At 65.9% G+C, this 57,671-nt stretch carries 48 protein-coding genes and 4 tRNA genes (1 of these 52 running past the window's edge); 13 read left to right on the top strand and 39 right to left on the bottom strand.

The features are described 5' to 3' along the window. Nucleotides 1-1,527: the 5' portion of a bifunctional metallophosphatase/5'-nucleotidase gene (locus AUCHE_RS06895; RefSeq protein WP_052024834.1), read on the bottom strand. It extends 666 nt beyond the left edge of the window; 1,527 of the gene's 2,193 nt are visible here — the first part of the coding sequence; its start codon is at nucleotides 1,525-1,527; its stop codon lies beyond the left edge, outside the window. A 121-nt stretch (nucleotides 1,528-1,648) separates the two neighbouring features. Here AUCHE_RS06895 and mshD point away from each other — a divergent pair, with 121 nt between their 5' ends. Genes mshD through AUCHE_RS06880 form a run of 3 tightly spaced genes read left to right on the top strand, consistent with a single transcriptional unit; the run spans nucleotide 1,649 to nucleotide 5,842 of the window. Then, entirely contained in the window at nucleotides 1,649-2,575 is a 927-nt protein-coding gene (gene mshD, locus AUCHE_RS06890) for a mycothiol synthase (protein WP_006502560.1), read from the top strand. A 4-nt stretch (nucleotides 2,576-2,579) separates the two neighbouring features. Beyond that, nucleotides 2,580-4,883: an RNA degradosome polyphosphate kinase gene (locus tag AUCHE_RS06885; protein WP_006502559.1), complete on the top strand. Its 2,304-nt coding sequence runs from the start codon at nucleotides 2,580-2,582 to the stop codon at nucleotides 4,881-4,883. After that, nucleotides 4,880-5,842 (top strand): NUDIX hydrolase, encoded by a 963-nt coding sequence (locus AUCHE_RS06880; RefSeq protein ID WP_006502558.1) that lies wholly within the window; start codon nucleotides 4,880-4,882, stop codon nucleotides 5,840-5,842. The genes AUCHE_RS06885 and AUCHE_RS06880 overlap by 4 nt, the downstream gene beginning before the upstream one ends. A 337-nt stretch (nucleotides 5,843-6,179) precedes the next feature. Here the strand turns inward: AUCHE_RS06880 and pstB are convergent, their stop codons facing one another. The 13 genes from pstB to ilvA all read right to left on the bottom strand — a co-directional run bounded on the left by pstB (nucleotide 6,180) and on the right by ilvA (nucleotide 23,342). Next, nucleotides 6,180-6,956: a phosphate ABC transporter ATP-binding protein PstB gene (pstB, locus tag AUCHE_RS06875; protein WP_006502557.1), complete on the bottom strand. Its 777-nt coding sequence runs from the start codon at nucleotides 6,954-6,956 to the stop codon at nucleotides 6,180-6,182. Nucleotides 6,957-6,999: 43 nt separating this feature from the next. Beyond that, nucleotides 7,000-7,926 (bottom strand): phosphate ABC transporter permease PstA, encoded by a 927-nt coding sequence (gene pstA, locus AUCHE_RS06870; protein ID WP_006502556.1) that lies wholly within the window; start codon nucleotides 7,924-7,926, stop codon nucleotides 7,000-7,002. After that, on the bottom strand, nucleotides 7,923-8,927 hold the full coding sequence (pstC, locus tag AUCHE_RS06865) for a phosphate ABC transporter permease subunit PstC (RefSeq protein ID WP_006502555.1): 1,005 nt from the start codon (nucleotides 8,925-8,927) through the stop codon (nucleotides 7,923-7,925). Before pstC ends, pstA begins: the two co-directional genes overlap by 4 nt. 107 nt (nucleotides 8,928-9,034) lie before the next feature. Then, on the bottom strand, nucleotides 9,035-10,129 hold the full coding sequence (pstS, locus tag AUCHE_RS06860) for a phosphate ABC transporter substrate-binding protein PstS (protein ID WP_143114960.1): 1,095 nt from the start codon (nucleotides 10,127-10,129) through the stop codon (nucleotides 9,035-9,037). Between the two features lie 191 nt (nucleotides 10,130-10,320). After that, nucleotides 10,321-10,995, bottom strand: coding sequence for a hypothetical protein (locus AUCHE_RS06855; protein ID WP_006502553.1), 675 nt, complete (start codon nucleotides 10,993-10,995; stop codon nucleotides 10,321-10,323). Beyond that, nucleotides 10,992-12,845 (bottom strand): malto-oligosyltrehalose trehalohydrolase, encoded by a 1,854-nt coding sequence (gene treZ, locus AUCHE_RS06850; protein WP_006502552.1) that lies wholly within the window; start codon nucleotides 12,843-12,845, stop codon nucleotides 10,992-10,994. The genes AUCHE_RS06855 and treZ overlap by 4 nt, the downstream gene beginning before the upstream one ends. 52 nt (nucleotides 12,846-12,897) lie before the next feature. Then, nucleotides 12,898-15,366, bottom strand: a complete 2,469-nt coding sequence (gene treY, locus AUCHE_RS06845) for a malto-oligosyltrehalose synthase (protein WP_006502551.1) — start codon at nucleotides 15,364-15,366, stop codon at nucleotides 12,898-12,900. A gap of 45 nt (nucleotides 15,367-15,411) precedes the next feature. Further along, complete coding sequence (locus tag AUCHE_RS06840) at nucleotides 15,412-15,975, bottom strand: hypothetical protein (protein WP_006502550.1); 564 nt, start codon at nucleotides 15,973-15,975, stop codon at nucleotides 15,412-15,414. Nucleotides 15,976-16,072: 97 nt separating this feature from the next. Then, nucleotides 16,073-18,667, bottom strand: a complete 2,595-nt coding sequence (locus tag AUCHE_RS06835) for a DEAD/DEAH box helicase (RefSeq protein WP_052024858.1) — start codon at nucleotides 18,665-18,667, stop codon at nucleotides 16,073-16,075. 72 nt (nucleotides 18,668-18,739) lie between these two features. Beyond that, entirely contained in the window at nucleotides 18,740-19,825 is a 1,086-nt protein-coding gene (locus AUCHE_RS06830) for a hypothetical protein (RefSeq protein WP_006502548.1), read from the bottom strand. Further along, complete coding sequence (locus AUCHE_RS06825; protein WP_006502547.1) at nucleotides 19,822-20,934, bottom strand: hypothetical protein; 1,113 nt, start codon at nucleotides 20,932-20,934, stop codon at nucleotides 19,822-19,824. Before AUCHE_RS06825 ends, AUCHE_RS06830 begins: the two co-directional genes overlap by 4 nt. A 152-nt stretch (nucleotides 20,935-21,086) precedes the next feature. After that, on the bottom strand, nucleotides 21,087-21,938 hold the full coding sequence (purU, locus tag AUCHE_RS06820) for a formyltetrahydrofolate deformylase (protein ID WP_006502546.1): 852 nt from the start codon (nucleotides 21,936-21,938) through the stop codon (nucleotides 21,087-21,089). 144 nt (nucleotides 21,939-22,082) lie between these two features. After that, on the bottom strand, nucleotides 22,083-23,342 hold the full coding sequence (gene ilvA, locus AUCHE_RS06815; RefSeq protein ID WP_006502545.1) for a threonine ammonia-lyase IlvA: 1,260 nt from the start codon (nucleotides 23,340-23,342) through the stop codon (nucleotides 22,083-22,085). Between the two features lie 324 nt (nucleotides 23,343-23,666). On the opposite strand from ilvA, the gene AUCHE_RS06810 reads away from it, so the two are divergent. After that, nucleotides 23,667-23,739, top strand: a tRNA-Lys gene (locus tag AUCHE_RS06810). A gap of 484 nt (nucleotides 23,740-24,223) precedes the next feature. Further along, complete coding sequence (locus tag AUCHE_RS06800) at nucleotides 24,224-25,795, top strand: aspartate:alanine exchanger family transporter (RefSeq protein WP_006502544.1); 1,572 nt, start codon at nucleotides 24,224-24,226, stop codon at nucleotides 25,793-25,795. 12 nt (nucleotides 25,796-25,807) lie between these two features. On the opposite strand, the gene AUCHE_RS06795 is transcribed toward AUCHE_RS06800, so the two are convergent. Both AUCHE_RS06795 and AUCHE_RS06790 read right to left on the bottom strand, forming a co-directional pair. Then, nucleotides 25,808-26,419 (bottom strand): FMN-binding negative transcriptional regulator, encoded by a 612-nt coding sequence (locus AUCHE_RS06795; RefSeq protein ID WP_006502543.1) that lies wholly within the window; start codon nucleotides 26,417-26,419, stop codon nucleotides 25,808-25,810. Nucleotides 26,420-26,505: 86 nt separating this feature from the next. Then, nucleotides 26,506-26,880 (bottom strand): hypothetical protein, encoded by a 375-nt coding sequence (locus tag AUCHE_RS06790; RefSeq protein WP_006502542.1) that lies wholly within the window; start codon nucleotides 26,878-26,880, stop codon nucleotides 26,506-26,508. A 259-nt stretch (nucleotides 26,881-27,139) separates the two neighbouring features. On the opposite strand from AUCHE_RS06790, the gene AUCHE_RS06785 reads away from it, so the two are divergent. Together AUCHE_RS06785 and AUCHE_RS06780 are read left to right on the top strand one after the other, a co-directional pair. Beyond that, entirely contained in the window at nucleotides 27,140-27,925 is a 786-nt protein-coding gene (locus AUCHE_RS06785; protein ID WP_006502541.1) for a VOC family protein, read from the top strand. A 58-nt stretch (nucleotides 27,926-27,983) separates the two neighbouring features. After that, complete coding sequence (locus tag AUCHE_RS06780; RefSeq protein WP_006502540.1) at nucleotides 27,984-29,195, top strand: AMP-binding protein; 1,212 nt, start codon at nucleotides 27,984-27,986, stop codon at nucleotides 29,193-29,195. Here the strand turns inward: AUCHE_RS06780 and AUCHE_RS06775 are convergent. From AUCHE_RS06775 to glyA, 8 genes are all read right to left on the bottom strand, one after another. Further along, a complete protein-coding gene (locus AUCHE_RS06775) occupies nucleotides 29,185-30,315 on the bottom strand; it encodes an aminotransferase class I/II-fold pyridoxal phosphate-dependent enzyme (protein WP_006502539.1) in 1,131 nt (376 codons plus the stop codon). The genes AUCHE_RS06780 and AUCHE_RS06775 overlap by 11 nt on opposite strands. A 76-nt stretch (nucleotides 30,316-30,391) precedes the next feature. Next, on the bottom strand, nucleotides 30,392-31,504 hold the full coding sequence (locus tag AUCHE_RS06770) for an aminotransferase class I/II-fold pyridoxal phosphate-dependent enzyme (RefSeq protein WP_245706773.1): 1,113 nt from the start codon (nucleotides 31,502-31,504) through the stop codon (nucleotides 30,392-30,394). Nucleotides 31,505-31,558: 54 nt separating this feature from the next. Continuing rightward, entirely contained in the window at nucleotides 31,559-33,133 is a 1,575-nt protein-coding gene (locus AUCHE_RS06765; protein WP_006502537.1) for a sodium:solute symporter family transporter, read from the bottom strand. A gap of 161 nt (nucleotides 33,134-33,294) precedes the next feature. Then, complete coding sequence (locus tag AUCHE_RS06760) at nucleotides 33,295-34,614, bottom strand: CitMHS family transporter (RefSeq protein WP_006502536.1); 1,320 nt, start codon at nucleotides 34,612-34,614, stop codon at nucleotides 33,295-33,297. Between the two features lie 157 nt (nucleotides 34,615-34,771). Further along, the gene (locus AUCHE_RS06755) at nucleotides 34,772-35,437 is read right to left on the bottom strand and encodes a histidine phosphatase family protein (RefSeq protein ID WP_006502535.1); all 666 of its coding nucleotides are present in this window, start codon (nucleotides 35,435-35,437) and stop codon (nucleotides 34,772-34,774) included. 30 nt (nucleotides 35,438-35,467) lie between these two features. Then, complete coding sequence (locus tag AUCHE_RS06750) at nucleotides 35,468-36,190, bottom strand: hypothetical protein (RefSeq protein WP_006502534.1); 723 nt, start codon at nucleotides 36,188-36,190, stop codon at nucleotides 35,468-35,470. Between the two features lie 85 nt (nucleotides 36,191-36,275). Next, on the bottom strand, nucleotides 36,276-37,649 hold the full coding sequence (locus AUCHE_RS06745) for an L-serine ammonia-lyase (protein ID WP_006502533.1): 1,374 nt from the start codon (nucleotides 37,647-37,649) through the stop codon (nucleotides 36,276-36,278). Between the two features lie 208 nt (nucleotides 37,650-37,857). After that, a complete protein-coding gene (glyA, locus tag AUCHE_RS06740) occupies nucleotides 37,858-39,132 on the bottom strand; it encodes a serine hydroxymethyltransferase (RefSeq protein ID WP_006502532.1) in 1,275 nt (424 codons plus the stop codon). A 357-nt stretch (nucleotides 39,133-39,489) separates the two neighbouring features. Between glyA and AUCHE_RS06735 the strand changes: the two genes are divergently transcribed. The 3 genes from AUCHE_RS06735 to AUCHE_RS06725 all read left to right on the top strand — a co-directional run bounded on the left by AUCHE_RS06735 (nucleotide 39,490) and on the right by AUCHE_RS06725 (nucleotide 39,761). Beyond that, nucleotides 39,490-39,562, top strand: a tRNA-Glu gene (locus tag AUCHE_RS06735). Between the two features lie 36 nt (nucleotides 39,563-39,598). Continuing rightward, nucleotides 39,599-39,672 (top strand) — tRNA-Asp (locus AUCHE_RS06730). A gap of 12 nt (nucleotides 39,673-39,684) precedes the next feature. Beyond that, a tRNA-Phe gene (locus AUCHE_RS06725) sits at nucleotides 39,685-39,761 on the top strand. 515 nt (nucleotides 39,762-40,276) lie between these two features. On the opposite strand, the gene AUCHE_RS16575 is transcribed toward AUCHE_RS06725, so the two are convergent. After that, complete coding sequence (locus AUCHE_RS16575; RefSeq protein ID WP_162137226.1) at nucleotides 40,277-40,966, bottom strand: hypothetical protein; 690 nt, start codon at nucleotides 40,964-40,966, stop codon at nucleotides 40,277-40,279. A 43-nt stretch (nucleotides 40,967-41,009) separates the two neighbouring features. Further along, nucleotides 41,010-41,699 (bottom strand): ABC transporter ATP-binding protein, encoded by a 690-nt coding sequence (locus tag AUCHE_RS06720; protein ID WP_006502531.1) that lies wholly within the window; start codon nucleotides 41,697-41,699, stop codon nucleotides 41,010-41,012. Between the two features lie 762 nt (nucleotides 41,700-42,461). Here AUCHE_RS06720 and AUCHE_RS06715 point away from each other — a divergent pair. Further along, nucleotides 42,462-44,039, top strand: coding sequence for an alpha/beta hydrolase (locus AUCHE_RS06715; RefSeq protein WP_006502530.1), 1,578 nt, complete (start codon nucleotides 42,462-42,464; stop codon nucleotides 44,037-44,039). 349 nt (nucleotides 44,040-44,388) lie between these two features. After that, nucleotides 44,389-45,039 carry a GntR family transcriptional regulator gene (locus tag AUCHE_RS06710; RefSeq protein WP_006502529.1) on the top strand — a complete coding sequence of 217 codons (651 nt, stop codon included), beginning with the start codon at nucleotides 44,389-44,391 and terminating at the stop codon, nucleotides 45,037-45,039. A 69-nt stretch (nucleotides 45,040-45,108) separates the two neighbouring features. Here AUCHE_RS06710 and AUCHE_RS06705 read toward each other — a convergent pair whose 3' ends face one another. The 13 genes from AUCHE_RS06705 to AUCHE_RS06645 all read right to left on the bottom strand — a co-directional run bounded on the left by AUCHE_RS06705 (nucleotide 45,109) and on the right by AUCHE_RS06645 (nucleotide 55,868). Then, nucleotides 45,109-45,642 (bottom strand): hypothetical protein, encoded by a 534-nt coding sequence (locus AUCHE_RS06705; RefSeq protein ID WP_006502528.1) that lies wholly within the window; start codon nucleotides 45,640-45,642, stop codon nucleotides 45,109-45,111. Next, the gene (gene flhA, locus AUCHE_RS06700; protein ID WP_006502527.1) at nucleotides 45,617-47,665 is read right to left on the bottom strand and encodes a flagellar biosynthesis protein FlhA; all 2,049 of its coding nucleotides are present in this window, start codon (nucleotides 47,663-47,665) and stop codon (nucleotides 45,617-45,619) included. The genes AUCHE_RS06705 and flhA overlap by 26 nt, the downstream gene beginning before the upstream one ends. Before the next feature lie 72 nt (nucleotides 47,666-47,737). Further along, a complete protein-coding gene (locus tag AUCHE_RS06695; RefSeq protein WP_006502526.1) occupies nucleotides 47,738-48,937 on the bottom strand; it encodes an EscU/YscU/HrcU family type III secretion system export apparatus switch protein in 1,200 nt (399 codons plus the stop codon). A 6-nt stretch (nucleotides 48,938-48,943) separates the two neighbouring features. Next, the gene (locus tag AUCHE_RS06690; protein ID WP_006502525.1) at nucleotides 48,944-49,738 is read right to left on the bottom strand and encodes a flagellar biosynthetic protein FliR; all 795 of its coding nucleotides are present in this window, start codon (nucleotides 49,736-49,738) and stop codon (nucleotides 48,944-48,946) included. Continuing rightward, the gene (gene fliQ, locus AUCHE_RS06685; protein ID WP_006502524.1) at nucleotides 49,735-50,007 is read right to left on the bottom strand and encodes a flagellar biosynthesis protein FliQ; all 273 of its coding nucleotides are present in this window, start codon (nucleotides 50,005-50,007) and stop codon (nucleotides 49,735-49,737) included. Before fliQ ends, AUCHE_RS06690 begins: the two co-directional genes overlap by 4 nt. Before the next feature lie 11 nt (nucleotides 50,008-50,018). Next, a complete protein-coding gene (gene fliP, locus AUCHE_RS06680) occupies nucleotides 50,019-50,975 on the bottom strand; it encodes a flagellar type III secretion system pore protein FliP (protein WP_081578157.1) in 957 nt (318 codons plus the stop codon). Then, nucleotides 50,968-51,435, bottom strand: a complete 468-nt coding sequence (locus tag AUCHE_RS15580; RefSeq protein WP_006502522.1) for a FliO/MopB family protein — start codon at nucleotides 51,433-51,435, stop codon at nucleotides 50,968-50,970. The genes fliP and AUCHE_RS15580 overlap by 8 nt, the downstream gene beginning before the upstream one ends. Continuing rightward, a complete protein-coding gene (gene fliN, locus AUCHE_RS06670; RefSeq protein WP_006502521.1) occupies nucleotides 51,432-52,460 on the bottom strand; it encodes a flagellar motor switch protein FliN in 1,029 nt (342 codons plus the stop codon). The genes AUCHE_RS15580 and fliN overlap by 4 nt, the downstream gene beginning before the upstream one ends. A 33-nt stretch (nucleotides 52,461-52,493) precedes the next feature. Continuing rightward, nucleotides 52,494-53,363: a flagellar motor switch protein FliM gene (gene fliM / locus AUCHE_RS06665; RefSeq protein WP_006502520.1), complete on the bottom strand. Its 870-nt coding sequence runs from the start codon at nucleotides 53,361-53,363 to the stop codon at nucleotides 52,494-52,496. Nucleotides 53,364-53,436: 73 nt separating this feature from the next. Further along, complete coding sequence (locus AUCHE_RS06660; RefSeq protein WP_006502519.1) at nucleotides 53,437-53,919, bottom strand: flagellar basal body-associated FliL family protein; 483 nt, start codon at nucleotides 53,917-53,919, stop codon at nucleotides 53,437-53,439. Between the two features lie 12 nt (nucleotides 53,920-53,931). Continuing rightward, entirely contained in the window at nucleotides 53,932-54,831 is a 900-nt protein-coding gene (locus AUCHE_RS06655; protein WP_006502518.1) for an OmpA family protein, read from the bottom strand. A gap of 1 nt (nucleotide 54,832) precedes the next feature. Continuing rightward, on the bottom strand, nucleotides 54,833-55,612 hold the full coding sequence (locus tag AUCHE_RS06650) for a motility protein A (protein ID WP_006502517.1): 780 nt from the start codon (nucleotides 55,610-55,612) through the stop codon (nucleotides 54,833-54,835). Between the two features lies 1 nt (nucleotide 55,613). Beyond that, entirely contained in the window at nucleotides 55,614-55,868 is a 255-nt protein-coding gene (locus tag AUCHE_RS06645; protein ID WP_006502516.1) for a flagellar FlbD family protein, read from the bottom strand. Between the two features lie 371 nt (nucleotides 55,869-56,239). Here AUCHE_RS06645 and AUCHE_RS06640 point away from each other — a divergent pair. Beyond that, a partial coding sequence (locus AUCHE_RS06640; protein WP_006502515.1) for an alpha/beta fold hydrolase occupies nucleotides 56,240-57,671 on the top strand: 1,432 nt, incomplete at its 3' end.

Genomic DNA, 57,671 nt, shown 5'->3' with positions numbered 1-57,671 from the left:
GATCTGCGGGTCGGCGGGCACGTCACGGGACACGATCTGCTGACGGGTCCACGTCCGGTCACGCACCACGTCCTTGGTGGCCGGGTCGTACTTGAAGTGCAGATTCGTGATCAACCTGCCCAGGGCGAGAGCCTGGGTGACCGGCCTCGGCCTGCCCTGCGGGTCCGGGACATCGCACAGGTACGCCTGATGACTGTGCGCCGTGAGGATCGCATCCACCCCCGCGTCCACCTTGCGTGCTATCGGCAGCACCGGCGACCCGGCCAGAAGATTCGCACTCCCCTGGGAACACCGCGCGTCATAAGGTGGAGTCACCTGGTACGACTTCCCATTGGGCGCCTTCCACGGCTGCGGGGGCACCGATCCTCCCTCGTGGACGAGGGCGACGACCGCGTTGACACCCTTGGACCGCAGCTCCGCCGTGGCCCGGTTGATCGCCTCCACCTCGTCGCCGAAGGTGATCCCCTTGACCCCCTCATGGCTGACCACATTCGCGGTGTCCTTCAGGACGACCCCGATCACCCCGATCTGGACGCCGTTCTTCCTCATCACGGTGTAGGCCGGCAGGATCGGTTTCTTCGTCCCCGCCTGGTACACATTCGCCGCCAACAGCGGGAAAGAAGAACCGGCGTACTTGTGGAGAGCACAGGAATTACGGTTGTTCTTCCCCTCACCGTCGTCGACACAACCACCCTTGACGATCCGCAGCAGCTCCTTGTAACCCTTGTCGAACTCGTGGTTGCCCACAGACGCGGCGTCCACCTTCATCGCCGACAGGGCTTCCATCGTCGGTTCGTCGTAGAAAGCCGCCGACAACAACGGCGACCCGCCGATCTGGTCACCGGCAGCGACGGTGAACGAGGTCTGCTGGCCGTCCCGCAACCGCTTCAGATGGGTCGACAGATAAGCCGCTCCCCCGGCATCGACCGTCGCCGCACTCACCTTCCCGGCAGCATCGACGGTGTGCCCCACCGTCACCCGACCGCTGCTGCCCGTCGGAGGTTCGAGATTGCCGTGGAAGTCGTTGAAGGCCAACAACTGCACGTCCTTCAAGGTGCGTTCATAAGCCCGCTGGTCACGAGCCTGCTGACGGACCTTGCGCTGAGCCGCCCGATCGGCACGAACCGCAGCGCGCACCCTCAGGCCCTCGACCTGCTGACGGCCCGGCACCTGCTGCTGGCCCGCCTGACCACCCGAAGGCGGCTGCGGCACCTGAGCGATCTGACCAGGAACAGCAGCTGCCTGCCCCTGACGCGACCGTTCCCGGTCCTGAGCCTCCTCGGCCGCATCCCGAGCCGCCTCCGCGTCGTCCCGGACCTTCTCAGCCGCATCGGACCTCGACTCGACCGCTTCCCTGGCCGCCCTGCTCCGGGCGTCCTCCGCCACCGGACGGGACGCCCCGGACCCGGCCTGCCCCGGCGGAACCGGGGTGGTGGCCGCACCGGCGGGGACCGTGGCCAAGACACTGGTCAAGGTGACGCCAGACAGACAAATGGCGATGATCCGAGACCGTCGGACACTGCTCATGGGCTCTCCTGTGTACGAGCTTGCGCGCCATCGCGCAAAATATGCCGATTGCGGACGTGATCCGCAGTAGTGCCCTTCCAGGACAACAGAGACCGGCGGTCTCCCGTGATGGAATGGCGATATGTGGGTGCAATGTGGAGAACAGATCGACGAGAGCACACGACAGGACGTCCTGAACCTCGCGGACACCGCCACCGGACGCGACCAGGTCGCACCACTGTCGGAACAGACGACGCTCAACCTCGACGAACCCGGCACCGGGATCACCCATATCGTCGCCCGGGAACAGAACCGCCCCGACCTCGGGGCCCAGATCGACCCGCAGAGCGAATCGCCTACTCTGTTGGGCTATGCCCAGATCGACGCACGCCCCGGAGGCCCACCCTCCGCCGAACTCGTCGTCCACCCCGACCACCGCGGACGAGGGATAGGGCGGACGATCCTCCGACAAGTGCTCGACCACACCCCGGACGCCCGGATCTGGGTCCACGGCTCCCACCCCGCCGCCGACGCCCTCGCCCGGTCCGAAGGCCTCACCGTCGTCCGTGAACTGCTCCGAATGGGCCGGCAGCTGCTCCCCGAGGACGAGTTGCCCGCTGAACTCCCCGAGGGGTACACGGCCCGCACCTTCACCCCGGCCGACGGAGAAGCCTGGCTGGCGGTCAACGCCGCAGCCTTCGTCGACCACGCCGAACAGGGCCGGCTCGGCCCCGACGACCTGCAGGCCCGCCTCCGCGAAGAATGGTTCGACCCGCAGGGATTCTTCCTCGTGCACGACCCGCACGGCCGACTCGCCGCCTTCCACTGGACCAAGGTCCACGACGGGGTCGCCGAGGTCTACGTGGTCGGCGTCTCCCCCGAGCACCAAGGAAAAGGCCTGGGACGAGCCGCCACCGCCATCGGTCTCGCCCACCTCCGCGACCGCGGGCACCCCCAGGTCGAGCTCTACGTCGACGGCCACAACACCGCCGCCGTCAACACATACCGAAAACAGAGATTCACTGTGCTCGGCCGCGATGTCCAGCTGATCAAGACGATGCCACGATAGAAACATGGCCAGCTCCCAGAACCACCCCGTCGAGAACACGACACCTGCGGACACACCGGACGATCCCCCCGCCTCCGCAGGCGAGAGCGACCACACCCGTCTGTCGACCTCCCTCACCGCAGCCCCGGAAAGGCCCCGGCCACGGGCCGCCAACGGCAGATTCGTCCGACTACCCGAGAGCGAGGACGGGCCGACCCCCTCCGAAGACGACCTCCCCGACGAACGCTTCCTCGACCGGGAGATCTCCTGGCTCCAATTCAACGAACGGGTCCTGCAACTGGCCGTGGACCCCGACCTGTACCTCCTGGAGCGGGCCCGCTTCCTTTCGATCTTCGCCAGCAACCTCGACGAGTTCTTCATGGTGCGGGTCGCCGGGCTGAAGAGACGCATCGCCACCGGACTCGCGATCCGCTCGGCCTCCGGGCTCGAACCCCGCGAGCTCCTCGACCGCATCCTCTCCAGCGCACGCCAACTCATGGAGACCCACGCCCGGGTCTTCGCCGAGGAGGTCCAACCCGCGCTCGCCGAGGAAGGCATCGTCCTGGAGCGGTGGACCGAGCTGACCGACGACGAACGGGAACGGCTGTCCTGGTGGTTCCGCGGGCAGGTCTTCCCGGTGCTGACCCCGTTGGCGGTCGACCCGGCCCACCCCTTCCCGTACATCTCCGGCCTGTCGCTGAATCTCGCCGTGACCCTGATCAACCCCAAGACGGGCAATGAACACTTCGCCCGGGTGAAGGTCCCACCGCTGCTCCCCCGCCTGGTCCGGGTCGAATCCGAGGACGAACCGCGCAGCCTCTACGGCGCCCGTTTCGTCCCCCTCGAGGAGATCATCGCCGCCCACCTGGAACAGCTCTTCCCCGGGATGGACGTCCAGGAACACTTCACCTTCCGGGTCACCCGTAACGAGGACCTGGAGGTCGAGGAGGACGACGCGGAGAATCTGCTCACCGCGCTGGAGAAGGAACTCACCCGGCGGAGGTTCGGCCCCCCGGTCCGTCTGGAGGTCGACGCGGCCATGGACGACCACGTGTTACGGATGTTGATGCGGGAGATGCAGGTCGGCCCGCAAGAAGTCTTCCGGCTGCCCTCGCCCCTGGACCTGCGCTGCCTGGGTGCGATCGCCGACCTTGACCTGACCGAGCTCAAATACCCCAGCTTCGTCCCTCGGACCCACCCCGACCTCGCCCGGGTCGAGTCGAGCAAACCGGCGAACATCCTCGCCGCCGTCCGGACCAAGGACGTGCTGGTCCAACACCCCTACGACAGCTTCTCCACCTCGGTGCAGGCCTTCATCGAACAGGCTGCTGCCGATCCGAAGGTCCTGGCCATCAAACAGACCCTCTACCGCACCAGCGGTGACTCCCCGATCATCGACGCGCTGATCGACGCGGCCGAATCGGGGAAACAGGTGTTGGCGGTGGTGGAGATCAAAGCCCGCTTCGACGAGCAGAACAACATCGAATGGGCCCGCAAACTCGAACATGCCGGCGTCCACGTCGTCTACGGGGTGGTCGGCCTGAAGACCCACTGCAAACTGTCCCTGGTGGTACGGCAGGAGACCAACGGGCTGCGCCGCTACTGCCATGTGGGTACCGGAAACTACCATCCGAAGACCGCCCGACTCTACGAGGACTTCGGGTTGTTCACCTGCGACCCCAGCGTCGGCGAGGATCTGACCAGGCTGTTCAACCAGCTGTCCGGTTGGGCTCCCCGCAGCAAGTTCAAACGGCTGCTGGTCGCGCCACGCTCGCTGAGGTCAGGCCTGCTCGACAAGATCGAAGGCCAGATCGAACGCGCCCAGCAGGGCAAACCGGCCTATATCGGCATGAAGGTCAACTCCATCGTCGACGAGACCGTCATCGATGCCCTCTACCGTGCCTCGCAGGCCGGAGTCGAGGTGGACGTCCTCGTGCGGGGTATCTGCGCACTCCGCCCGGGCCTGCCGGGGTTGTCCGAACGGGTCCGGGTGCGCTCGATCCTGGGGCGTTTCCTCGAACACAGCAGGATCTTCGTCTTCGGGAAGAGCGGCGCGGACGGGGTGTACCTCGGCAGCGCCGACATGATGCACCGCAATCTCGACCGTCGGGTCGAGGCCCTGGTCCGCATCAACGATCCCGGACATGTCGAACAGCTGGTGTGGATCCTCGCCCAGGGTATGAGCGACACCACTTCCAGCTGGCATCTGGACGGCACCGGCCGCTGGACCAGATGCCATCGCGGTGAGAACGGCGAGCCGCTCGCGGACCTCCAGTCCGTGCTCATCGACTCCCATGCCCGTCGACGGAAGCAGAAACGCGCCAGATGAGCCGTCCGATCAAGAACAGAAGAACCGTAGAGGTCCGCACCGCCGGGATCGTGCCCTGGCGTCGTCGGAACGGTCGTCTCGAGGTGGCCCTCGTCCACCGTCGACGCTATGACGACTGGTCTTGGCCCAAAGGAAAACTCGAATCCGGGGAGAGCTATCCCGCAGCGGCCGTCCGTGAGGCGGCCGAGGAGACCGGGTTGACGATGCGGCTGGGGATCCCGTTGCCGACCAACAGCTACCCGCTGTCCCCCCGCGGAGGGCGCCCCCACGAGAAGGTGATCCGTTACTGGGCCGGGAAACCGATCTCCGGAGACGGGAAACTCCTCCACGAGGTCGACAAGCTGCGGTGGGTCACCGTTCCCAAGGCCCGTCGGCTGTTGACCTACCGTCGCGATCGCGAGCAGCTCGACGCCCTCGCCACGGCGGATGGCTGCGGCGAGTTGAAGACCTGGCCGTTGGTCCTGGTCCGGCACGGCAATGCGGTCTCTCGTAAGGCGTGGACGGAGCACGACTGGCTGCGTCCGCTGAACCGTCGCGGGCGGGCCCAGGCCCAGGAACTGGTGTCCGTGTTGTCCGCCTACGACATCCGGCACGTGGCCACGTCCTCGTCCACCCGGTGCCTGCACACCGTCACCCCCTACGCCGAGTCCAGGAAGTACACCGTCCACTCGACGGCCGTGTTCTCCGAGGAAACCTTCGCCGAGGACCCGGGTCGGTCGACGGACGCTTTGAAGGCTCTGCTCGCTTCCGGGGAGAGAGCACTCCTGTGCAGCCACGGACCGGTGATCCCTTCGCTGCTGGCCGAACTGATGCCCCGGGCCCGGGGGGCGGCACGTCAGATACTGAAGGAGGTCGGCGCGGAGAACATGGTCAAAGGAGAAGCCCTGGTGATGCACGTACGTGGCCGGGGCTCGTCGGCGAAGGTGATCGCCGCCGAACGGCATCTTCCCCTGATCTGAAGCAGCGGAAGGGTTCTCGGTCGCTGACCGTTCGCAGACCCGACGAGCCGGTCGTCCTTCCTCAGAGAGGCGTCCCCCGACCCGATTGGGAACGAGGTACGGCTAGCCGTTACCGTGGATGGAGCGTGCCAGGCCGCGGTAGCCCCGGGTCCCAAAATACGCCGCTACGAGCGGCCGTGCGCCGAGAGGCGCTCCCGGTTTGGCACGTCTCACGTCCGAGGGGCTGTCCCCGTGATAGGTCACGGGGACAGCCCCTCACGTCATGTCGGTGCGCGTCCACGCGCTACCGATCGGCACCTTGCCCGGGCACCGGGCTCCTCCGGGGCCGGTCGCCGGGTCAGCCGAAGCGACCTGAGATGTAGTCCTCGGTGGCGCGCTCACCGGGGTTGCTGAAGATCCGGTGGGTGTCGCCGATCTCGATCAGTTTTCCGGGCTGACCGGTGGCCGCGAGGTTGAAGAAGGCCGTCCGGTCCGACACCCGTGCGGCCTGCTGCATGTTGTGGGTCACGATCACGATCGTGTACCGCTCCTTGATCTCGTTGATCAGGTCCTCGATGGCCAAGGTCGAGATGGGGTCCAGCGCCGAACACGGCTCGTCCATCAGGAGCACCTCAGGTGAGACCGCGATCGCCCGCGCGATGCACAGCCTTTGCTGCTGGCCCCCGGAGAGCCCCGCGCCCGGTTTGCCCAAGCGGTCCTTGACCTCGTTCCACAGGTTCGCCCCGCGGAGCGATTTCTCGACCGTCTCGGCCAGGAGCGCCTTGTCGCGGACGCCGTTCAACCGTAGACCGGCCGCCACATTGTCGAAGATGGTCATCGTGGGGAAAGGATTGGGACGTTGGAAGACCATGCCCACCGTGCGTCGGACCGCGACCGGGTCGACGTCCGGCGCGTACAGGTCTTTCCCGTCCAGGGTGATCTCTCCCTCGACCCGACCGCCCGGCACCACCTCGTGCATCCGGTTCAGGGTGCGCAGCATCGTCGACTTTCCACACCCGGAGGGGCCGATGAACGCCGTCACCGACCGGGGTTCGATCGTCATGGACACCCCTTCCACCGCTTTGAAGGAGCCGTAGAAAACATTCACGTCGTTGACGTCGATGCGTTTGGCCATGTGAGCTTCGAGATTCTTCCGTGAGGGAGGTCGTTGTTGACGGTCAGGCTTTGACGGTTCCGGTGCGGGCGATGAAACGTCCGACCAGGTTGAGCATCAGCACCAGGAGGATGAGGGTCAGCGCCGCGGCCCAGGCCCGTTCCACCGCGGGTGCCAGCGCCTCCATCCTCTCCTGGTTGATCATCGTGGGCAGGGTCGCCATATTGCTCGCCAACAGGTCCAGGTTGATGAACTTCGTGTAAGGCCCCAGGACCAGCAGGGGAGCGGTCTCCCCCATCACCCGGGCCAGGCCGAGCAGCACCCCGGTCACGATGCCGTTGAAAGCGGTTGGCAGGACCACCGACACGATGGTCTTCCACTTGGGCACGCCCAGGGCGTAGGAGGCTTCCCTGAGTTCGTTCGGGACGAGCTTGAGCATCTCCTCGGTGGACCGGATGACCGTGGGGATCATCAGGAGCACCAAGGCCAAGGTGACCGCGAAACCCACCCGCTGCAGGTCGAAGACGCCGACCCACAGCGCGTAGACGAACAGGGCTGCCACGATGGAGGGCACCCCGGTGAGGACGTCCACCATGAAACTGACCGCCGTGGAGAGCCGCCCGCGCCCGTATTCCACCAGGTAGATCGCGACCAGGACGCCGACCGGCACCGAGATCGAAGCGGTCACCAAGGCTTGGAGCAGGGTCCCGACGATCGCGTGATAGGCCCCGCCGCCACGGATCGTGGACACCAGACCGGCCTGGCTCCTGTTCCACCACCCGACCTCCAGGAGAAGCCCGAGTCCGTTGGACAGGACGGTGTAGACGATCCACAACAGAGGCAGCACCGCCAACGCGAAGCAGAGACACATCACCACCCGTGCGACGACATCCCTGACGGTGCGCGAATGCGAGTGCCCTCCCGACAGGCTCAGGTCGACGGGCTGTTCGATCCGGTCGGGTGCACCGGTCGCCGCCGTGCTGGTGGTCATTCGACGAAGGCCTTCCTGCGGTTGATGACGATACGGGCCACCGCGTTGACGGCGAAGGTGAGCAGGAAGAGCACCAGCCCAGCTGCCATGTACGCACCGGTCTTCTGCGCCGAGTCGAACTCGTGGGCGTTGTTGGCGATCCGGGAGGCGAAGGTCTCCCCGCCGCGGAAGATGCTCCAGCTCCATGCCGATTTCGGGGCCAGTGCGGACAGGATCATCATCACTGCGACGGTTTCTCCCAGCGCCCGACCCAGACCGAGCATGGAGGCGCTGATCACCCCGGGACGACCGAAGGGGAGCACCGCGGTGCGGATCATCTCCCATTTGGTGGCGCCCAGCGCCAGGACGCCTTCCTTGTGGGCCAGCGGAGTCTGGTCGAAGACCTCCCGGGAGATCGCCGTCACGATGGGCAGGATCATGATGGCCAGCACGAGGCTGACGACGAAGAGCGTGGAGCCGCTGTCGACCGGGTTCTCCGCACTCTTGGCGAACAGGGGGACCCACCCCAGCGCGGCGTTCAGCAGCCCTTGCAGGCCCGAACGTTCGATCAACGGCCCGAAGGTCATGATTCCCCAGAGGCCGTACACGATCGACGGCACCGCGGCGAGCAGGTCGATCAGCTGACCGGCCGGACGTGCGAGACGACGGGGCGCGTACTGGGTGATGAACAAGGCCACCCCGACCCCCAAGGGCACGGCCACACACATCGCCATGATCGACGTGATGACGGTCACCCACAGCAGAGAGGCCACACCGAACCGGGGATGGTCACCTGCGGTGAGCCACTCCGAGGAGGTCAGGAAGGAAGCCTCGTTGCGGGCCAGCGAAGGCGCGGCCTGACCCAGCAGGAAGAGCCCGATGAGAGTGACGATGGCGACCACGATGGCGCTGGCCCCCACGGCGGCGCCATGGAAAAGTCGATCACCCCGCCGGCGGGTGCCGATGGAGCCGTCCAGTCCGACGGGCGAGGCCGTCTCCTGGGTCTGTGTCGTGTCAGGCATGCCTGGCATCCCCTGTCTCGCGGGCCGGTGTTCCTGCGCCGCGGCGGTCGTGCGGGATGAGCCGTGCCGGGACGTCCCCGTGGCCGGAGCCGCCCGGAACAGGTCGGTTACTGGATCGCGTCGACGGTGGTACGCACCTTCGTCAGGACTTCCGCGGGCAAGGGCGCATATCCGCGACCTTCCAGGCCCCTCTGCACGGAATCGGAGGCGAAATGCTTCAGGAAGGAACGGACGTACGCGGCCTGGGCGTCCTTCTGATAATCCGAACAGACGATTTCGTAGGTGACCAATACGATCGGATAGGCACCCGGAGTCTTCGCCGCGAAATCGACCTTCAGTCTGAGATCGTTCCCTTCCCCTTCCTGTGTGGCAGCGGAGATGGCTTTACCGACGTTATCGCTCGTGAGTGCCACCGGCCCGGCACCATTGTCCACTTGGGCGAGTTTCAGCCCGTTGTCCTTCGCATAGGACAGTTCGACATAAGTGATCCCTCCGTCGCTGTCCTTCACCGCTTTTGCGACACCGGAGGACTTCTCCTTGCCTTCGCCCTTGCCTGTCCAGGCCTTCGTGGCCTCTCCCTTCCAGGCCGTTCCGGAAGCGGCTTTGAGATATCTGGTGAAATTCTCGGTGGTCCCCGACTCGTCGGACCGGAAGAAGACCCGGATCGGGGTGCTCGGCAAGGTGGCGTCCTTGTTGGCCTCGGCGATCGCCGGGTCGTTCCAAGTGGTGATCTCGCCCTGGAAGATCCTGGCCATCAGCTCCGGGGTGAGTACCAGGGTGTCGACGCCCTTGACGTTGTAGGACACCGCGATCGGCCCGGCGACCATGGGCACGTGCCAGGTCGGTGAGGAGCAGCGTTTTTCCCCGGCCGCGGACTCGGCAGGCTTCAACACCGAGTCGGTACCCCCGAAGTCGACCTGGCCGGCGTTGAAGTTCTTGATGCCCGCTCCGGAGCCGGACGGGTTGTAGTCGATCTGCGCGCCGGAACAGGCACTCCCGTAACTACTGATCGCCATGTCGATGGCATTTTTCTGCGCCGACGACCCCTCACCCTTCAGATTGCCGCGTTGGCAATCGGCGATCTGCGCGGAAGAACCGGCGGATCCTCCTCCGGTGAGGGCACTGTTGTCATTGCTACCGCAGGACGCCAAGGCGGCCATGCCGATGAGGGATATCGTCGAAGCGAAAGCCCAACCCTGCATCTTCACGATGATCTGTACCTCTCCACTGCGATCCGTGAGAAGGGCACACTGCCATTCCGTGCTCGACGCTAATGAGGACGAGTGTCCCAGCGTCATGCGTGTCGTGAACGGCGAGTGAACAGGTCACGCACGGATGGGATGGTGGATTCGACGAATACATGACGGCCGGAGTCGGCATTTTTTCCACCGAATCAGACGAGATCGCCTCGACGCCAAGCCTTTGCAGACCATGCCAGGTCCTCGGACATGGCCAGTACCGCCGCAGCGGACGCCGCATGGCGGCCCCCCGGGTCCGTCGTCGACCCCGATCGCGCAGCACGCCCCGGAACGGGCCGGGCGTCGGGCTCCCGGGCGGCCCGACCGGCAGCGACCACCCGGCAGAAAGCAGCCGCCCGTTCCAGGGCCACCGCGACATCGGCGGCATAGACCCCCCGCAGGATCGCATCCGCCAGGTGTTTCATCTGCTCCGGACCGGGCGGGCTCCCCGCCCCGGCGATCGCCACCGCCACATCGGCATGACGCATCCCCTCGGAGAAGTCACCGCTGGCGCCCACCGGGTCGCGACGCACCCACTCCCGGATCACGTACAACCGCCACAAGGTGCCCGGCAGGGTCCGGGCCGAGCACTCCGACCACAACTGAGCCACCGTGTCCAGACCCAGCTCGTCGACCAACCTGACCAACCGTTCCGTCATCCCCGGGTCGGTGCAGGCCCGACCGGTGCGCACCAGGATCGCCGCCGTCTCGTGGGCGATCTGCGAGATCACCGCAGGGTCCAGGCGATCCTGCGCGAAGGCGTCCATACTGCCCGGGTCGAGCAGGGCCGGACGACGGTGACGACGCGCCGACGAGGGATCCGACATCATTCCGCCGTACTCGGACCCACGACGACCACCCCGTCCGGGGGCACGCTGATACACCCGTCCTCGTCCAGCGCGGTCGTGCAGTCGTTGCTCAACAGGACGACCCGGCCCCGAGTCGATTCCAGATGCAGATCGGCCTCCACCGTCTCCACGCCCAGGTTCACTGCGATCCGATGCTGCCCCCGCTCGACGACGAGCATCCCGGTGTCGGGATCGAGATGGGCCTGCACCCGCGAACGGTCAGGATCCCGCAGATCGGCGCGCGCACGTCGCAGGGCGATCAGCGCCCGGTACCACCGCAGGAGTACCCGGTGATCGCCTTCGTCGATCTCCGACCAGTCCAGGACCGATCGGTCGCGGGTATCCGGTGACTGCGGGTCCGGCACCTCGTCCCCGGACCAGCCGTGGGCGGCGAACTCCCGTCGTCGTCCCTCCCGTACTGCGTCGGCCAGTTGCGGGTCGGTGTGGTCGGTGAAGTACTGCCAGGGGGTGCTGGCGCCCCATTCCTCCCCCATGAACAGCATCGGGGTGTAGGCGCTGGTCAGGAGCAGAGCGGCGCCGCACTGGAGTCGCCTGGTCGACAGGGTGTGCGCGTGGCGGTCGCCGAGGGCCCGGTTGCCGACCTGGTCGTGGTTCTCCAGGAAGACCACGAATCGCCAGCCTTCCACGTCCTCGGGGACGGGGCGTCCGTGGCGGCGTCCGCGGAAGGACGACCAGGTGTCGGCGTGGTGGAACGGGGCCCCCAGGAGGGTGGGGAGTACCGAGAGGTCCGCGAAGTCTCCGTAGTAGCCCTGGTCCTCACCGGTCAGTACTGCGTGCCAGCCGTGGTGGACGTCGTCGGCCCATTGGCCGTCCATTCCGAGGCCGCCTTGTTCTCGGGGTTGCACCGTGCGGGGGTCGTTCCGGTCGGTCTCGGCCACCAGCCAACGGCGGTGCCCGGTCTGTTCGGAGAGGTCCGCGACCGCTGCCGAGAGTTCTTCCAGGATCGGTACGGCCCGGTGGTCGTGCAGTTCGTGGACGGCGTCCAGGCGTAGTCCGTCCAGGTGGAAGTCGCGCAGCCAGGTCAGGGCGTTGCCCACGAGAAAAGCTCGTACCGGGTCCGATCCGGGCCCGTCGAGGTTCAGCGCGGCGCCCCAGGGGGTGTGGTGCCGGTCGGTGAAATAGGGACCGAAGGCGTGCGCGTAGGCGCCGTCGGGCCCGAGGTGGTTGTGGACCACGTCCAGGCAGACCCCCAGGCCGCGGGCGTGGCAGGCGTCGACGAACCGGTGCAGTCCGTCCGGCCCCCCGTAGGGTTCGTGTACCGACCAGGGTGCGACGCCGTCGTATCCCCAGCCGTGTGTTCCGGGGAAGGACGCGACCGGCATCACTTCGACGACGTCGACACCCAGGTCGACCAGATGGTCGAGGCGGTCGATCGCCGCGTCGAAGGTCCCTTCGGTGGTGAAGGTGCCGATGTGCATCTCGTAGAGCACCGATCCGGCGAGGGGGACCCCGGCCCATTCCTCGTCGTGCCAGACGTCATCGGTGGTGTCGACCACGGCGCCCAGGCCGTGCGGGCCGTCGGGCAGTCGGCGGGCCATCGGGCTGGGGAAGACCGGTCCGTCGTCGAGTCGGTAGCCGTAACGGTCTCCGTGGTGCGCTGCGACCCGGGTCTGCCACCAGCCGTCGGTGGCGGGGGTCATCTCGTGTTCCTCGTCGGCCAGGACGAGGGACACCGTCCGTTCGGCGTTCGGCGCCCAGACCCGGAACTCACGCAGACCGTCTTCGTCCTGCGGGCCCGGCTCGGCCGGGAGTGCCCGTACGGGCAGGCCGGGTGCCTCGGGGGCTGTCCGTGCGTCGGGGTGCTCGCTCATGTCGCCCTTCGTGGAAGTTCGTGGTGGTCGGCTGGTCGGTCGCGGTTGCCGTTCAACGTTGCAGGAGGACGGCGACGGGTAGCTCGCCGAGGACCCCGGCCACCCTGGTCTCCCCGCCGTCGATCGCGCGCCCCGTCAGCACATCCTGCCAAGGGCCGTCGGGCAGGGTGACGACGGTGTCCGTCCAGCCGCCTTCGGCGGCCAGCGCGGCCGGCGCCCTGGTCACCAGGGTCACCAGTCTGGCACGTTGGGCCAAGCCCAGGGCTTCGGTCAGTCGGCCCACGTTCTGTTCGCGGACCAGACCGATCAGATGGTCGGAGGGGGTCGGCAGCGGGCGGTACGACCCGTGGAGGAAGAGGTCGCTCTCCTCGCGGCGGAGCGCCATCAGACGGGAGGTGACCAGGAGTTTCTCGGCGTCGAGCCGGTCCGGCTGTTCTGTGGGCAGGCCGGTGACCCCTTGGGTGGCCAGTCGTTCCAGGAGTGCTGCGCGGCGGTCGTAGTCGACCGGGCGGCGGTTGTCCGGGTCGACCAGGGACAGGTCGACCAGCTCGCATCCCTGATAGCAGTCGGGAACCCCTGGCAGGGTCAGCTGCAGGGCCTTCGCCCCGAGCACCGTCGCCCTGATCGCCTCGGCGTGACGGGTCACCGCGTCGTCGATGGCGTCGTGCAGGCGCCCGTCGACCCGGACCTGCTCCACGAAGGCCAGTACCCGCTGTTCGTAGGCTTCGTCGCCGTCCACCCAGGCAGTGTGCTGTTTGGCCTCGCGGAGGGCTTTCAGCAGGTAGTCCGTGATCCGTTCGGGTGCGATATACCCCACGCCGAGCAGGGTCTGCCAGAGCAGATGCGCCGTGGGCAGGTCGATCCCGAAGTCCTCGGCCTGTTCGCGGGCGAGCCGGGAGCACAGCGACCAGGCCTGTGCGTCTCCGGCCACGGCCAGCAGCCGGGCGCGGACGTCCTCGCTGCGTTTGGTGTCGTGCGTGGACAAGGAAGTCATGCCGCGTGGCCAGTGTTCCGCCTGGTGGACGGCCCATCGGTGCAGGTCGTCCACGGAGGCGGTCTCCAGGGCTTCGGGGTCTCCACCCACCTCGTTCAAGGCGATGAGCCGATGCCAGCGGTAGAAGGTGGTGTCCTCGATCCCCTTGGCCATCACCGGCCCCCATGTCTGTTGGAGGCGTACCGCGAAGTCCAGGGCGTTGGCGTCGCTGTCGTCGGCCACGGTCAGAGGCACCAGGGCGCGCAATTCCTCGTCCAGGTCGGGGCGTTCCCCGATGGCTCGGGTGAAGGCATCGGTGAGTCGTTCCCGGGCTGCCGGGGACAGGCGTTCTTCTGCCCGGACGTAGGCGCGGTAGACCTCCCCGGCGACCAGCAGCTCGACGACCGCTTCGCGGAGACGGTCGGGGTCGCTCTCGGGCAGGGATTCTCGGGCACGTCGCACCAGGCGTTCGACCTCGGGGGTCAGCGCCTGGTCGACGACCTGGCGTTTCGCTGCGGTTGTCGCCTGGGCGAGGGTGGCGTCCCCGCCGGCGAGTTCCCATTCGCGGGTGAGCACCGATGCCGTCCCGGTGTCGACGAGGGCGGCGGCCACCGCGCGCATCGCGTCGTAGCCCGTGGTGCCGTCGCAGGCCCAGCTGTCGGGGAGGCGTTCGTCCTTCTCGAGGATCTTCTCCACGACGAGATAGGTGCCCCTGGTGGTGGCGCGGCGCAGCCGGTCGAGATATCCGGTGGGATCGGCCAGACCGTCGGGGTGGTCGATGCGGAAGCCGTCGATGAGGCCGGCGTGATTGAGTTCCAGGAGGAGACGGTGGGTCTCCTCGAAGACCTCGGGCAGTTCGACTCGGACGGCGATCAGCCCGTCGACCTCGAAGAACCGCCGGTAGTTCAGGCTGTCGTCCTTGTCGCGCCAGCTGGTCAGCCGGTAGTGCTGCCGGTCGAGAATCGCTCGGACGACTGCAGGTTCGGTGCTGCCGGGTTCGGCGTTCCCTTCCGTGCCCAGGGCTACGGGCAGGACGTGGTCGTAATAACGCAGGACGGGGATCTCGAGCCCGGTGACCGGGTCCGGCATGCGGTCCAGGACGATCTCCTCGGCCTCGAGGACCGTGTCGAGGTCGCCGCCGAGGAAGGGCAGACCGATCCGTCCGCCGCCGGCTTTCCAGTCGATGTCGAACCACTGCGCCGTGCGGGCGTCCCGACCGTCACGGAGGACTTCCCACAGGGGGATATTGGCGCTCTCGGGTGCGACGAAGGCCATGTGGTTCGGGACGACGTCGACGACGATGCCCATCCCGTGTTCCCGGGTCAGCGCGGCAAGTTCTTCGAAACCTGCGCGGCCGCCGAGTTCCTCGTCCACCCGGGAGTGGTCGACCACGTCGTAGCCGTGCATCGACCCGGCCACCGAGGCCAGGATCGGCGACAGGTACAGGTGGCTGACGCCCAGGCGGGCGAGATAGGGGACGATGCGGGCTGCATCGGCGAAACCGAAGTCGCGGTGCAGCTGAAGTCGGTATGTTCCGGTCACCGGCATGTGGTGGGAGAACTCCTGATCGAGGGGTCGGGGCCCCTCATTGTCTCAGCCCTGAGTCTCCTCGGCACCCGAAAGACCTTCTCCGGCAAGCTCGGTGATATCCCATACGAACTCGATGGCGGGCAGGCCCCCGGCGGCACCCGAGGCCCGTTCCACTCCGGTGCGTCGGGCACCGGTCGCCTCGAGGAAGCGGATCACCCGATGACGGTCCGACAGGATGTCGGTGTACGCCCGGCCGATCCGTTCGGACGACGCCCAACGCACCATGCCCTCGACGAGCGGGCCGCTCAACGACAGCCACTCGGAGTCGTCGTCGATCCGGTCGATGTAGGACTCGCGCAGATAGGCGATCCGCTGCCCGAGGTCCTCCTCGATGAACGCCGTGGCCATCGCCTGCCAGCAGCCGTCGGCGGATTCCACGGCAAGGGTGATGCCCTCACCGTTGGCCCCCGACATGCGCCGCTGCCAGTCCTCACGCGTCCACTCCTCGGGGTCCTCACCGCGGGGAGGGGGGAACTCGTCAGGTCGGTGGCGGAACATGCGCAGCCACAATTGCCGGTACTTCTCCCAGTCGTCCGGTGTCGCACGGACCAAGCGCGGTGCGGGCATGTCGTGACCATACCTCTCCGGGGGCGTCGTCAAAACTCATGGCACGCATTTCCCGGCAAAAGGTGGACATTCTGAGTCGACAGAACCCGACGAACGCCTAAGCTCCTGCGAGATCCGTTGCCCGGATGACAAGTTCGCCTGCCGCATCGCTGGCTTCCAGGTCGACTTCGGCATAGATCCGCCAGTCGTGATCACCCTCGGGATCGTCGATGATCTGCTCGACCAGCCAGCACCCCGGCTCGCTCTCGGTATCGACCCGCAGCAGGGCCGGCCCACGAGCGTCCGGACCGATCCCGACCACCTCGTCCAACTCCAGCCCCGGATAGTCCGCCAACAACTCCTCGACGGCATCCGCCCAGTCGTCGGCCTCGAACAGGTCCCCGCGCGGGCCGGGACGTGCGTTCTGCTCGTCCAATGCGCACAGTTCCTCGTACTGGCCGCGGGCCAGCAACTCCACCCGACGCCACATCGCCGAACGCACCAACACCCGGAAAGCCCGCTCGTTCGCCGTGATCGGACGCGGCCCCGTCACCACTCCTGGACGGACCGGCGCGTCTTCGTCCCGCTCGGGATCGGTCAAGGCCTCCCACTCGTCGATCAAGGAGGAATCGGTCTGCCGGACCACCTCGCCGAGCCAGGTGATGACGTCCTCCAGTTCCTCGGTCTTGGCGCTGTCCGGGATCGTCTGACGCAGGGCCCGGTAGGCATCCGTCAGATAACGCAGCACCAGCCCCTCGGAACGGGTCATCTGGTAGAAGGCCACGAATTCACCGAAAGTCATGGCCCGCTCGAACAGGTCCCGGACCACCGACTTGGGCGAGAGGTCGTCCTCGTCGAGCCACGGATGGGACTGCCGGTAGGTCGCGAAGGCACCGGTGAGCAGCTCCTGCAACGGCTTGGGCCACTCGACCTCCTCCAGGAGCTCCATCCGTTCCTCGTACTCGATACCGTCGGCCTTCATCTCGGCCACGGCCTCGCCGCGAGCCTTGAACTGCTGGGCGTAGAGCAGGCCCCGTGGATCGTCCAGCGTGGACTCCACGATGGAGACCATGTCGAGGGCGTACGACGGACTCTGCGGATCGAGCAGCTCGAAGGCCGCCAGGGCGAAGGTCGACAACGGCTGGTTCAACGCGAAATGCCGCTGCAGATCCATCACCACCCGCAGCGTGCGCCCGGTCTCGTCCGGTTCGGGGAGACGCTCCACCACCCCGGCCTGGAGCAGGGAACGCAGGATGTCCACGGCCCGGCGCTGCAGCCGGGCCTGCTGACGGCGAGGCTCGTGGTTGTCGGTGAGCAGACGACGCATCGCGAAGACCGGGTCGCCAGGACGTTGGATGACATTGAGCACCATCGCATGGGACACCCGCATCCGGGAGACCAGCGGTTCGGGGGAAGCGCCGACCAGACGGGTGAAGGTGTCCTCGCCGTAGTTGACGAAACCCTCCGGAGGCTTCTTCCGCTGCACCTTCCGCTGTTTCTTCGGGTCGTCCCCGGCCTTGAGCAAGGCCCGGTGGTTGTCGATCACATGATCGGGTGCTTGCACGACGACCGACCCGCTGGTGTCGAAACCTGCACGTCCGGCCCGACCAGCGATCTGGTGGAACTCCCTCGACTTGAGCAGCCGCTGCCGGGAACCGTCGAATTTGGACATCCCGGTGAGCACCACCGTGCGGATGGGGACGTTGATCCCCACCCCGAGGGTGTCCGTCCCACAGATCACCTTCAACAGACCGGCCTGGGCCAGGGTCTCCACCAGCCGCCGATACTTGGGCAACATGCCCGCGTGGTGCACGCCGATGCCGTGCTTGACCAGACGCGACAGCTGCTGACCGAAACCCTTGCCGAAGCGGAAGGCGCCGATCGTCTCCAGGATGGCGTCCTTCTCGGCACGACTGGTCACGTTCAGACTCATCAACGCCTGAGCCCGCTCGAGAGCGGCCGCCTGGGTGAAGTGGACCACGTAAGCAGGCGTCTGCCTGGTCGTGACCAGTTCCTCCAAGGTCTCGTGCAGCGGGGTCAAGGCATAGGAGAAGGACAACGGGACCGGCCGGGGCGCGTCGGCGACCACCGCGGTCTCCCGACCGGTGCGGGCGCTGAGATCCTTCTGGAAGAAGGTGACATCGCCCAGGGTGGCACTCATCAACAAGAACTGGGCCTGGGGTAGCTCGAGCAGCGGCACCTGCCAGGCCCATCCGCGGTCGGGTTCGGAGTAGAAGTGGAATTCGTCCATGACGACGATCCCCACCGGTAGATCGGGTCCCTCGCGCAGGGCCAGGTTCGCCAGGATCTCCGCGGTACAGCAGATGATCGGCGCGGACCCGTTGACCGATGCGTCGCCGGTGACCATCCCGACGTTGTCGGCCCCGAACTGCTCGCACAGATCGAAGAACTTCTCACTGACCAGGGCCTTGATGGGCGCCGTGTAGTAGGTGCGCGCACCGGTCTGGTCGTAGCGGGCCAGGCTGAAGAAGTGCGCACCGGCCGCGACCAGGGACTTACCGGACCCGGTCGGGGTCGCCAAGATCACATTGCTCCCGGTGACCAGCTCCAGCAGTGCCTCCTCCTGGTGGGGATAAGGAGTGAGCCCTCGATCGTCGACCCAGTCGGTGAAGGCAGCGAAGACGTCGTCGGGCTGAGGTCCGCTCGCACTGTCGACTCCGGGCAGGTCGTCGATCCGGTCGTTGAGATTCATCATCGTGGTCCATCCTCTCAGCCCGGGTGGGCCGGGAGGATGGACGATACCGATAGTGAGCTCAGGTCGCCTTTACGGTGAGAGCCGGGCGGCGCGGTCGATGCCGTCGGCACCGGTCACCGTGGCCGCGATCTGGCCCGACCGATTGATCTTCGCCATCGCTTTCACCCGCACCCCCGCCGGCAACCAGGGAATAGTCACCGTCCGCAGACCAGCCCACGGCGACCACACCCCCCAACCCTCACCGAGCCGCCCCAACACCGCACCCACATCATTCACATCCACCGGAACGAAACCAGAAGGCAACACCTGAGGAACCCGACGAGCATCCCACCGGATACCGGCGGTCTCGGCCGCGGCGACGGCGAACTGCCTGTTCGGGGAGATCGCCATCTCGGACACGGAACCGGCCCCGGCAGGCAGCCGAAGCGGCACGGCGATCCTGCCCTTGGTCATGAAGGGCACGCCTCGTCCCGATTCCGGGGTGCTCACCAATCGACCGACCACCGTGCCGTCCGCTGCGATGTCTGTCCCCACCACAGGCCATTCCCGGGACTGACTATCGATCAACCGGATCCCCGGGCGGGTCGTGGACAGGGTGTCGCCGACAGTGACATAGGTGCGCTCACGCATCAGCGGCTCCCCGAGGTCGCTGACCGCGACGACCTCCACCTTGCCTTCCGTGTAGGACTTCCGCTCGCTGATCCGGGCAGGGCCGTAGAGCGTCGGCCAGGTGGCCACGGCCGTGAACGGAAGCTCTGCGCCCGGATAGGTGCAATGCCCGCTCCCGACGACGGAACCTGTGGAGGAGATCCCGACCGGGCGGTCCGGGTACGACCGGCTGACCGGGCCGCAGCCGCTGGCCTGACGGGAAAGGATCGCCTGGCTGCCGTTGATGTCCGCGACGAAGTCCTTCCGGTCGGTCACCTCGGCTCCTTGTCGGGCCAGGAGCCTCCCCAGGGAATCCACGTCGGCACCTTCGAAAGCGCCGTCGCTCGCCGAGGTGTCCTCGATATTGACCCAGAAATTGGCCGTGCGTGTCGTCCCGGTGGTCGGGTGCGGCTCGACCGTCTCCGCCTGGGAGGGGGACGGGAAGATCAGTGCCGGGACCACGAGCGCTGCCAGGACGGTTACCGCTCTCCCGGTTGCCGTGCTCATCGTCCGACTCCGAGCAGAGCGGCGCGGTTGACGCGGTCGGCACCGGTCACCGTGGCCGCGATCTGACCCGACCGATTGATCTTCGCCATCGCTTTCACCCGCACCCCCGCCGGCAACCCGGGAATAGTCACCGTCCGCAGACCAGCCCACGGCGACCACACCCCCCAACCCTCACCGAGCCGCCCCAACACCGCACCCACATCATTCACATCCACCGGAACGAAACCAGAAGGCAACACCTGAGGAACCCGACGAGCATCCCACCGGATGGGTTGCAGGCCCACCTGGCCGACGATCCAGTTGCCGTTCGGTGAGATGGCGTCGGCGGCTGCCTCCCAGGAAGGAGATTGAATCCCTGCCGGAACCTTCAGTGGAAGAGCGACATCACCTCGGGTGACGAAGGGCACCGAACGTTCCGGTAAGTCTTCGACCACCAGTCGGCCGACTACGGAACCGTCCTCGGCCAGGTCGTTACCGATCACGGTCCAGAACCGGCCCTGGCCGTCGACCAACCGGACCCCTCCGCGTTCGGTGGTCCGGGCACTCGGGACGAGCATGGCATGCTCGAACCGGGTCAGCACGGCACCGGCGGTATTCGCTGCAACCACGGTGATCGAGCCACTCATGACCGGCTCGCCCTGGGTGACCACCGGCGCCGCCGTCGGCGAGGACCATCGGGAGATCGCCCAGGTCCCGGCCCGCGGGTAGGCCGTGGTGCAGGACCCGAGGCCGACGACCTGGCTTCGGGCGTCGATGGTCAGGGCGCGGCCGACATCCGGCCACAGTCTCTCTTCGCAACCGGTGGCCTCCCGGTTCAGCCAGATCATCCTGCCCTGGGCATCACCGATGAAGTTCTCCCCGTTGTGGGCCTCCTGGCCGGCGATCAGTTGGCCCTGTTCGTTCAGGTCGGTCCCCGCGTAGTCGCCTTGCTGGGTGGAGGTCTGGAAGATGAGGGCGCGATAGAAGGCCTGGCCGGGTGGCCGTTCCGGGGTGGGTGTGGGCTGGTTCACCGGATCGGCGTGGGCCGACGCTCCGGTGGCTCCGGTGGTGACGAGCGCGACCGTCGCTGCGAGCACGAGTGCGGGCAGGGCTGATCGGATTCTTCTCATGAGCGGACTCCCCCTCCGCGCGGATGACGGGCCATCCCCCGGCCCCTATGTCGGAGAACGTTACTCCGACAAAAGGGACAGGGATAGAGGGAGATCTGTTGTCTGGTTCCCGTTCATCGACCGTTCGTCGGGGGGCGTCCAGGCCCCGCCGGTCAGGCGGAGAAGACGATCGTGGTGGAATCGCGCATCATCACCCGGTCCTCGATGTGGGCGCGTACGGCAGAGGCCAGGACACGCCGCTCGATGTCGCGCCCCTTGCGGACCAGGGTCTCCGGGCCGTCGCGGTGGGTGACCGGCTCGACGTCCTGGGCGATGATCGGACCTTCGTCGAGGTCGGCGGTGACATAGTGGGCGGTGGCGCCGATGAGTTTCACTCCGCGCTCGTAGGCCTGGTGGTAGGGCTTGGCGCCCTTGAAGCCGGGCAGGAAACTGTGGTGGATGTTAATGCACCGGCCGGACAGGGCAGCGGCGAATTCTTCGGAGAGGATCTGCATATAGCGGGCGAGGACGACCAGGTCGATCTGTTCGTCCTCGATGATGCGCAGGATCTGCGCTTCCTGTTCGGGCTTGGTCTCCTTGGTCACCGGCAGGTGGTGGAAGGGGATGTCGCCGAGGTCACCGTAGGTGTCCCGGGGGTGGTTGCTGACGATGCCCACGACGTCCATGGCGAGTTCGCCGATACGGACCCGGTAGAGCAGGTCGACCAGACAGTGGTCGGTCTTGGAAGCCAGGAGGAGCACCCGGGGACGGTGTCCGGCCGCCCGGAACTTCCATTCGGCGCCCAGCGAGGAGAGCACCGGGGAGAGCGCGGTGCGGAAGCCGTCCTCGCCGAGATCGGCGCGCACCGGGGTGAAGGTCATCCGCGCGAAGAAGCGGCCGGAGCGTCGGTCGTCGAACTGTTGGCCGTCGGTGATGTCACAACCCAGCTGGGTGAGGGTGGTGGTGACGGCGGCGACGATGCCGGGGTGGTTCTCGCAGGAGAAGGTCAGGATGTACGCGGTCACGGGGGTCAGCCTTCGCAGGGGACGGTGTGGGTCACGGGAAGAAAGGTCAGGGCGGAAGATTAGCGTCTGCCAACGACACCCGTCAGCGGCGTTCATGCCGATCACCGGGGCGGGGCCAGATGGCGGATGACTTTCCCCGGCCGTTCAGACGAGGAAGCGGTGGACCGGGCTGTCGGCGGGGATCCGCTCGGCGACCATCCGGGAGGCGGCCATCCGTTCCAGGAGCCCTGCGAGGTCGTCGGGGCTGCCCAGTTCGATACCGACCAGGGCGGGGCCGGTCTCCCGGTTGGAACGTTTGACATATTCGAAGAGGGCGATGTCGTCGTCGGGCCCGAGGACGTCCTCGACGAATCGTCGCAGCGCCCCGGGTTCTTGGGGGAAGTTCACCAGGAAGTAGTGCTTGCGGCCTTCGTCGACCAGGGATCTTTCCAGCACTTCGGCGTAGCGGGAGACGTCGTTGTTCCCACCGGAGAGGACCACGACGATGCGGCTGCCCGACGTGATGTCGATCTGGTCGAGCAGGGCCGCGGAGGCCAGCGCGCCGGCGGGTTCGGCGATGATGCCTTCGGTCTGGTAGAGCTCGAGCATCTCGGTGCAGATCCGTCCTTCGGCGACGGAGACCAGGTCGATGCCGAGTTCACGGGTCATCGCGTAGGTGAGCTCGCCGACCCGGCGGACGGCGGCACCGTCGACGAAGGTTTCCAGTTCGGCCAGGGTGATGGGTCCGTCGGCGTCGAGGGCGGCACGCATGGAGGCGGCTCCGGCGGGTTCGGCGCCGATGACGGTGACTCCGGGGTGGCGTCGGTGCAGCCAGGCTGCGCAACCGGCGAGCATCCCGCCGCCGCCGACGGGGACGACGAGCAGGTCCGGTGGTCCGCCGAGCTGTTGGACGACTTCGACGGCGAGGGTTCCTTGCCCGGCGATGGTGTCGGCGTGGTCGAAGGCGGGGACGAGCACGGCTCCGCTGTCGCGGGCGTCGGTGCGGGCGGCGGCGTAGGCGTCGTCGTAGGTGTCTCCGCCGACGATGAGGTCGATCTGTCCGGCGCCGATGGCGCAGATCCGGTCCCGCTTCTGGCGGGGGGTGGTCCTGGGGACGTAGATGCGGCCGTGGAGCCCGAGTTCGGCGCAGGCGAAGGCGACGCCTTGGGCGTGGTTTCCGGCGCTGGCGCAGACGACTCCTCGGGCGCGTTCCCCGGGGTCGAGTTGGGCGATCAGGTTGTAGGCGCCGCGGACCTTGTAACTGCGTACGGGTTGGAGGTCCTCGCGTTTGACCCAGACCTCGGCTCCGGTGCGCGCGGAGAGCCGGTCACTGCGCATGAGGGGGGTCTCGCGCACGATGCCTCGCAGGCGCACGTAGGCCGCTTCGACGTCCAGGGCCGAGGGGGTGTTCTGCTGCGTGGTCACGGGGACATTATCGCCGAATCTCCCCCGAGAGGCGATCATGATACGAAATGAATGTCTCACATTGCGAACATTACGGCGGGCGCATCACCCGCAGGAGTACCCGCCAATTCACCGCACACGAGACGGCAAATCGCACAAAAAGGGGCCACCACCAGCCAGAACAGGCAAACCACAGACGCCGAGGAGACCCCGGACATCCCATACCGGGAACAGCTGCGACGGGGGGCCGACCACACGAACAGCCGTCGTGCCCTACTCTGGACCGGTGCACTGTGGATCTTCACAGATCCTCCGTGCTTCAGTACGTGCCCTGTCGGCGTGTACGGGCCTCTAGCTCAGTTGGCAGAGCAGCGGACTTTTAATCCGTAGGTCGTCGGTTCGAGCCCGACGGGGCCCACCCAGCCTTCCGTCACATCTCCCCCTGCGCTCCGCGCGTCCTCGGGGACGCCACCAGGTCAACTGTCGATACCGAGCAAGTCGTCGATCTCGCTCTTGTAGAGGACGGCCTTCGCTCCGTAGACCGCCTGAACACCACCTTTCACCTCGAGGTTGACCACCGGCAGACCGAACATCATCGTGGCGAAACGTCCGGTGAAGTACTTGGCCCCCTCGGTGTACAGGCCCTGGCTGGCCGGGCAGGCGCAGCACGGCGCCGCAGAGGAAGGTGTCGGACGGTACGTGCGCCGACGCAGCGGTCAGGTGCGACACCAGCTGGACCCCGACCGGACATTCGCCAGGTTCATTGCGATTAAAGGCTTTTCGTTCTTCTTCGAAGGCCTACCGCAGGGCCTTCCCGGACGGACGCCCAGCTAAGCTGCCAGGGACGAGCTTCACCCGCCCCCAGTAGCGTTGCCTGTCGCTTCGAAGAAGGTACCCCCACGGTGTTTGCCCTGTTAGCTCAGCATCCGGATCTTCTCCTCTTCCTCGTCATCGGCCTCGGCGCGGCGCTAGGCCGGATACGGATCCGTGGGATAGCCCTCGGTTCGGCGGCCGTCCTCTTCGTCGGCATCGCCGTCGCCGCGTGGGGACGCAGCGCCGGTGTCACCCTGGAGATCTCGAAATCCATCGGGCATATCGGCCTGTCTCTCTTCGCCTTCTGCGTCGGCATCTCCTCAGGGCCCAATTTCTTCCACACCATGCGTTCGTCGGGGAAGGTGCTCCTGGGGGTCGTCCTGTCCCTGGGCGTCGGCGCCACGGTGGCGGTCACCCTCGGCCCGGCCTTCGGTCTCACCCGGGAGCAGGCCGTCGGGACCTTCGCCGGTGCCTTGACGAATACCCCTGCTCTGGCCGCCGCCGGCGACTCCTCCGCAGCGACCGTCGGTTACTCGATCGCTTACCTGTTCGGCGTGATCGGGATGCTCGCCGTCTCCAACCTGGCCCTGCGTCGGCGGCAGAACGACCCGGACACCCCGGTCGAGCTGATCCGCACCGATATCCGGATCGAACGAGACGACCAGCCCCATGTGCGCGATGTCGAGGAGGATCACGCCAATCAGATCAGCATCACCCGGGTGCGGCACGAGGAGAGCGGTCCGACCCATGTGGCCAATGCGCGCACCCCGCTGCGCCGCAATGACGTCGTCACCGTCGTCGGGCCGCGCGACTACGTCCAGAAGGTGGTGACCTCCCTGGGGCACGAGTCGTCGCACCGGTTGGAACTCGATCGTCGCGAGCTGGACTTCCGCCGGATGACCGTCTCCGATCCGGCGGTCTGCGGGCGCAGTCTGCGCGCCCTCGATCTGGAGGGGAGGTTCTCGGGAGTGATCTCCCGGGTCCGCCGGGGCGATGTGGACATGCTGGGGCATCCTCATCTGGTGTTGCAGTTGGGCGACCGGATCCGAGTGGTCGCGCCTCGGGAACGACTGGCCGATATCGCGGCCTTCTTCGGTGATTCCTCGCGGGGGTTGACCGATATCAATCCGGTGGCGATCGGTCTGGGCATGGCGTTCGGGTTCGCCATCGGGTCGGTACCGGTGCCCCTGCCGGGCGGGTCGACCTTCACTCTCGGACCTGCACTCGGGGCCTTGATGGTCGGGCTGGTGCTGGGCCGGATCGGACGGGTCGGGTCGGTGGTGACGATGTTGCCGTTCACGGCGAGTGCCGTGGTCGCCGAGTTGGGATTGTTGCTCTTCCTCGCGCAGGCCGGGACCAGGGCCGGGGGGCAGATCAGTGTGGCCTTCACGTCGGGTTCCTGGGTGGGGATGGTGGCCTTGGGGGCGTTGATCACCCTGTCGACGGGTGCGACGGCCTATCTCTTCCAGCGGCGTGTGGTGCGGATGGGCGGCACCCGGTTGGCGGGCCTGTTGGCCGGGCTGCAGACCCAGCCCGCCTTGCTGGCCTATGCGAATACGCAGACGGGCCAGGATTTCCGGGTGTCTGCGGGTTATGCCATGGCGTATCCGACGGCGATGGTGGTCAAGATCCTGTTGGCGAGTGTGATCGTCCTGTTGTGACGGCTCGTCGGGTCATCCGGAGGTGCGCCGGTGGGCACGTCGCATCTCTTCGGCGAGAGCGGGGTGGCATTCCTCGTAGTGTTCGATGATGCGGCGGACGACCGGTTCCGGTTTGTTCTGGCTGAGTTTGGCGCGGGCGTCGAATCGGGTGACCCGGAGTCGCAGTCCTACGGTGCCCACGGCTGCGGCTCTGGTGGCGGGTTCGTCCTGGGAGAGGCTCCGGCCGTGTGGGTGTCGGCTCTCGAAGTGGTCGGTCAGCCGGGAGAGCATGGCGTAGTTCTCCTCCGGGTGGAGGATCTCGGGGGTGCCGTAGAGGTGGGCGGTGACGTGGTTCCAGGTGGGGACGAGGTCGTCGGTGTCGTACCAACTGGAGGAGACGTAGTCATGGGGTCCTTGGACGATGACGAGGATCTCGTGTCGACCCAGTTCGTGGGTTTCTTCGTCGGGTCGACCGAAGTGGCTGACGATGCGGATCTCCTCGGCGTCCTCTTCCAGCAGAACGGGGTAGTGCGAGGCGACCATCCCCTGTGCCGTGCAGGAGACGAAGGTGGCCCAGGGGTGCGCGCGGATCAGCCTTTTCACCTCGTCCGGGTCGGTGATCACATAACGCGGGGTGTGTCGCATGGTGTTCCGTTCCTGTCCGACGCGCGCGGGGAGTGCCGGTCCGGGTGCCGGGCTGGGCTGTCGGTCCCGCCGGGCCGATTCTAGGTTCATTCCTTCCACATGCTGGAGAACCACAGCGCGAGGGGGATGGCTGCGGCAGCGGCCATGAGGGTGGAGAGCAGCGCATTCCAGGTCTGTTCGGTGGCGAAGGCGCAGATGGCAACGGAGACGGCGGTGAAGGCGATGATCCAGACGAAGCGCGCCCCGTCCAGGTGTGGGCGGTGGATGGCCTTGGCGTAGAAGGAGATCCAGGTGAGTGCGATGACTGCGCAGATCACTGCGGACATCCCTGCGGGGAGAGTTCCCCGGCCGGCGAGGAAGACCGCCCCGGAAGCGCACAGCAGGGAGAGGCCGGCGAGACCCACCTCGACCGGCGACGGCCCCCTCTGCGGAGCGATCACACCCATGACTGCTTTACCCATGACGGCTTCTGCCTCTCTGCTCCCGACTCGCCGACACGGCGAGTAGGCCCTTTTGTACTGTCTTTTCCCGGGGTCGCCGTGGAGCGACACACCGAGGATCCGAGTTCCTCACTACCCAGACGAGGAGTCGGTCAACCCTTGGTCCTCCCGCCGGGCGCAGAAAGCGTCTCCGCCCTCTTCACCGGGACAACATATCCTTCTAAAGTGCGCATATCACCCGATGGCACCCGACCGTCACGCGTCCTCCCGGAGGAAGAGCATGAGCACTGCGCAGCAGCCCGGACGTCCGATCTGGCTCGACCTGATGACCGATGACGTGGACGGCGCGAAAGCCTTCTACGGAGAACTCTTCGGATGGTCCTTCACCGACCAGGGCGAGGATTTCGGGCATTACCAGATCATCAACCGGGGAGAGGATCTCGTCGGCGGCCTGATGTCCACCTACATGGGCATGGACGGCCCGACGCAGGAGCCGACCGGACCGACTGCCTGGACGGTCTACCTGCGTACGGTCGATCTCGACGCCACACTCTCCCGGACCGGGGCGAGCGGCGCGAAGATCGTGTTCGGTCCGATGACCGTGGCCGACCACGGGCGTCAGGCCATGGTCATCGACCCGGCGGGTGCCTTTCTGGGCTTGTGGGAGCCCCGCCGGATGGAAGGGTTCACCCTGCCGCTCACCCCGGGGACACCCGTGTGGTTCGAGACGCTCAGCACCGATCTCGACAAGGTGATCCCCTTCTACCGGGACGCACTGAACTGGAATATCTCCTGGATGGAGGTACCTCCGGGGGAGAATTTCCGCTATGTCACCAATGGCGCGGGCGAGGAGGCCTGCGCAGGGATCTGTGACGCCTCGGAGCTGCTTCCCCCCGAGGCCGCCTCGCACTGGCGGGTCTACTTCGGGTGCACCGACGCCGACGACACCGTCCGACGGGTCGTCGACCTGGGTGGGAAGGTCCTCTCTCCCCCGCAGGATTCCCCGTTCGGGCGATTCGCCCAGGTGACCGACCCGCAGGGGGCGAGTTTCCTGATCAATGCGTGATCGCGCTGCGGGACGAAGCTCCTGAACATCGTTCAATTCGGGGGTTACCCTGGACGATGTGAGCACCCGCCCCGTCATCGCCTGGCCACCGATCGGCGCCACCGCCGCCGAGGTCGTCACCGACCTGGACATCCTCCACCGTGCCCTCGACGGATCCGGACCCGCGATCGCCACCGCCGGCATCATCGACCCGGCCCAGGTCCCCTGCATCCCCGCAGACGCGGCAGTGGTCATCGGCACCTCTGGGACCACCGGCATCCCCAAACCTGCGCTCCTGCCCGCGAGCGCGCTGCGCATGGGCCGCACCGGCGTCCACGACATCGGCGGAGGCCCCGGCCAGTGGATGCTGGCCGTCCCGCCCTCCCACATCACCGGGCTGTGCGTCATACTGCGTTCCCTCCACGCCGGGTTCCGGCCGATCCCCCTGGCCCCAGGCCGCTTCGACGCCGAAGGTTTCGTCACGGCCACCCGTGAACTCGACCCCCGCGCGGACAGGCACTACACCACCCTCGTCCCTACCCAATTGCGCCGCGTCATGGCCAGCGCCGAAGGCATCGCTGCCGCCCGCGAATACACCCGCATCCTCGTCGGAGCAGCCCCGCTGCCACCCGCCGACCGCGAGACCGCCGAAGCGCACGGCATCCGCGTCCTCGAGGGGTACGGCCTCAGCGAGACCGCAGGCGGATGCATCTACGACGGCCACCCCCTCCCCGGCGCCCACCTGCGTCTCGAAGCGATCCCCGCGGACGACTCTCCCCCGGAGGACGAAGCCAGCGGCCGCATCGTCCTCGGCGGGGACATGGTGGCCCTCGGCTATCTCGACCGCCCCGAACACGACAGGGATTTCAGCACCGATCACACCGGGATGCGTTGGTTCCGCACCCACGACCACGGCCGGATCGGCCCCGACGGCCGGCTACGGGTCATCGGGCGGCTCGACGACCTGATCAACACCGGCGGGCTCAAGGTCGCCCCCACTGTCGTCGAGGATGCGCTGGCCCAGGTCGGAGCGCCCGGTGTCGGCGAAGCCCTCGCCGTGGGTGCACCCGACCCCGAATGGGGCGAGACGGTGGCGCTCCTGGTCGTTCCACCGGCCGGGGAGCCGCTGCCCGCGGTCGCCGATCTCCGGGCAGCGCTGGCCGATCTGTTGCCCGCCCACGCCCTGCCCAGAGTCGTCGTCCGGGTCGAGTCCATCCCGACGACCGGCCCGGGCAAACCCGATCGTGCCCGAGCCCGCCGCTGGCTGGCCTCCGGAGCCCTCAGCTCCTAATCTCCCGCAGGACGCCGACCGCCCACTCCATCTCCTCGGCATTGTGGGAGGCGTGCGCGGTCAACCGCAGCCACGACCCGCCGTCCGGGGTCGACGGAGGACGGAAACATCCGATCCGCAGACCTCGTTCCTCGGCCCGGGCCACCGCGTCCACGGCCTCCTGCGGCCCGGCCGTCGGAGCGGAGAGCACTCCACCGGCCGGGGCCTGCGAGCCCAGCGCCGAGGCCAACAGGGCCGCATTCGCCCGGCAGCGCCCCGGCAGGCCGGGTTCCTCACGCAGCACCCGCAGCGCACCCAGTGCCGCTCCGGCAGCAGCCGGAGCCAACCCGGTGTCGTAGACGAAAGGCCGAGCCGTGTTCACCACGTGCTCACGCACCACCTCGTGAGCGGCGATGACGCCACCCTGGGCGGCCAAGGACTTGGAGAGGGTGCCGGTCAGCACCACATGTTCGCGGCCGGCCAATCCGGCGGCCGCCAGAGCTCCCTCCCCGCTGTCCCCGACGACACCGATGCCGTGGGCCTCGTCGACCAGCAGGGCAGCCCCGTACTCGGCGGTGATCTCCACCAGCTCGGTCAGGGGTGCCGCGTCGCCGTAGACGGAATACACCGACTCGACGACGACCAGGGCGTGCGGGAGGGTACGGTCGGCGAGAAGTTCACGGACATGCGCCGGGTCGTTGTGTCGACTGATGACGACCTGGCCGCGGGCCAGACGGCAACCGTCGACCAACGAGGCGTGCACATGGGCGTCGGAGACGATCAACGTGTCCCGGTCCGCGAGGGCGGTGACCGCGGCGAGATTGGCGTGATAGCCGGTGGAGAGCACCAGGGCCGATGCGGTCCCGGTCAGCGCGGCCAGTTCGTCCTCCAGTCGTCGGTGCACCGGGCTGGTGCCGGTGACGACGCGGGATGCTCCGGCGCCGCCGCCGTGCCGACGCGCGGCGGCAACGGCCTCTTCGACGACCAGCGGGTGGTCGAGCAGGCCCAGGTAGTCGTTCCCGGCCAGGTCGAGCCGGGGCCTGGCCTGGGGAGAGGTCGTCGTCCTGCGCAGCCCGAGGCGGGCGCGTTCCTGCGCGGCGGCGTCCAGGCGGGCGAGGAAGGAACGGGGTGAGGTCGGCACGGGTCCATCCTGCCGGTCGATCGCACTCTGCCGGGCACGGGGCGGCACGAAATCTGTGCCGCCCCGCGAGGCCAGGTCATTCCTGGAAGATCGCCATCCGGCCGATACGGTCGAAGGCCTCGTCGATGCGTTCCTCGTCGACGGTCATCGCCAGGCGCAGATGCCCTTCACCGCAGTCACCGAAGGCGGCACCGGGGAGGGCCAGCACATGTGCTTCCTCCAGGATGCGGTCGGCGACCTCGACGCTGCTCAGCCCGGTGGCGGACACGTCGACCCACAGGTAGATGCTGCCTTGGGGTTGCAGACAGGTCATCCGCGGGGTCTGGCACACCCGCTGATAGGCGTGCATCACCCGGGAGCGGTAGTGCTCGCGCAGAGCGGGCTGGATCTCGTGGCGCAGGCGGAGGGCGTGCAGCGCCGCCCGTTGGGAGATCGAGGGCGCGGTGAAAACGGCGTTCTCGTTGACGTCCTTCATCACGCGGGCGATCTCGGCGGGGGCGAGCGCGTATCCGAGCCGCCATCCGGTCATCACGTAGTCCTTGGACATCGAGTTGAGCGTGATCGTGCGTTCGGCTGCGCCGGGGATCGTCACGAAGGGCCGGAAGGGCTCCTGGTAGCTGAAGACCGTGTAGATCTCGTCGGCGATCACCACGAGGTCGTGGCGTTCGGCGATCGCGGCGATGGCTTCCTCGGTACTGCGGGTCAGGCAGGCCCCGGTCGGGTTCGAAGGGGTGTTGAGGATGATCGCCCGGGTGCGTTCGGTGATCACGGCTTCCAGGGCTTCGGGACGGATCTGGTAGGCGTCCTCGGCCGAGGTCTCCAGGATCACCGGCACTCCCCTGGCGAGGCGGACCTGGTGAGGGTAGGGCGTGAAATAGGGGGCCACGACGACGACCTCGTCCCCGTCGTCGAGGATGGTTTCCAGGGCGAGCCACATGCCGTGACAGGCCGAGGTGGTCACCATCACTCCTGCCGGGTCGTGGTGGTACCCGTATTCCTCCTCGTAGAAGCGCAGGATCTCGGCACGCAGTTCCGGGTCGCCGTAGGTGTCGGTGTAGTGGGTGTGTCCGGCGTGGGCGTCGGCGGCGGCCGCGTCGATGATGCGCGGATCGGTGGTCAGCTCCGGGTCGCCCAGGCTGAAGTTGATGATGTCCTCGAACCGTCGGGCTCGTTCGACGGAACTGCTCATCGGGGTCGAGGGGACGCCGCTGTAGCGCGATGAGATGAAACGTTCGCTCACTGGTCAGCCTTCGGTCTTCGCAGGTGTGGTGGCCTTCTCGACCTCGTCGACCCGGAGGTTCGGCGTGATCTTGGCGCGGTCGGTCATCGTGAAGACGATGTAGACGACCAGGCCGACAGCCATGCCGACCATGATGGGGTAGTTACCGCCGATGGCCCACTTGACACCCTCTTCTGCGCCGAAAAGTGCTGTTGCTTTTCCTGTTTCGCCGAAGATCATTGATCCGGCGACGCCGCAGAAGCTCAGGGCGAGCGAGATCAGACCGGCCTTCGGGCTGACCTTGCGCAGGAAGAAGGTGGCGATGACCGGGACGAACACACAGCCGGAGAGGAAACCGTAGGCGAGGTCGAGCGCGGCGAAGATGTTCTCGATCACCATGGCCAGCCCGATCACGACCAGCCCGATCACGAAGGCGATGACCCGGTTGATCCAGATGTCGCCGGCGTCGCCCTCGGGGTCGCGCTCCACGGCCGAGGTGCTCAGCGCCTCCCGGTCGTCGGCCGCCGCGGCGACCTCGGCGTCGCGTTCCTGACGGACGAAACGCAGGAAGATGTCGTTGTAGACCACGGTCGAGCAGGCCAGGATCGTCCCGGAGGCGACCGACATGGCCGCAGCCATCGCGGCGGCCAGCAGCAGGCCGGCCAGGCCCTGGGGCAGGAACATCATGACCCCTTCGGAGAAGGCCTGCCCGGTCTGTTTCTTGCCCAGTTGGGTGCCGGCGGCGAGAACGGCCATCCCGAGGAGCACGGCGGCCAGGCCGTAGACGATGGAATAGATCCCGGCGATGATCGTGCCCGTACGGGCGATCTTCTCGTTGCGGGCGGTGAACATGCGCTGCCAGATGTCCTGCCCGATCACCAGACCCGGCACGTAGAGCAGGATCCAGTAGAGGGTCCCGTCGAAGCCGAGTGCGAACGGGTCCCAGTGGGTCGACGGGAGCTTCTCGACCATCCCGGAGAGCCCGCCGACCTTCGGGCTGGCCAGCACGAAGATCGGCACCAGGATCATGATGCCCAGGGTCTTGATCACGAATTGCACGATGTCGGTCAGGGTGACCGCCCACATGCCGCCGAGGAAGGTGTAGAAGACCACGACCGATCCGCCGACCAGCATGGCGATCTTCAGATCCCAGCTGAAGATGCTGGCCAGGATGTCACCGATGGCGATGACCTGGACGACGGTCAGGGCGATCGTGTAGACGATCGTGAGCAGCGCGCCGAGGACACGGGCGTAGACGCCGTAGTTGCGTTCGATCACCTCGTTGATCGACAACGCCCGCATCCGGGACAGTTTCGAGGTGATGAGCAGCCCCAGCAGGATGAGCCCCAGGCCGAGACTGCCGCCGACCCATATTCCGGCGATGCCCGTCTCGTAGCCTTTCTTGGCGCCGCCGACGGTGACCGCACCGCCCACCGCCATGGCAGCCATGCATCCGAAGAAGAGCGGAAAACCCAATCGTCGTCCGGCGAGGAGGTAATCGTCGCGGCCTCGGGCGATCGTCACCGAGTAGAGACCGATTCCGAGCATCGCCAGTCCGTAGACCGCGATGACCACATAGTCCAAGGGCGCCAAGCTCATGGCCGCTCCTGCCAACCTTGCCCGCCAACCGGATTCACCGGGACGGGTCTGTCGTGCGCGACGATCGTCACGCGTCCGCCGACTCCGGCAACGGACGTCTCATGCTTGCATATGTATTCATCATGCATCGCAATATCCACCATTCAGACCAGGTGAGCAGGTCACAGCGGCACTCCGCCGAAGACCGCGATGCTCCCCAGGAAGATCACGAAGGTCCCCGTCGCCCACAATGCTGACTTCCGTTGCCAGGCACCCATGTCCACCCCGGTCAGATGCAGGAGCAGGTAGATGAAACCCACCAGCGGGCTCAACAGGTGGAAGGCCTGGCCGGTGGTGGAGGCCACGCCGATGTCCAAGGCGCTGAAGCCGTAGGTCTGCCCGGCCTGGGCGAGGATCGGCAGGACACCGAGGTAGAAGGCGTCATTGGACAGCAGGAAGGTGCCCGGCACCGAGGCCAGCGCGGTCACCAAACCCCAGTGTCCTCCCATCGATTCCGGGACGGAGGTCGCCAGGGTACGGCCCATCGCGTCGGACATCCCCGTCCCGTTCAGGATGCCCATGAAGATCCCGGCAGCCAGCACCATGATGATGACGTGCATCGCGTTCGCGCCGTGGATCTCCACGATCCGGCGCTGGTCGGCCAGCTTGCCGTAGTTGATCAGCAGGGCCACGGCGAAACCGACCTGGAAGATCACCGCCGAGGCGACCTTGGGCACCGGGCCGATACCGCCCAACACCAGGAAGACCATCAGCACCACGGTGAGGGCCAGGTTGAACCAGATCAGTCGGGGACGTTTCAGGTCCTGGTCCTCGGTGTCCGCGGCCGGTGACAGCGCGTTGATCTCCTCGTCGGTGAGCTCCACGATGCCCAGTCGGCGACGTTCCGCGCGTCCCCGGATCACGGCGACCACCAGCACCCAGACGGTGGCCAGGATCATCCCCGGCAGGATCCGCCGCAGCAGCTCACCCTCGTCGACCTTCAACGCCGCGATGATGCGCGCCGTCGGGCCGCCCCAGGGCAGCAGGTTCATGATCGAGTTCGACAGGATCACCAGCACGGCCAGGTCCATCATCTTCATCCCCAGCCTGCGGTAGACCGGGATCATCGCCGAGCACACGATCATCGTGGTGGTGGAACCGTCGCCGTCGACGGAGACCACCGAGGCCAGGACGGCGGTGCCCACCAGCACCTTCAACGGGTCGCCCTTGACGATCCGCAGGATCCAGTGGACCAGCGGGTCGAAGAGACCCGCGGTGATCATCAACCCGAAGTACAGGATCGCGAAGAGCAGCATCACCGCGGTCGGTGCGACTCCCTTGATCCCGGCCAGGCCGTGTTTGCCGATGACCTCGGCGAATCCGGCGACCGCTGCCACCACGATCGGTGACAGGACGAGTGCCGTGAACGGCGATGTCCGTTTCGTCATGATCAGGGTCATGAACACCGCGACGATGATCAGTCCCCACCCGGCGAGCCCCATCGCTCCTCCTTCTAGGCTGCGCCGACACACGGGACATCGAAGAGGGGGTCCAGGTTTCGGCGGATGTCTTATGGCGCGACATCCTGCGTCTCCTGGCGGAAGACCTACAGGCGTCGTCCTCCCCTCGGCCGACGTGCTCCGACGGGGAGGACCACGATCATTCCAGGGCCGATTCCGGCGCTCCGGTCGGGTCTGCAGGTGCCTCGCCGTCGAGATGTTCGCCACCGAGAGGATGCTCTGACCAGCAGGTCATCTCCCATCCGCGGCCCGGGTCTCCGTCGAGCACGACCATGCCGGTATTCCGTAGCCACCGCTGCGCAGCGAACTGGGCGTCGACATTGTCGGCACGCATCGCGGCATAGGCCCGGATGACCGCCCCGTGGGCGAACACCGCCACGGTCTGCAATCCTTCGTCGGCCGCTTCACGGACCAATCCGTCGCACCGGCCGACGACCTCATGGCCGTTCTCCCCGCCGGGCATCCGTCGGTCCGGATCGGACGGCCAGGAGAAGACGGTGTCGATATAGGTCAGCAGCGCCTCCTCGTCGGTGCGCATCTCCAGGTCGCCGGCGCAGACCTCCCGGAAACCGGGGTGGATCCGGGCGACGAGACCTCGCTCCTGGGCCAAGGGCGCCGCTGTCTGCTGGGTCCGGACCAAGGGCGTGACATACAAGGCGTCGAGTCTTTCCGACCGCAGGGCGGCGGGGACAGCTTCGGCCTGGCGACGACCCAGTTCGGTGAGCGATGCCCCTGGCACGGCCGTGTCCAGGGCGTGGAGCACATTGGAGGAGGTCTGTCCGTGTCGGATCAAGAGCAGGCGCATGGCGTCATCCTCGCATCCGACCGGCCGGGATCACTTCTGGTAGATCTGCCCTGCCGTCGGTGCGGGAAAGGCCGGGACGGCGTTCCAGGAGGAGAAGGACAGCGTGCCCAGGGCTGGGGACGAGACGTGCAACAGTTCGCCCTTGCCGTCGGCGGAGACGACGATCTTCGCCTCCCCGTCCGGGACCTTCTGCGTGACCACCCAGGTGGAACGGCCTTGCTCGTTGCCCTGGGTGAGAGTGGCCGCGGCCTTGCTGATCTGCTCGGGACCGGGTGAGGTGAAGTGCTCCAGGAGCTTACGGGCGTCCATGGCCTCGACCTCGCCGCTCTTCGTGGTCGGCGCCTCCAGGTATTTGCCGACCACGACGACGGGGAGACCCATCGCGGTGGCGGTGGCCTGGTCCAATGGTTTGACCCAGGTCTTCTTGCCCACGGTGAGCACTTCGACCCATTGGCCTTTCTGTTTCACCGAGGACTTCCGGTTCGTCCCGTCGACCATGCCGGCCACTTCCAGGCGCATCTGTTCGCCCTCGTGGCTGAGTTCTCCACTGATACGGACCGAGCTCGCCGAGCGAGCCGCGTTGCCGGCCTGGGTGAGCAGAGCGTCCACCGCGGGCTGTCCCGGCGCGGACGATGTCGCTCCTGCAGGTTCTTTCGGTTCCTCGGAGCTGCCGGGCAGCCCGCCCACGCAGGCGGACAGGGAACAACACAGCAGTACCCCGACGAGGGCGGTACCTGAGCGGTGAAACTTCATGGGCTGGGATCTCCGGAGCCGACGACAGGTCCATGCCATCGTGACAGAGCCGATGGCCCTCCCACGACGGCACGGACCCCGGCGGTCAACACTCGATGATGTTCACGGCCAGGCCGCCGCGAGCCGTTTCCTTGTACTTGTCCTGCATGTCCTTGCCGGTCTCCCGCATGGTGGCCACCACCTTGTCCAGGCTGACCAGGTGCATACCGTCGCCGCGCAGCGCCGTCCTGGCGGCGGCGATCGCCTTCACCGAGGCGATGGCATTGCGTTCGATGCACGGGATCTGCACCAGACCGCCGATCGGGTCGCAGGTGAGTCCGAGATTGTGTTCCATACCGATCTCGGCGGCGTTCTCGATCTGCGCCGGCGTGCCGCCCAGCACGGCGGCCATCCCGGCGGCCGCCATCGAGCAGGCGGAGCCGACCTCGCCCTGGCAGCCGACCTCGGCACCCGAGATCGAGGCGTTCTCCTTGTAGATCATGCCGATCGCTCCGGCGACCAGCAGGAAGCGGATGACCCCTTCGTCGTCGGCGCCGGGCACGAAGGTGCGGTAGTAGTGCAGCACCGCCGGGATGATGCCCGAGGCCCCGTTGGTGGGCGCGGTGACGACCCGCCCACCGGCGGCGTTCTCCTCGTTGACCGCGAGCGCCCACAGGGTGACCCAGTCCATGCCGCGCATGGGGTCGGTGCTGTCGGCTTCGAGCCTCAGGCGCAGGGCGAGTTCGGGGGCGCGGCGGCGGACGTGCAGGCCACCGGGGAGGATGCCTTCGGTGACCAGCCCGTTGGCGACGCAGTCTTTCATGACCTGCCAGATCTGCAGCAGGCCGGTGCGGATCTCGTCCTCGCTGCGCCAGGCTTTCTCGTTCTCCCAGACCATGCGGGAAATGGAGAGTCCGGATTCGGCGGCCTGGGCCATCATCTGGGCGCCGGTGCGGAAGGGGAAGGGAACGGGGGTCTCGTCGGTGACGACTTTCTCGTGGCCGTAGACGCGTCCGTCGACGACGAAGCCACCGCCGACGGAGTAGTAGGTGCGTTCGGTGAGTTGGGTGCCGTCGGCGTCGAAGGCGGTGAAGGTGAGGCCGTTGGGGTGTGCCTCCAGGGTGGTCAACGGATGGAGGACGAGGTCGGTGTCCATGTCGAAGGAGAGTTCCTTCTGCCCGTACAGACTCATCCGGCGGCCGGTGCGGACCAGGTCGACCTTGGCGGACACGGCTCGCGGGTCGACCTCTTCGGGGATCTCACCGAGCAGGCCGAGGATGACGGCGGTGTCGGTGCCGTGGCCACGCGCGGTGGCGGCGAGGCTGCCGTACAGGTCGACCTGGACCCGGGTCACCTTGGCCATCCGGTCGTCCTTGGCCAGGGCCTGCTGGAAGTACCCGGCGGCCCGCATGGGACCTACCGTGTGTGAACTGGACGGGCCGACCCCGATGGAGAACAGGTCGAACACGCTCAACGCCATGACATTTACCCCTTCAGGTACCCGCGGTCACTTGCCGCGGCCCCTTCAAGGGTAGTCCGGTTCGCCCGTGTCCATCCGGGACCCCTGGCCCCCTCTGGACGCTTGTCCGGGGCGGCGATGTCGCAGGTGGGGGCGCGGATCGTTCGTTGTGGGGAAGGCTTCGGCCGCCCTTGTCGAGGAGACTTGGGCGGCCGATGTTTTCCCCGACTCAGGCGGTCAGGGAGGGGTAGAGCGGGTACTTCGTCGCGATGGCCTCGACCCGCTTGCGCAAGGATGCGGCCTCGTCGTCGCCGAGCTGGGGGTGGAGTGCGCCGGCGATGATGTCGGCGACCTCGCGGAAGTCGTCCTCCTGGAGCCCGCGGGTGGCCAGGGCCGGGGTGCCGATCCGCAGGCCGGAGGTGACCATCGGCGGGCGGGGGTCGTTGGGGATGGCGTTGCGGTTGACGGTGATGCCGATGCGGTGGAGCTGGTCCTCGCCTTGTTTGCCGTCGAGTTCGCTGTCGCGCAGGTCGACGAGCACCAGGTGGACGTCGGTGCCTCCGGAGAGCACCTTCACGCCGAGTTCGGCCATGTCGGGGCGGGAGAGTCGTTCGGCGAGGATGCGTGCCCCGTCGAGGGTGCGCTGTTGGCGTTCGGCGAACTCGGGGGTTGCGGCGACCTTGAAGGCCACGGCTTTCGCAGCGATGACGTGCTCCAGCGGCCCCCCCTGCATGCCGGGGAAGACTGCGGAGTTGATCCGCTTGGCGATGTCGGCGTCATTGGTCATGACGACGCCGCCGCGCGGCCCGCAGAGCGTCTTGTGGGTGGTGGTGGTCACGATGTGGGCGTGCGGCACGGGGTTGGGGTGCAGGCCTGCGGCGACCAGGCCGGCGAAGTGGGCCATGTCGACCAGCAGGTAGGCGCCGATTTCGTCGGCGATCCGGCGGAATTCGGCGAAGTCGAGCTGGCGGGGGTAGGCGGACCAGCCGGCGATGATCATCTTCGGGCGGTGCGTCTTCGCGAGGTGTTCCACCTCGGCCATGTCGACCCGGCCGGTCTCGTCGACGTGATAGGCAGCGACCTCGAACAATTTGCCGCTGTAGTTGATCCGCATGCCGTGGGTGAGATGTCCACCGTGGGCGAGGTCGAGCCCGAGGATCGTGTCGCCGGGCTGCAGCAGGGCGAAGTAGACGGCGGTGTTGGCCTGCGCGCCGGAGTGGGGTTGCACATTGGCGTAGGCGGCACCGAACAGGCTCTTGAGGCGATCGATGGCCAGTTGTTCGACCACGTCGACGTGTTCGCAGCCGCCGTAGTAGCGGCGGCCGGGGTATCCCTCGGCGTACTTGTTGGTGGCCACGGAGCCCTGGGCCTGCATCACGGCGACCGGGGCGAAGTTCTCCGAGGCGATCATCTCCAGCGTCGTCTCCTGGCGGTCGCGCTCCGCGTCGAGGGCGGCGGCGATCTCGGAGTCGACAGCGGTGAGCGGCGAGTTCAGGAGATTCATAGTCAAATCCTCGCATGTCCGGTAGGGCCGATGTCGGCCGCTCGACCGCCGGGGTCGACGGCCGGAGAGTCGACGTCGCCCCGCGGGCACGGCTCGGGAGGGGGGTTCGCGCTGTCAGGTGAGGGGTTGTCGGTCGTTCGTGAAGAAATTCGAGGCTGTTTCTCCGGGGTGGGACGCCTTCGACGCTCTTTTCGGGCAATGCTTCCTCTGGCAAAAGCGCAGTTCAGAGCCTTGGCGCCAGCTCGCTTTGGAGTTTCGGTCAACTGTCGCATATGCTTTCGAACGTCCTCGACGGAACCGAGCGCGGCTCGCAAGACGCCGGCGGGCTCTGTGCGGACAGATGTAAAACCGCATAAGGTCCCCATCGTCTAGCGGCCTAGGACCCCGCCCTTTCACGGCGGTAGCACGGGTTCGAATCCCGTTGGGGATACGCAGTAAGTAAGGTCAAGCAGTACCCTCTTTACGAGGCCCCGTAGCGCAGTTGGTTAGCGCGCCGCCCTGTCACGGCGGAGGTCGCCGGTTCGAGCCCGGTCGGGGTCGCTCATGATGCAAGGCCAGGTAGCTCAGTTGGTACGAGCGTCCGACTGAAAATCGGAAGGTCGGCGGTTCGACCCCGCCCCTGGCCACCACCGAAAGCCCAGGCAGAAGCACTTCTGAACTGGGCTTTCTTCTTTTCTCAGTGCGTGGCCATCGGCCCGTTTCTTGACCCTCAGTGACCGTGAAAACACTTCTATGCCCTGAGCAAGGGCACAAGGATCGGCTGAACGGGCAACGCGAGCTATCGGACCGCTCGCTCGCGGCTTTCGATGTGACCCGGGGAGCGGTGGGGGTGAGCGAAGCGCCGCAGACCGTCCCGGATGCGCCCGTCGTCGTCAACCGCAGGCTGCCACACTCCTTCGAGGACGAATGTGTACAGGTCGGGGGTATTGCCGGGCAGGTCATCCGCTCGAATAGGACAGAACACAGCTGTGGCAGAACCACAGCAGTTGCTGGATACTGCCGACACCATAGGTGGGATCAACACCTTGCGACCTGGACAGGCCGGGTTGACCCCGGGCAGCCAGCGCAGCCTTGACGGTGCGCGACTTGAGGCGACCGATCAGCTCACCTGTAGTAGCGATCGAAAACTTCGAGTTCAATCGCCTCAGACTTTTAGATAGTTGTGCTTTCGTTGAGCCAACGACCAGGCGAAAAACCACGCCGCAAGGCCGAGGAATAGATTACAAAGCAGCGAAATGGTTTGTAAATACACTTGATCCTTCGCGCCAATAAAAAATATTTGAACTATTCCATAGTAGCACGAAGTAATATCGGCTCCACCTCCGGCTCCGAGAATCCACGACAAGACAGAGGCGACACCTTCCGCAAACTTTGCACCAGCAACCAATATCGCCGCTTGAGTTACGATAAAGAGACCCCAACATAAGCCTCGAAGAGTATTGCGCTCAACAACCAGTGGCTTTAAGGCAAGAATAATCAAAATCATCAAACCTGAGCCAGTAAGGAGCGAAACCGCCTTCTGCCCCAATTCGAGCACGATCGCCAACCCCGTGGCGCGCATCGAAATGGCATAAGGAAGATAGCCAACGCCATATCCAAAAAGGGCGAAACTGCATACCGTCATCATATTGATGGACAGGACGCGCCATCGTGAGGCTGGCGCTAGGAGTTGCAAGCGATCGTCTACCAAGCCAACCAAACGAATGGGGAAGTCCAAAACGTATACCCCAACAGCAACAGAAAGGAGAAGAATCGAGACTCCGAATACTTGTTGCCCTTGTAGACCTTTCCAGAATGCACCACAGAGACCAGCTGCAAGAAACAGGGCAGCCATGGGCGCTAAGGCGCGAGCATGCAGCAATGCAACCAGTCTTGAGCTATTCATAGCGACCAATCACCTTCTTATACACCGACTCCAAACCGCCAGATTCCTGGCATTTCAGCTCCGCAGTGGTCCCGGCAGCAACAACGCGCCCATTGATGACAAGTACTGCGGCGTCGAATATGCGCTCGACATCCTGGATCAAGTGGGTGCATAGCAGCAGTGGAACACCCGGAGCCCTGTATTCTTGAACCATGTTCAGGAGGTGGTCGCGCGTCAGTGGGTCCACTCCGGCAAGAGGCTCATCAATGAGATATAAACTAGGCTCCCTAGCTAAAGTCAAGGCAAGATGGAGTCGTTCGGACATGCCCTTAGACAGGGTCTTTACGCGCCGCCTAGGGTCAATGACAGACCCCTCCAGGAAACGCCACGCAACGTCCGTTCTGAAATCCGGGTACCAGTGCTCGAACAACTCTATGCACTCCACGACGCGCAGCCAGGGGTAAAGGTACGGTGAATCAGGAAGGTATGCGACATCCTTCCTCGCTGGAACAGATACAGATCCAGAGTATCTTTCAATATCACTGCACAAGACTCGCGTAAGCGTAGTCTTGCCTGCACCATTGGGACCGAAAAGGCCGACCACCCCGTCGCTTGCCCGCATCGAGAGATCTAGCCCATTGAGAGCAACCGTGGACCCGTAGGACACTTGCAATTGTTTTATATTCACTATCACGTCGCTCATAGTGGCCTAATCCAGCATATCAACATAGTTGAAACCCTTGCGATCATACATGCCAAGAAAGTTAGGGATTAAACGTGAGTTATGGGCATGGAAACATGCCCGCGCAGATTAGCAAGAGGATCCATGCAACCGTTGTCAGATTAGCAAAGAGCCCCACTCCGTGGCATGTAATTTGACGATCCACAACGAGGAGAAGCACCGGGTCCAGGTGAACACAGACCGCAGGCAGAACTCGATGGTTCAGTTTGAACCCACACCCCACCAGTAGTGCGGCCCTGGCACGGCAAGTCGCTTCACGAAGGCCGTACGTCGATCAGCCAGCCTTGCCCCTTCCTGCGGCCGGTGCTGGGCATGGCCGTCAACGATGGGATCTTGGACCGCAACCCGTGTCAGATGCCCGGTGCGGGCTACCGCAAGACCCCTGAGCAAGGCATCGGCGCCCTCGCGCAAGTGGCCAGGTTGGTCGAAGCGGTCACGCCCCGCTACCGGTCCGCCGTCGTTCTGGCTGTCTGGTGCGGCTTGCGACGCGGGCAAGCGCACGGTGACGGTCCCGTCGCACGTGCTGCGCCTGCTGGGCGAGTGCGCCCGCAAGCATGCGAGGACGAAGCTCTTCTTCGTCGGTCGTGGCGGACAGCGGGCACGGGGGAATGCGATCAGCCAACACTGACAGAGCGCAATTCCCCACAACCGCAGAGCAAACCAGGAAATTCTCTGAACGCGGCTACTCTCATCTGCGAAAACAGTGCCGCAGAGGAGCGAGCCATGGACCACATCTCATCCAGCCCGCGCCGGCGGGCACCACATCTCGTCAGGGCTGCCGCTCTCGCCACCGCCCTGACCCTGTCCACCGCAGGGTGCATACCAGCCTCCCTCCTGACCACCATGTCATCGGAGGGCACGGCGCGCGGGAAGCAGCACACCACACAAAACCCGCCCACCGGCTCGGAGAACCTCGCGAAGTTCTACTCACAGTCACTGTCGTGGGAGAAATGTGACAATCTTCAATGCGGGTGGATAGAAGTACCGATCGACTACAGCGATCCCCTCGGAGAAACCCTGAAACTTCGGGTACGGAAAGCGCCCGCCACCGGCAGCGCACGCGGCACACTCTTCGCAAGCAATGGCATCAACAGCATCACCGGTCTCAAATTCTTGAAAGAAGTCGACAGTAATGTCACTCCGGAAGTGCGTAAGGCCTACGACATCGTCGAAATAGACCACCGCGGAACCGGCCAGTCCAACCCCATCATCTGCCTCGACGACGCCGACATGGACTTCCGCTACGGGAGCGACCCCACGCCGGAAACTGAAGAAGAAGCGCGCATCGGCAATGACATCTACGCCAAATTCGCCCAAACCTGCAAGAATAAATACCCCAAAGTCCTGCCCCACGTCTCCGCACTCGACGCGGCCAAAGACATGGACATCGCCCGAGCTGTCATGGGCGAAAAACAACTGAACTATCTAGGGCTCGACTACGGCACCTACCTGGGTACGATCTACGCCGACCTCTTCCCTACATATGTCGGCCGTTTCGTCTTCGACCTGGCAATTCCCCCGGACCTGACCAACAAAGAGATCATCCTCGCCACCGCCGCAGCACGCGAAAAAAACACCCAGGACTACGCCCGCCACTGCATCACCCAAGGCAACTGCCCGCTCGGCAGCTCCCCCGCAGCGGTGTCCGCGCAGCTGAAAAATTTCGTCACCCTCAGAGAGAAGGAACCGCTCCCCGTCAGAAACGACCCGCGGGTGAAAGAACTCACCGAAGGGTGGGCGCTCATCGCCGTCTTCGCCGGGATCTTGTCCTCGGAACGGTGGAACCCGCTGACCGAAGCCATCCGGGCAGCCCAACAGGGTGACGGGACCTCGCTGTTCCAGATCGCCGCCGCCTGGGTCGGCCGGAAGGACGGCCGCTACCCATCCGGCGACGACCAGACCGCACACGCAGTGGAATGTCTGAACCGAGACTCTCCGATGCCCTCCGAGGACGAGCAGACGGCCGGTGAGAAAGAGCTCATGCAAGCCTCCCCCACCTGGGAAAATACGTTCTCAATGATCCCCGTCTGCGAAGGCTGGCTGGTCCCGCCCAAACTGACGCCCAAACGCGTCACCGCCAGTGGAAGCAACCCCATCCTGATCGTCGGCTCCCCCCAGAACCCCATCTTCCCCTACGCATGGTCCGAACGGCTCGCCCAACAACTCGACCACTCCCGCCACATCCGGCACGAAGGTCACGTCAGCTCCGGATACCCGAAGAAAAACACCTGCGTCGACCGGACGGTCGACGACTACCTGCTCAACAGCAAAGCACCCGAACAACGCCAGACCTCCTGCTGACTCGCCGCACAAGGCCTCCAGCACCCGGCCCGGAGCGGACCGACAGCGCCACCAGGCCCCACGGCCACCAGGAACCGCTCTACCGCGACCATCCCCCAGACCCGTCACCCACTGCCTTTGCCCTCCGACAAGTCAACAAGTCGGACGACCGACCACCAATAAGAAATGAAATACCTGATCGACAAAACAGGTCAATCGTTCAAGGCAAAAAACTCTATCAGCACGCGCCGGAATTGCGAAAGGGTTCCGAAAAAGCTACCGTCGTATCTATCGACAAAATCTTGACAGACCGTGGGAATCAACGGCTCAAGGTATGGGGCGCGGACGGTCGAGGCACGAGAGGGGAAGCATGAACCGACACATGTCGGCCACCGATCGCGCTTATCACGACACACGAGAGCGCATCATCGACGGCAGACTCGGCGGTGGAGACATCATCACCGAAGGCCAGGTCTCCACCGCGCTGGGCGTCAGCCGCACCCCCGTACGAGAAGCCTTCCTCCGCCTGCAGGCAGAAGGCTTTCTCGAGCTCTACCCCAAGCGAGGCGCAGTCGTCGTCCCCATCTCCCCCAACGAGGCCACCTCGGTCTCCGAAGCCCGGGAACTCATCGAGACCTTCGCCATCACCAAACTGCTCACCGAAAGTGATCGAGCACCTCAAGAATTAGTCGACTCCCTGTGGGAGAACATCACCGAGCAATCCCGACACTCCCGCGCAAAAGATCTCCCCTCATTCACTGCCGCCGACGCCAACTTCCACCTCGCGATCGTCGCAGCCGCCCAAAATGCTCATCTCACCGGACTTTATGCCGCGCTACGAGACCGCCAGAAAAGAATCACCATGACCACCTCGCACAAATTGCCGGTGGACCTGGAAGAGATCGTGGAAGACCACCAACGACTCGTCCGATTCCTCGAAGAAGGCGACCTCGACCCCGCACTCAGCATCGTCCGCGCACACATGCGAGCCAGCCGACGCGAAGCCACCCGACGACGCTGACCACAAACACCACCCCAACGGTGTGGGGCCCGGCGCGAAGCGCCGGGCCCCACACCGTCCCCTTGAAGATCACGCCGCCGGGCTCCCCTTCTCCCCGGCCGCCGGCGGCTCCTCCACCGGCCCCACCGAATCCACCGGAGGAATCGGCGCAGGCGGCTCCACCGGATCCAAGGCATACGGATCCCGCACCGGAAGATCATCCCCCACCACCGTGCCGGTCAACGGATTCGGCGTCTGCCCGGTCATCACGTCGAAAGCCTGCTCCGGAGGCAGCTCCACCACCGCCTTCACCTCCTTCGGCCGCATCGAATCAAACACCGCATACACCAGATTCGACAGCAACCAGGAGACCGCCAAAGCAGCCAACACCCGCACCATCATCGCGTCGAAACGCAGACCACCCGACATGTACATCGACACCGTCGGCAAGGACATCAACGCCGCGACCACCACGACCACCGCGAAAGGCACCCCCTGCGGCCCCGGATCGACCACCAAGTGCGCGCGCGCAACCTCAGGCTCGCCCTTCCGTCCTCGACGGCCACGCTTCTTCTTGCCGCCTGCCGCACCCTCCGGCTCAGGCCGCCGTGACTTCCTGGACATTCACCACCCCTGCAGTGATCAACGTGAGCTGGCCACCCAGCTCGGCGTAGGAAAGCACCGGGAGACGCGGCGACGTGGCCTCCACCAGACGGCGCACCGGAAGACGTAGCGGCTGCGCGCACACCAGCACCGCCGGGTCGCCAGCGGCCTCGCTCTCCGCGGCGATCCGCCCCGCCTCCAAGGCCAGATGCTCCGAGAGCACCGGGTCGAGCATCAAGAACATGCCGCCGTCCCCGGCTCGCAGACACTCCAACAGTCGCTGCTCCAACATCGGGTCGAAAGTGATCACCGGGAGACGCCCGTCCGACGCATGAGCCATCGCGATCGCCGCACCCAGCGCGCCCCGGGCCGCCTCGACCAGGCCGTCCGAATCAGTACTCACCTTGGCCCGCAAGGACATCGCCTCGAAGATGCGGACCAGGTCGCGGATGCACACCCGTTCGTCGAGCAGCGCCTGCAAGGTGCGTTGGATCTCACCGAGCGTCAACGGTTGCGGAGTCAACTCCTCGATGACCACCGGATGGTCCTGCTTGACCATGTCGACCAGCATCTTCACGTCCTCGCGGCCCAAGAGTTGCGCGGCATAGGTGCGCACCACCTCGGCCATGTGAGTCGTCACCACGGACGACCGGTCCACCACCGTGGCATTGGCCAGAGCCACATGTTCGCGCAGTTCAGCCGGAACCCACTTGGCGTCCAGGCCGAAGACCGGCTCCTTGGTGACCATGCCGGGCAGGCCCTCCAACTCGTCGCCGATGGCCAGCACCATGCCCGCCGGGGCCTGACCTCGAGCCACCTCCACACCGTGCACCCGGATCGCATAATGACGCGGCGGCAGATCCAGATTGTCCCGAGTGCGGACCAGCGGCACCACGATGCCGATCTCCTGAGCCAATTTGCGTCGCAGAGCCCGGACCCGGTCCAGCAGATCCCCACCGGAGGAAGTGTCCACCAGGTCGATGAGGTCGTAGGCCAACTCCAGCTCCAACGGCTCCACCCGCATGTCCTGCGCGATGGCCATCGGGCTGTCCTTCTGCGGCTCCCGCGGCAGCTCCTGCTCCACCTCGACCTGCTCGGGTTCCTTCCCGGCAGCCGGCAACCGCAGGCCCACCAACACCGCCAGACCGCCGATCAACAGGAAGGGCAACTTCGGCAGCCCGGGAACCAGACCCACCGCGATCACCGCGCCGCCGGCCAGGATGATCGCCTGACGCTGCCGGGCGAACTGCGACAACAGATCCGTGCCCATGTCGTTCTCGGTCGTCGCCCGGGTCACGATCAGACCCGTGGAGATCGACAACAACAACGCCGGGATCTGCGAGACCAGACCGTCACCGATCGACAACAGCGAATAGGTGGACACCGCGTCACCGATGGCCATCCCCCGCTGCATCACGCCGATGATCAGACCACCGATCAAGTTGACCAAAGTGATCACGATCGCCGCGATGGCATCGCCCTTCACGAACTTCGACGCGCCGTCCATCGCCCCGTAGAAGTCCGCCTCGGCGGCGACCTCCTTACGTCTGCGCCGCGCCTCGTCCTCGTCGATCAACCCCGAGTTCAGGTCGGCGTCCACCGCCATCTGCTTACCGGGCATCGCGTCCAAGGTGAACCGGGCCGCCACCTCCGCGACCCGACCGGCACCATTCGTGATCACCACGAACTGGATGACCATCAGGATCACGAAGATGACCATGCCGACCACGAGAGAACCACCGACCACGAAATGGCCGAACGACTCGATGACCTTGCCCGCATAACCGTCCAACAGGACCAGCCGGGTCGCCGCCAGGTTCATCGCCAACCGGAACAACGTCGCGATCAACAACAACGCCGGGAAGATCGCAAAATCGAGAGGTTTCGTCACCGCCAGGCTCACCAGCATGATCAGGATCGACAAGGTGATGTTGAACACCAACAACATGTCGAGCAGGAGCGCCGGCATCGGCACGACCATCATCACGACGATGCCGATGATGAGCGCCGGTACGCCGACCTGAGCTAAACGGTTCGACTTCACATGACCTCACGAGGGGAGACGGTCGTCCACGACCCACCGGCGGCTGACCTCCTGCCATTCGGCACCCGCCCCTCAGATCTGAGAGCCCCCAGGACACGCCCCGGCATCCGGTTCCGTTTCCACCGAAAGGCCCCGGATGCCCAGGGCGTCATCGGTGAGATCGTCCGGGAGGTCCTCGCCGTACGGGTTCTCCACCGGGCTGTCGTGCTCACCCGAAGCACGGCCCATCTCGTCCAGATAGAAGACGAAGGCGATGACCTGGGCGATGGCGTCGTACAGGTCCGGGGGGATCACCTGATCCACCTCGCACAACTTGTACAACATGCGCGTCGTGATCGGATCACGCACGATCGGGACGTCATGGGCCTGCGCCTCCTCACGGATACGCACCGCCAGATGGCCCGCGCCCTTCGCCACCACCTTGGGCGCGCCGCCACCCGTCTCGTAGGACAAGGCCACCGCCACATGGGTCGGATTCGCCATGACCACCGTCGACTCACCCACCGCGGCCATCATGCGGCGACGGCCCATCTCCCGCTGCTTCGCCTTGATGGCCCCCTTCAGGTGCGGGTCGCCCTCCTGCATCTTCGATTCCCGTTTGATCTCGTCCTTCGTCATCATCAAGGACTTCTCGATCCGCCGCTTCTCCACGATCCAGTCGGCCGCCGCGATCACCAGACCGGTCACCGCGATCATCCGCAGGATCGTCATCGCCGAATCGGCGCCCACCGAGGCCACGCTCGACAAGGACCAGGCCCCGGTACCGGTGATCGACGTGACCACGCCGGTCATCACCATGTAGGCGACCGTCCCGAAGACCACGAACTTGATCAACGTCTTCGCCAAGGTCCACATGCCCTGCATCGCGAACATGTTCTTCAACCCCGGGCCCGGATTCAGCTTCTTCCACTTCGGTTTGAACCGTTTCGAGGACACACTCAACCCGCCCTGCACGACATGCCCCATCACCCCCAGGAACATGCAGGCGAAAGCGATAGGCCCCACCGTCTTCGCGAAACCCCACATCGCCGAGAGCAGCACCGGCTCCAACTGCAGGACGTCGGGCCGCCTCATCAACGACTCACCGTCGCGGAACAGACCGGTGAAGACATCCCGCAACGAACCGACCGTGTACGGACCCAAGGCCACGAAGGCCAAGACCGTCAACCACGCCGACAGATCCGGGGTCTTGGCGACATTGCCCTCGTCCTTGGCTTCCTTACGACGTTTCGGCGTGGGTTTCTCGGTCTTGCTGTGTTTGTCCTCGGCCACCGCCCCTCACCCCCCGAAGAAACGATCGATCGGGACCATCTCGTCGACCACCCGGCCCACCAACATCGACACCGCGCTGGGCAGCAAGGAGACCGCCACACTGGCCAGCGCCACCGTCAACACCGTCTTGACCGGGAACGCCAGCTGGAAGATGTTCAGACTCGGAACCGCCCGACTGACCAGACCCAACGCCAGATCCGCCAGGACCAGCACCACCACGATCGGCCCGGAGATCTCCATGGCCGCCACGAAGAACGTACTCAGATTGGACACCCCCATCCGGGCGACGTCCCCCCACAGCGGCGGATGCATCGGCGCCAGATGAAACGAAGTCAACAAGCCGCGCAACATCACCAGATGACCCCCGGAAGCCACCAACAGGGTCGTCCCGATCAAGTACTCGATCCGGCCGAAGACCCCGCTCTGCGTATTCGACATCGGGTCGAGCAGCTGACTCATCGTGAACATGCTGAACAGGTCGACCAGATCGCCGGCAGCCTGCACGGCGGAGAAGAACACCAGAGCGACAAAACCCATGAAAGCCCCGGTCAGGAAGTGATAGGTCACCGCCCACACCAAGGAAGGCATGTCCGGGAAGGTGGCGCTGCCCGCCACCGTCGGCGCGAGCGCGAACGAGATCGCCATCGCCAACGCGCCCTTCACCCGCATCGGCACCGTCCGGCCGTTGAACGGCGGAGCCACCACCAGGAAGGCGAGCACCCGGACCATGACCAGCAGATGCGCGATCAACAGGTCGTAGGGCGCGCTGACGCCCAAGGCCATCGGGGCCGCGCCGTTCATGTCTTCAACATCGTCGGGAGGTCGAGGATGATCTGCCGGGTGAAGGAGACCATCTCCCCCATCATCCAGTTACCCAGCAGGAGGAGCACGAAAGCCACCGCGATGACCTTCGGCACAAAGGTCAAGGTCATCTCCTGCACCTGGGTGACCGCCTGGATCAACGAGATCGCGAAACCGATCACCAAGGTCACCAGCAGGATCGGCCCGGCGACCTTCGCCCCCAGGTACATCGCCTGTACCCCCAGGTACATCACCTGATTGTCGGTCATCGCCCGGGCCCCTATCGATAACTCGTGATCAAGGCCGTCGTGACCAGGGACCACCCGTCGACCATCACGAAGAGCAACAGTTTGAAGGGCAACGAGATCATCACCGGGGGCAGCATCATCATGCCCATGCTCATCAGGACCGAACCGACCACCAGGTCGATCACCAGGAAGGGGATGAAAATGACGAAACCGATGATGAAAGCGCTCTTCAGCTCGGACAGCACGAAGGCCGGGATCAGGGTCTTGAAGTCGGTGTCCTTCTTGTTCTTCGGCTGTTCCGACCGGCTCATCTTGATCATGGTCTGCAGTTCCATGTCACCAGTGTGCTCGGCCATGAAGAGCTTCAACGGTTCACCGCCGCGCTCCACCGCCACGTTCAACTCCACCTGATTGTTCAGATACGGTTGCAAGCCCTTCTCGTTCATCTGGGTCAGCACCGGTGACATCACGAACAGACTGAGGAAGAGCGCCAACCCGGCCAGCACCTGGTTCGGCGGAATCGTCGGCGTCCCCAAGGCGTTACGCGTCAACGAAAGCACCACCGCGATCTTCGTGAACGACGTACACAGCAACAGCAGCGACGGAGCCACCGACAGGATCGTCATCAACAGGATGATCTGCACCACCTGGTTACGCCCGGCAGCACCCCCGTCGACGGAGACCTTCACCTCCCCGGGCCGACCCGGCGGGGACGGCGTCGGCACCACCGGGTCCGGTGCGGGCAACAGCCCCGGCAACATCGCCGACGCAGGAACAACGCCCACCGGCGTCCCGGTCATCGAAGCAGCGATCGCCGACGACGAAGACACGGACGAGACAGCGACGAACGCAGCCTGAGCCGGGACCGCCTGCGCAGCCGCGACCGGGGCCCCCACGACGAGAGCCACACCGGCTGCCCCTGCGAAAATCCACCGGGAGAACGCGCGCCAGGACGGGCTGCGACCGGCGTGAACATCGAGGTCATCCATGACGTCCGTCCCCACCGTCTCGACCTGCCCCGACGAAACCACTGCGACGGGCCAGTGCGCCGGCAGCTGACCGCATCGCCTCAGCGAAGACGGCGCCGTCGCTGCGAGCCCCGGAAGAAAAGGGCTGGAGCGGCCCCCGCTCCCCGGCCACCGAGCCGCTGTCCTCCTCCGGTGCCCGCGACGGCAAGGTGTCCGGGTCGACCCGGGACAACAGAGTCACCCCGGTGTCGGCGACCCCGAGCACCAGGATCTCCTCACCGACCTCGACCACCGCCACCGAAGCGTGTCGGGACAGGCCGATCCGGTTGAGCAGCACGAGCGGAACCTGCACGCCGGGACGGCGCCACAACGACCCCTGCCGCCGGTTGACCACCCGCGCGGCCCAGACGATCAACGCCAGGACCACCGTCAGGGAGATCACCATCCGCAGGGCGAGGGCGACAGCCGATGTGTCGTTCACGCGCTGACCCGCCCCTCACCCTCCGGGCTGCAGATCTCACTGATCCGGACCGCGAACTCCTCGTCGACCACGACCACCTCGCCGTGCGCGATCAACTTGCCGTTCACCAGGACGTCCACCGGGGCGCCGGCGGCGCGGTCCAGTTCGATGATCGAGCCGGGGATGAGCCCCAGGATCTGCTGCACCGGCATCCGGGTGCGGCCCAGCTCCACGCTGACCCCCATCATCACGTCGCGCAGCAGGTCGATCCGCCGTGGATCCACCGAATAGGTGAAGGCGCCGGTCAACGGGGCCAAGGTCATCGACGGGGCATCGGCCGGCCCGTGCGGGTCACGCGGCGGAGGCGGGACGTAGACGCCCTGCTGAGCCGGGTCACCGCCGGGCACCGGACCGCCGGGGGCGCCCACGGGTGCGGCAGCGCCCGCCGACAGGTCCGTGTCGGCGGCCATGGCCTCGGCCGTCTCCGCGCCGGCGGCGTCGGGGAGCTCTCCCTCGCCGTCACCGGGTTCCTCGCCCTCGGCTTCGGCCTCGGCCGCCTGGATCGCCGCGGCCAGTTGGGCTGCGGCCCCCTGACCGGTGGACTTCGCCGGCAGAGTCATCAACAATGCGGCCAACGTCTGCCCGCGGAACAAACCGACGACATTGCACTCGTCGGCCTTCTCCAAGGCGTCGAAGGCGTCGGTCATGTGGATCTGCCCGGCTTTGAACGCGCCGAGAGGCTCCTGCAGGGCGGTGAGCGCCTGACTCAAGGCCTCCGTCCACTTGGTGCGCGCCTCGCTGCGGTCCAGGATCTCCCCGGTGGCGTGATCGACCAGCCCCGTCACGATCAGGATGACCGTGCCGACCTCGCCGGCGTCCTTCACCACGCATTCGATGCCGTACGCACCACCGGGCAGGGACAGGGTCGTCGCCTGGATGGCCGACAGCGGCTCCAGGGTGAGCTCGGCCGAATCGGCGAAGTGGCTCGGCAGCACCCCGGCCGCAGCCATCAGGGCGGTGTCGAGTTCTTCGTTCAGGGAGGACATCGGCGGTTCCTTCACGGCAGAGTGGGGCGGGGATCAGACAGCGATGATCTGGCAGGCCAGTCGGCTGCCGTGGCTTCCGGGGACAGCGGTGCCGACCGGGACCCCGTCCGCGGAGAGGGTCAACGGCTGGTTGGTGGGATGACGCAACGGCAGGACGTCGCCGACCTGCAGGTCGAGCACTTCGCTGCTGGTCAACTGGATGGGTTCGAAGGCCACGGTCACGACCACCGGGACCTCGTGCATGCGCTCGTTCAACGCCTTGGCCGCGGCCGCCTGCGGCCCGGTCAGTTCCTGAGGCTTGGCCTTGAGGACGTCCAGGACGGGAGCGACCGTGGAGACCGGCATGCACAAGGTCGCCGAGGAGACCAGGTCACCGATCCGGATCTCGAAGTCCGAGACCACCATCGGATCCTGGGGCGGTGCCAGCTGCAGCAGCTGCACATCGGACTCCAGCGATTGCACGGTCGCTTTGACCGGCGCCAGGGTGTCGAAGGCGTAGGTGAGCTCCCGGACGATGCGTTGGACGAGGTTGCGGATCAAACCCGCCTCGATGTCCGACAACGCCCGGCTGGGCTGTTCGTCCGTGCCCGGGCCGCCCAGCAGCCGGTCGATGATGCTCATCACGACGTTCATCGGCATCTGGAAGACACCGTCGCCGCCCATCGGGGTGAACTCGACGACCGCCAGCAAGGACGGATTGGGCAGATTGCTCGAGTAGTTGTCGTAGGTGACCTGCTCGACGGTGTTCAACGCGGAGTGGCCGACGATCCGCAGGGTCGTCGACAACACCGTCGCCATCTGCCGGGCGAAGGTCTCGTTGACCATCTGCAGCGCACGAACCTGTTCACGGCTGAACCGGCTGGGGCTGCGGAAGTCGTAGAGGACTGGGGTGCCGCCGTTCACGATGCCTCTGATCGGCTCGAAACGGCTGTATCTGAGTCGATTACGTCGACCGAACGGGTGTCCACCAGCGTCCTCACTGCATCACGAAATCAGTGAAGTAGACCTTGATGACCTTGCCCTCGTAACGCTCCTTGACCTCCTTGGTCAGCGTCTCCTGGGCTTTCTCCTTGTTCTCCGGTTTGAGGAGTTGCTCCATCGTGTAATGCCCGAGGATCCCGATCGCGGCGTCCCGGGCCTTGGACCCGTCGAAGGCCTTCAACGCCTTCTCCCCGCCGGCCTTCTGCGTGGCCTCCTCGGAGAGTTGAAGGGCCAGTTTCATCTTCAGGTACTTGCCGTCGGACAGGTTCAAGGTCATGTCCTCGGCGAGGGCGACGACCGCGCCCGGCTCCTTGGACAGGTCCTTCGGGGCCTCCTTGGGGCCCAGGACCATCTTGAAGACGAGCCCGGCCACGACCATCACCACCAGCGCGGTGGCCGCGATGACGATGATCATCTTCTTGCCCCCGCCCTTGGCGGCCCCGCCCTCGGCAGGGGTGGCGTCCTGATCTTTTGACATGTTCTCCAGCTCCTAGTGGGAAGGGTGCTCGCTCGGCGAGGCGATCGGCGAGGACGAGGCGATAGGCGAGGGCGAAGCGATCGGGGTCGACGGGGTCAGCGGCTGTGTCACATTGGCCAGGACCACGATGGCGACCCGCCGGTTGCGGGAACGGCCCTGCTCGGTGTCATTCGTGTCGATCGGACGTTGCTCCCCGTAACCGGCCAGGGAGACCCGGCTCTCGGGAAGTCCGTCGGCGAGCAGACGCTGCAGGACGCTGGCCGCCCGGGCCTGGGAGAGTTCCCAGTTCGATCGGAAGGCCCCGCTGTGGATCGGCACATTGTCCGTATGTCCTTCGACGGTGAGCCGGTTCGGCAGGTTCTTGATGGTCGGGGCGATCAGGTCGAGGACCTGGGTACCGGAAGGACGCAAGGAGGCCTGTCCGGTCTCGAAGAGCACCTTGTCGGTGATGATGTTGACCACCAGGCCGCGTTCGTCGACATTCATCTGTACGGCGTCCTTCAAGCCTTTGCCGGACAGTTCCTGGTCGATCTGTTTCTTCAGCTGCTCCAGACGTTCCTTCTCGTCGGACTGCGCCTTCTGCCGAGCCTGTTCGGCAGCGACCATCTCCGCAGCCTTCTTCGGGTCGAGCTGCTGGGCCCCGTCGGGATTCGGCGGCTTCTGGGCCTTCATGATCCCGTCCGACCCGGCGTCCGTACCGCCCTTGCCGTTGAGGACGACCGAGCCGGAGCCACCGAAGGCCTGGTTGGCGCCCTGCGCGAACTGGAGGAATTTGGCCTGGTCGACCTTGCTGACCGCGAACATCACGATGAACAGGGCGAGGAGCAGGGTGAGCATGTCGGCGTAGGAGATCATCCAGCGCTCGTGATTGGCGTGAGGTTCCGGCTCGGGTGCTCTCTTCTTCTTCGCCACCTCAGGCCGCCTTCGTGTCTTTGCCCTTCGCCCCGGCCGAGGCCGGCAGCGAGGAACGCAGTTTCTGTTCGACGACCCGCGGCGAGGTGCCGGCGGCGACCGCGAGGACACCCTCGACGATCATCTCCATGTTCTTGACCTCGAGCTGGCTGATCCGCTTGAGCTTCGCGGAGACCGGGAGCCAGACCGCGTTGGCGATGAAGACACCCCACATGGTGGCGACGAAGGCGGAGGCGATCATCTCGCCCAGCGCGGCGACATCGTCCAGGTTTCCGAGGGCGTGGATCAGACCGAGGACGGCGCCAACCACACCGATGGTGGGGGCATAGCCACCCATCGCCTCGTAGAAGGCGACACCGATCTTGTCCTGGTCCTTCTTCGCGTCGATCCGCATCATCAGGAGTTCTTCGATCTCGGCGGCGTCGGTGCCGTCGACCGTCATCTGGATGCCCTCCTTGAGCAGAGGGTCCTCGATCTCCTTGGCCATGTCCTCCAGGGCGAGCAGACCTTCGCGGCGGGCCCGGTCAGCCATCTTCACGATGACGTCGACCAGTTCGCTGCCGTCTGGAGCCTTGCCGGCGAAGGCCCGTTGCAGGCCCTTGAGCGCGATGGCGTACTCGGAGAGGAGCAGGCCGCCGGCGGCCGCGCCGAAGGTGCCGACGAAGATGAGGACCAGCGGGGCCGGGAGCAGCAGGTGGCTGATGGACACGCCGTCGAGCAGTGCGGTGACGAAGACGGCGATGGTGACGACGCCGACGCCGATCAGTGTTCCAAGGTCCACGTCATCGCTCCGTCGTCGTCGAGATCGAGTGCAGGCGCACCGGGGGTGCGGGGGCCGCGTGGGGCGAGGTCGATGCGGTCAGCACCGCGGCCCGGAAGTGGCAGACCTTCGCGACGATGTCGTCCACCGATTCGGCCACCACGTACTTCGTGCCACTGACCAGGGTCACCACGGTGTCCGGTGTCGCCTCGACCCGTTCGATGAGGTCGGGGTTGAGCGCAAACGTCGTCCCGTTGCGACGTGTCACAGTGATCATGAGTCTTCCGTCCGTGGAGTCTGCGAGAAGTGGCCGTCAGGCCTGCGCACGTCCTATCGACAGCCACCCAAGTGAGCTGAGAGCGGGAAGTGCCCTGCCGGGCAAGGCCTCCGTCTCGGAGAGGAGGAAGCGTGCGGCGAGGGAGGGCCTGGCGCCGAGGGCAGATCGGCAGGAGCCAGACATTTCCCAGGAAAAGTCCGGCAATTTGTCACTGGACCGTGACCCCAGGAACCTGAACAGGTGTCCGGTTCGTTCAGTAGACTTCTGGCTCATACAAACTCATCGGAGCGCCCCCGTCGCCAGCCGTGTTTCGCCTCCGGGAGGCGCTCCCCGTGTCATCTCACATACCCCCTCCGGGAGGAGCTTTTCCCGTGCGTGCTGCTGTTGCCGCCCTGGCCGCATCCGCCATCACTTTCGCCATGCTCCCCGCCACCTCACAGGCTGCGGGCGTCCCCACCGAGGCCAACGGGCAGAAAAAACCCGCCGCGCCGTCGAACGGCCCGGACATGTCCAAGGTGAAGGTCCCCACCCTCAAGTGGGCCGCCTGCGACGAGGACAAGACCCTGCAATGTGCGACCGCACTGCTGCCGGTCGACTACTCGAAGCCCGACGGCCCCAAGTTCGCCATCTCGGTCGCCAAGAAACCGGCGACCGGCAAGGACAAGAAGGGATCCATCTTCGTCAACCCCGGCGGTCCCGGGGAGAGCGCCTCGACGAAACTGCCCAAGATGGCCGGCGCCCTCGGCAAGAACGTCGGGGCACAGTACGACATCATCGGGGTCGACCCGCGCGGTGTCTTCCCCTCGCCGCTGGCCGCCTGCTGGAGCAAGAAGGAAGAACCCAAGGTCCACCCCGGCGACTACCCGACCCAGCCCGATCACGAGAAGATGAAGCTCGAGCACGACGGTTACGTGCGCACCGCCTGCGCGGAGAGCAGCCGCCCGCTCATCGACCACATGTCGACCGCGCAGACCGTCCGCGATCACGAGATGATCCGGCGGGCCGTGGGTGACAAGCAGTTCAACTACTTCGGGGTGTCCTATGGCACCTACCTGGGCGCGACCTATGCGGCGCTCTTCCCGAACACGGTGGGCCGGATGACCGTGGACAGCGTGGTCGACCCCATCGGCTGGTCCACCGGGGAGAAGGGCAAGGAGCAGGTCCCGGTGACCGCCCGGGTCCACTCGGGCGCCGGCTCCCTGGACGCCATCCAGTCCGCCATCGCCGAGTGCAAGAAGGCCGGACCGAAACGCTGCCCCGAAGCCCCCACCATCGAGAAGGCGTGGAAGGAGAGCCTCGAGATCCTCAAGAAGGGTCCGGTCAAACAGGGTGACGACACCCATTGGCTCTCGGACTTCTTGCACACCACGAGCGTCTCGCTGTACGAGGCCGACATGATCCCGCAGTTGATGACCTCCATCAACGACTCCTGGAAGCTCTTCACCCAGAAGAAGAAGCCCTCGGTCACCATGAAGCAGACCGCGGAGGAGGCCCGTAAGAAGTCCACGGTCAAGCCGCCGCTCGGTTTCGCTCCTGCCGGGGAGAAGCCGGTCGAGCCCGGTCCGCGCACCCCGGACGACGCGAAGTGGACCGAGAAGATCCAGCAGATCGGCGTCATGTGCTCCGACTCGGTCAATCCGAAGGACCCGAAGGCCTGGCAGAAGTTCGCCAACTCTCCTGAAGCACAGAAGAACCCCTTCGTGCAGATGTGGACCTGGAAGTCTTCGATCTGCGCCGGCTGGCCCGGACAGGACAAGAACGTCTACCGCGGACCGTTCAACGTCAAGCCCGCCAACCCGCTGC

It is taken from the genome of Austwickia chelonae NBRC 105200 (genome assembly GCF_000298175.1).
Classification (GTDB): Bacteria; Actinomycetota; Actinomycetes; order Actinomycetales; family Dermatophilaceae; genus Austwickia; species Austwickia chelonae.
Note: the sequence above shows the minus strand (reverse complement) of the source record. Positions and strands in the feature narration are given on the sequence as shown.

Coding starts and splice junctions, on each gene's coding strand:
- mshD (WP_006502560.1), top strand. CDS start 1,649: ATGTGGGTGCAATGTGGAGAACAGATCGACGAGAGCACACGACAGGAC.
- AUCHE_RS06885 (WP_006502559.1), top strand. CDS start 2,580: ATGGCCAGCTCCCAGAACCACCCCGTCGAGAACACGACACCTGCGGAC.
- AUCHE_RS06880 (WP_006502558.1), top strand. CDS start 4,880: ATGAGCCGTCCGATCAAGAACAGAAGAACCGTAGAGGTCCGCACCGCC.
- pstB (WP_006502557.1), bottom strand. CDS start 6,956: ATGGCCAAACGCATCGACGTCAACGACGTGAATGTTTTCTACGGCTCC.
- pstA (WP_006502556.1), bottom strand. CDS start 7,926: ATGACCACCAGCACGGCGGCGACCGGTGCACCCGACCGGATCGAACAG.
- pstC (WP_006502555.1), bottom strand. CDS start 8,927: ATGCCTGACACGACACAGACCCAGGAGACGGCCTCGCCCGTCGGACTG.
- pstS (WP_143114960.1), bottom strand. CDS start 10,129: ATGCAGGGTTGGGCTTTCGCTTCGACGATATCCCTCATCGGCATGGCC.
- AUCHE_RS06855 (WP_006502553.1), bottom strand. CDS start 10,995: ATGATGTCGGATCCCTCGTCGGCGCGTCGTCACCGTCGTCCGGCCCTG.
- treZ (WP_006502552.1), bottom strand. CDS start 12,845: ATGAGCGAGCACCCCGACGCACGGACAGCCCCCGAGGCACCCGGCCTG.
- treY (WP_006502551.1), bottom strand. CDS start 15,366: ATGCCGGTGACCGGAACATACCGACTTCAGCTGCACCGCGACTTCGGT.
- AUCHE_RS06840 (WP_006502550.1), bottom strand. CDS start 15,975: ATGCCCGCACCGCGCTTGGTCCGTGCGACACCGGACGACTGGGAGAAG.
- AUCHE_RS06835 (WP_052024858.1), bottom strand. CDS start 18,667: ATGAATCTCAACGACCGGATCGACGACCTGCCCGGAGTCGACAGTGCG.
- AUCHE_RS06830 (WP_006502548.1), bottom strand. CDS start 19,825: ATGAGCACGGCAACCGGGAGAGCGGTAACCGTCCTGGCAGCGCTCGTG.
- AUCHE_RS06825 (WP_006502547.1), bottom strand. CDS start 20,934: ATGAGAAGAATCCGATCAGCCCTGCCCGCACTCGTGCTCGCAGCGACG.
- AUCHE_RS06795 (WP_006502543.1), bottom strand. CDS start 26,419: ATGCGACACACCCCGCGTTATGTGATCACCGACCCGGACGAGGTGAAA.
- AUCHE_RS06790 (WP_006502542.1), bottom strand. CDS start 26,880: ATGGGTAAAGCAGTCATGGGTGTGATCGCTCCGCAGAGGGGGCCGTCG.
- AUCHE_RS06785 (WP_006502541.1), top strand. CDS start 27,140: ATGAGCACTGCGCAGCAGCCCGGACGTCCGATCTGGCTCGACCTGATG.
- AUCHE_RS06770 (WP_245706773.1), bottom strand. CDS start 31,504: ATGAGCAGTTCCGTCGAACGAGCCCGACGGTTCGAGGACATCATCAAC.
- AUCHE_RS06765 (WP_006502537.1), bottom strand. CDS start 33,133: ATGAGCTTGGCGCCCTTGGACTATGTGGTCATCGCGGTCTACGGACTG.
- AUCHE_RS06760 (WP_006502536.1), bottom strand. CDS start 34,614: ATGGGGCTCGCCGGGTGGGGACTGATCATCGTCGCGGTGTTCATGACC.
- AUCHE_RS06755 (WP_006502535.1), bottom strand. CDS start 35,437: ATGCGCCTGCTCTTGATCCGACACGGACAGACCTCCTCCAATGTGCTC.
- AUCHE_RS06750 (WP_006502534.1), bottom strand. CDS start 36,190: ATGAAGTTTCACCGCTCAGGTACCGCCCTCGTCGGGGTACTGCTGTGT.
- AUCHE_RS06745 (WP_006502533.1), bottom strand. CDS start 37,649: ATGGCGTTGAGCGTGTTCGACCTGTTCTCCATCGGGGTCGGCCCGTCC.
- glyA (WP_006502532.1), bottom strand. CDS start 39,132: ATGAATCTCCTGAACTCGCCGCTCACCGCTGTCGACTCCGAGATCGCC.
- AUCHE_RS16575 (WP_162137226.1), bottom strand. CDS start 40,966: ATGGCTGCCCTGTTTCTTGCAGCTGGTCTCTGTGGTGCATTCTGGAAA.
- AUCHE_RS06720 (WP_006502531.1), bottom strand. CDS start 41,699: ATGAGCGACGTGATAGTGAATATAAAACAATTGCAAGTGTCCTACGGG.
- AUCHE_RS06715 (WP_006502530.1), top strand. CDS start 42,462: ATGGACCACATCTCATCCAGCCCGCGCCGGCGGGCACCACATCTCGTC.
- AUCHE_RS06710 (WP_006502529.1), top strand. CDS start 44,389: ATGAACCGACACATGTCGGCCACCGATCGCGCTTATCACGACACACGA.
- AUCHE_RS06705 (WP_006502528.1), bottom strand. CDS start 45,642: ATGTCCAGGAAGTCACGGCGGCCTGAGCCGGAGGGTGCGGCAGGCGGC.
- AUCHE_RS06690 (WP_006502525.1), bottom strand. CDS start 49,738: ATGAACGGCGCGGCCCCGATGGCCTTGGGCGTCAGCGCGCCCTACGAC.
- fliQ (WP_006502524.1), bottom strand. CDS start 50,007: ATGACCGACAATCAGGTGATGTACCTGGGGGTACAGGCGATGTACCTG.
- fliP (WP_081578157.1), bottom strand. CDS start 50,975: ATGGATGACCTCGATGTTCACGCCGGTCGCAGCCCGTCCTGGCGCGCG.
- fliN (WP_006502521.1), bottom strand. CDS start 52,460: ATGTCCTCCCTGAACGAAGAACTCGACACCGCCCTGATGGCTGCGGCC.
- AUCHE_RS06660 (WP_006502519.1), bottom strand. CDS start 53,919: ATGTCAAAAGATCAGGACGCCACCCCTGCCGAGGGCGGGGCCGCCAAG.
- AUCHE_RS06645 (WP_006502516.1), bottom strand. CDS start 55,868: ATGATCACTGTGACACGTCGCAACGGGACGACGTTTGCGCTCAACCCC.